Here is a 57,671-nt window from a genome sequence, read left to right as displayed (position 1 = left end):
AAAGCCTCAGTCTGGACGGCCTCATCGACGTTAGTGAAAATCATTGCCGGTCTGCTGGTGGTGAAATTGCTGGCGGTCAGCTTTGGGCCGGAAGGGGTTGGCCAGGCCGGTAACTTTCGCCAGCTGATTACCGTTTTAGGTGTATTGGCCGGCGCGGGCATTTTCAATGGTGTAACCACCTACATCGCACAATTTCAGCAGCAGCCCGAGCAACTTCGTGCCGTGACGGGTACGGCATCCACCATGGTGATCGGCTTTTCCACACTGGTGGCGCTGGTGTTCTTGCTGGCGGCGGGGCCGATAAGTCATGCGCTATTTGGTCATGACGACTATGCCAATGTGGTGAGGATCGTGGCCTTTCTGCAGTTCGGCATTGCCTGGGCCAATCTGACGCTGGCATTACTAAAAGGCTTCCGCGATGCGCGCGGCAATGCGCTGGCGCTGATTATCGGTAGTCTGGTGGGCGTGCTGGGTTATGTGTTGTGCTGGTGGCTGGGCGGATATGCTGGCGCGTTGGTGGGTTTAGCGTTGGTGCCTGCACTTTTGGTGTTTCCGGCACTGCTGATGCTGCGCCGTCATCGTCAGGTGCTGCCACTGCGCTGGTTAAAACCGAGCTGGCAGCCGGAACTGGCGCGAAATCTGGCAAAGTTCACCTTGATGGCACTGATTACATCGGTCACCTTGCCGGTGGCGTGGGTGATGATGCGTAACTTGCTGGCAGAACAGCAGGGGTGGGCGCAGGTGGGTCTGTGGCAGGGTGTGACCAGTATTTCCGATGCCTATCTGCAATTTATCACGGCGACTTTTAGTGTCTGGTTACTGCCGACGCTGGCGCGACTGGAAAGCAAACCGCAGATTGCGCGTGAAATTGGGCGTGCGTTGCGTTTTGTGTTACCTGCCGTGGCGGCTGCGAGTTTCTGCGTGTGGTTACTGCGTGACATTGCCATCTGGCTGCTGTTTTCACCGCAGTTTACCGCGATGCGAGACCTGTTTGTCTGGCAGTTGTGCGGTGACGTCTTTAAAGTTGGCGCCTATGTTTTCGGATATCTGGTGATCGCTAAAGCTTCACTGCGCTTTTATATTTTGACGGAAATCAGCCAGTTTGTGCTGTTAACCGCGTTCTCACATTGGCTGATTCCGTTACATGGAACCGCCGGAGCCGCACAAGCCTATATGGCGACTTACGTACTCTACTTCGCCCTTTGCTGTGGCGCCTTTATGATTTATTGCCGAAAAAAATGACTTTATTTCACGTGCTGGGATCGGATATCCCACATCATAACCATACGGTGTTGCGCTTCTTTGATGAGGTGATGAGCACCGAATTGCCGGGTGCTGGACCGCGCCAGTTTATGGTGGTGACTTCAACGCCTGAAGCGCTGCAAGCCTATACCGCGCTGCAAATCGAAAGCTATCCCAGCAAGCGCGCACTTGCACAGGCGGTAATGTCCCGTGCGGCTGATCGTACGCAACGCTTCTTCTTTCATGGACAGTTCAATCCGCAAATCTGGCTAGCGTTGCTCAGGGGTAAACTGCGGCGTCAGCAGGCCTACTGGCATATCTGGGGTGCGGATCTGTACGAAGAAGGGCGTGGGCTGAAGTATCGGCTGTTTTATCTGCTGCGCCGCATGGCACAGCATCGCATTGCCCATGTATTCGCGACGCGTGGTGATTTGCACTGTTTTCAGCAGCGCCATCCGCGTGTGCCGACATCGCTGCTCTACTTTCCAACGCGTATGCCCAATGCCGCAGTGCCCGGCGGCAACGCGAGCGGTGATTTCACCGTGCTGCTGGGCAATTCCGGCGATCGCAGCAATCGCCATATTGAAGGCTTGCAGGCGATTCACGCTCAGTTTGGCGATCGCGTGAAAGTGCTCATCCCACTGGGCTATCCGGAAAACAATCAGGCGTACATTGACGAGATCAGCGCGGCTGCACAGCGCCTGTATCCGCAAGGCCAGGTGACTTTACTGCGCGATAAGATAGATTTTGATACCTATCTGCAATTGCTCAGTGACTGCCAGCTCGGCTATTTTATGTTCGAACGTCAACAGGGTATTGGTACGTTATGTTTGCTGATTCAGGCCAACATTCCCTTTGTGCTGAACCGCAAAAATCCGTTCTGGCGCGACCTCAGCGAACAAGGGTTGCCGGTGCTTTTCAGTGAAGATGCACTGGATGCGTCGAGTGTGGCTGAAGCTCAGCGTCAGCTGGCACAGTGTGATAAATCCGCGATTGCCTTTTTCGCCCCTGGTTATCTGGCTGGCTGGCGCAACGCGTTGAGCCTGAGTGAAAGGGAGAGAACATGAGCCTGATGCAGTTTAGTGGTCTGCTGGTGGTTTATCTGTTCTCGCTAGGTTTCATTTTGACGCTGACCTGGCGGGAATTTAAACGGGTGCGTTTTAACTTCCACCTGTTTTTCACCATCCTTTTTTTACTGACCTTTTATTTCGGGTTCCCCCTCACCAGTTTGCTGGTATTCCGCTTTAATGTTGAAGTGGTGCCGCCGGAGTACCTGTTGCAGGCGTTGCTGGCCGCGACCAGTTTTTATGCGATTTATTACGTCAGTTATAAAGTCCGGTTGAGGCCGATCAACGCTGCACCGCGCAAACCCTGGTTGCAGATGAACCGAGTCGAAACCCATCTTACCTGCCTGTTACTGGCGCTGGTGGCGATTGGCACGGTCACGGTGTTCTTCATGCACAACGGGTTACTGTTGTTCCGACTCTCTGCGTATAACCAGATTTTCTCCAGCGAAGTGTCCGGCGTAGCGCTCAAACGCTTCTTCTACTTCTTTATTCCGGCGATGCTGATTCGTTATTTCCTCAACCCCACGCAGCGCCAGTGGCTAGGGTTTTTGCTGGTATCGGTGGCATTTGGTTTACTGACCTATGCGCTGGTGGGCGGGACGCGCGCCAATATCATCATCGCTTTTGCCCTGTTCCTGTTTATCGGTATTACGCGCGGTTGGATCACCTTGTGGATGCTGGTGGGCGCAGGCGTGATGGCGATTGCGGGTATGTTCTGGCTGGCGCTGCGGCGCTATAACCTCGATGTGGTGGGCGACGAGGCGTTTTACACCTTCCTGTATTTAACGCGTGATACCTTCTCCCCCTGGGAAAATCTCGCGCTGTTATTGCAGAACTACGACAAAATTGATTTCCAGGGCTTAGCACCGATCTGGCGTGACTTTTATGTCTTTATTCCGAGCTGGCTCTGGCCGGAACGTCCATCGATTGTGCTCAACAGCGCCAACTACTTTACCTGGGAAGTGCTGAACAACCATTCAGGGCTGGCGATTTCTCCGACGCTGCTGGGTTCGTTGCTGGTAATGGGCGGCGTGTGGTTTATTCCGCTGGGTGCGATTGCCGTCGGCTGGCTGATGAAAGGATTCGATAACCTCTATCTGCAAGGCCGTGATGCTTCGAATCGTTATAGCGGGGCGATTCTGCAGAGCTTTTGCTTCGGTGCGGTCTTCAATATGATCGTGCTGGCGCGCGAAGGGCTGGATGCTTTCGGTTCGCGCGTGGTGTTCTTTTGCATTATTTTTGCCGCCTGCATGGCGGTGGCTAAATTGCTGTACTGGCTGTTAGCGCGCGCGGGTTTAATTCGCCCGCGCAGCGAGTCGGTGGTTCACAGCCTGTCTTAACCTTTGGGAACATGATTCATGAAAACCGATAAGCCGCGCTATAACCTGCGCGGTGTCGATCTTCACGCCTTTAACGACATGGACAGCTTCCTGCACTTCTTGCTGCCGGATGGCCAGCCGCGTTGTGGCACGCTGGTGGCGATGAATGCAGAAAAGATGCTGACGCTGGAAGAGGATGCGCAGCTGCGGGCGCTGATTGCTGAAGCGGAATTTAAATATCCGGATGGCATTAGCATTGTGCGCTCCTTACGCAAAAAATATCCGCAGTTGCAGGTTAGCCGCATTGCTGGTGCCGATCTGTGGGAAGCCCTGATGGAGCGCGCGGGCCGCAGCAGCATTCCGGTATTTCTGATTGGCGGTCGTCAGGCGGTGCTGGATGAAACCTGTGACAAACTGCGTCGCCAGTGGAATGTGAACATCGTCGGCAGTCAGGATGGCTACTTTGCCCCGGCAGAGCGTGAGGCGTTGTTTGCGCGCATTGCGGCCAGCGGTGCACAGATTGTCACGGTGGCGCAGGGTTCGCCGCGTCAGGAGTTGCTGATGCGTGATTGTCGCGCGCACTGGCCGCATGCGCTCTATATGGGCGTGGGCGGTACCTATGATGTTTTCACCGGCCACGTCGCGCGTGCACCGCGAATCTGGCAGAAATTAGGGCTGGAGTGGCTCTATCGTCTGATTCGGCAGCCTTCGCGTTGGCGCCGCCAGTTAAAACTGCTGAAATATTTGCGCTATCATTGGCGTGGCGATCTCTGATATCGCCGATTTTTTCAGCAATATCATCAGTGCAGCCAGTAAAACTGCATTAATAATCGACGGAATGCACAAAGCGTAATCAAACGCGTTTTTTTTATAAAAAAGCGCTGGACAGTATGAGGTCAAGCCCGTAGTATGCCCATCCGCAACGGCGCTACGCGCCCGTAGCTCAGCTGGATAGAGCGCTGCCCTCCGGAGGCAGAGGTCTCAGGTTCGAATCCTGTCGGGCGCGCCATTTAGTTTGTGCGCAAGAGCTTCGGTGGTTGGTTTAACCGCGTTATGCAGTAAAAATAGTAGGCAGAGATGCTTACGCACCAGAATTATGGTGGCTATAGCTCAGTTGGTAGAGCCCTGGATTGTGATTCCAGTTGTCGTGGGTTCGAGTCCCATTAGCCACCCCAAATTTTGCTGGGCACGCGATGGTGGCGGAATTGGTAGACGCGCTAGCTTCAGGTGTTAGTGTTCTTACGGACGTGAGGGTTCAAGTCCCTCCCTTCGCACCAGGCAAAATTACGCGGTAGCGTGAAGAAATAAGATACAGAAAAAATCGGCGAGTAGCGCAGCTTGGTAGCGCAACTGGTTTGGGACCAGTGGGTCGGAGGTTCGAATCCTCTCTCGCCGACCATATTCGAAAAGCCTGCTTGAAAAAGCAGGCTTTTTTCGTTTTATCTTTCCCTTGATTGATTTTATCCTTCTCAGCTTCTCAGCTTCTCAGCTTCTCAGCTTCTCAGCTTCTCAGCTTCTCAGCTTCTCAGCTTCTCAGCTTCTCAGTTTCTCAGCTTCTCAGCTTCTCAGCTTCTCAGCTTCTCAGCTTCTCAGCTTCTCAGCCTTATAAATCACTCTCACTGCCGTTGTCGCCATAATGAGACTCGTAACTCATTGATTTTAAATTGACTGACAGTTCCTTGCATTGCTTGTCGTTGATAGGAGACAGTTATTAAGGGGAGTGTAGCGAAATCACGACGCACTGTTCAGTCTGAGAGAGGGTTTTACATTTATCTGACTGATTTAAAATAACTTATTTCTACACCTCCAATTCTGGCACGGCTTATGCAATAATTAACCTGTAGATGCTCATTCCACCTCTTATGTTTGCTGATGCTACATAAACCTGGGAATGATGCAGAGCCCCTTACGGTATCCGTTGTCCAGCCTGGCAGTTATTGCGCACGCTTTACTGCAGTAAGAAGGACATTACGTTGAGTCGGATACCATCAGTTGTCTGAACGACCTGATCTTACACCTGCTTATGGCAGGTGTTTTTTTATCTTTGCTTTCCCCCATTCCGCTACTCTTCAGGCAAAAAAAAGCCGGGACAAGCCCGGCGTGCACAAAAGTAACAATCGTTAAATCAAGCGTTTGGATTAGTCTTCAAGGTCAGAAGCAGACCTTCACGGCGCATTTGAGCAGCGTCCTCGGGGCGATGCAGGCGATCATAGACATCGGCCAACCAGGCATAATCAAAAGCATCAGGGCGTTGTGCCAGTGCCTGCTGGAAAGCTTCTGCGGCCTGTTGCCACTCACCGTGGCGCATCAGCATCTGGCCTAAGGTGCTGTGCAGCAGCGGCGTTGCGCCATGTTGTTTGATTTGCTGGCGCAGCGCTTTCTCCAGTGATTGCGGATCGCCACTTTTAATACGTGGCATTAACAGCACCAGGCGATCGTCATACTGACGCTTCAATCCTTCCAGCACGATGCTTTGCGCGGTATCAGGGTCATCACACTCAATCAGATGTTCAGCCATCGCTACCTGTAGCGCCGTTTCCTGACGCGTTTTACGGCTCTGGTTTTGCCACCACTTCTTCAGACCTTCGCTACCCTGATCGGCCATTGCCTGATTCATCATGCCTAGCCAGGCTTGCTGTTGCAGCGCCTCACGATGGGCTTCGTCATTGACCTGAGATTTTTGCATGGAGGGCAGAATATCCAGCAATGCGCCCCAAGCGCCGGTGCGGATATAAGCCTGTTCAGCCAGACGCAGCACTTCGGGATGACGCGGAGCGACTTCCAGTAAACGGTCAATGCCATGACGGGCGGCGTGATCTTCATTACGTGCCAGTTGCAGGCGAACGCGGGTGATCTCAACTGGAATGGTGTCATTTTCAGACAGCTCAGAGGCGCGCTCCAGATGTTGGTTAGCACGGACTTCGTCACCACGTTGCTGTGCCGCTTCGGCAGCCAGCAGGTAGTTAGCAACGGGCTGATCGGCGTGATCGGCATTCTTCGACAGCAGTTTTTCAACCTGCTTGTAATCACCTTCCGCCAGTTTCATCAGCGCGCTTTGCGTGTGACGCTGCGCGCTGCGGCGTTTACGTCCCGTGAACCAACCGCGCGTACGTACGCCGGTGCGGAACACGCGGCGTAAAATCCATTCAATGAACAGAATCACCAGCAAACTAAGGATCAGGATGATCACCAAGCCGGTGACGCTGGTTTCCACGTTCCAGTTATCGGTCTGAATCAGCACGTAGCCCTGATGGCCGGCAATCATCGGCCCCAATACCACGCCTGCGATCAGCAGCAGGAAAAGCACCAATACTTTCAGCATGCTTAGCCTCCCTGTTGATCAGCCGGAACCGATGGCTGCGCCAGCAGGTTGCGCACGCGCGTCTGCATCAATTTTTCCAGCAGCGCCTGACTTTCCAGCGTATCCGGCACATCCATTGAGATGTTTTGCTGACTCAGCTCATCCAGTTGTGCGAGGAAAGCTTTGGTGGCAGCGTCGTTGGTGTCATACCAGGCGCGCACCCAGGTTGAGACCGCATCAATCGACTGTTTGTAGATTTCATCCTGATGGCGTGGCACGGCCTGGGCGGCAATCAGCAGGCGTGAACGAATGTTTTCACGCAGGTAAACGTCCTGATTCGGTGCCAGCAGCGGCTGTGCGGTATTATCACGGCGGCGGATGGTGATGAAATCATCCATAAAGTTATGCCAGCTCTTCACCAGATTTTGACGCCATTCGTGCAGCGAGCTGGAAAGCTCTCCGCCATCGGCATCCATCGGTGAATCATCACTGTCATTGTCAGCCAGACGCAGATTATCGACGCCGTTCGACAACTGATTGAGTTTGAGAATGATGCCATCGTAATCGACCTGGCTCACCGTTGAGAGAGAACTGATGTCCTGCGTTAAAGCACGACGCACATTCATCACGCTAGGGTCATTCATATCGGCCAGGCTGGTATCGGCGCTTTTCAACAGCGCGGCTGCTGTGGTGACATCCTGATCGCTCCACAGCTTGCGACCCGCCAGCTTCACGAGGTAGTCCGCTTGCGCCAGTAGCCAGGTGCGGGTGTCGTTGCCAGAAATCGTCGCGACTTTATCGCGCAGGGTCTCCAGCTCTTTAGCGCTGTTATCCTGCTGCGTTCGCGCTTCCTGCAACGCCGTATTCGCGGTATCCAGTTGTTGCGTCAGCTGCTGTTTGTCGCTGCCCAGTTGCTGCTGCAGGGCGGTCAACTGTTCACTCAGGTTCTGGTTTGTCTGAGCCTGTAAATCGGCCTGATGTTTCCCATTGAGGTAAAGTCCCGCGCCAATCGCCAGCGCAATCACGATCGCCACCGCGCTCAGTACTTTGCCATCGCTTTTTTTATCGCGAGGCTTTTTACCGTCTGGCGTGGGGGAAGTGTCCGCAGGGGTGGTTTCTTCAACCATGGCGGAGGAGGCTTTTTGTTCCGTCATTATGGCTCATCCCATTGTTAAGTTCAGCGTAACGCACGCAGCAGCGCATCGTTATCAGCACCATCGGCTACCTCAATATCCTGCCAGCCTAATTCGGCGGCCTGAGTAGCCAAACGTTCACTGACGACCACCAGTCGACAGTGCAATAACCATTCCCGACGATCAATTGGCGGAAACAGTGCAAAGAGTTGTTGTAACATCTCACCGCTGGTGACCACCAGCGTGGTAACCCCGCGATCGCGCCAGCGACGGCCTTCAATCGCGCCCTCATAATGCTTTTCACAACGTTGGTAGCACTCGCAGTATTCCACCTCGGCACCGCGTTCCAGCAGGGTTTCTGCCAGTAATTCACGGCCTGGGCTGCCGCGCAAAATCAGCGCACGCTTGCCATTAACCTGCTGAAGGCGGTTGAGCCGCACTAACTCTTCGCTGGTCTCCCGCGCATGAGGATAGTCTACTTTCAGATGACTGACGGTATGCAGTGCCAGCGCGGTGCTGCGCCCTATAGCATAGTAGTCGAGTGTTTCAGGCCAACTGAGGGCACTTTGCTGAAGCGCCGGGTGGGCGAATAGCACCACCTGCTGTGACAGCAGAAACACCAGATCGCCCGGCCGTAAAGCCGCCAGCTTTTGTGGCAATTGTTGCAAATCGCGACCCGGCGTAAATTCAATCAGCGGTAGAGTCCACGCCAGTTTTCCCTGGGTTCGCAGACGCGAAACCAATTCACTGGCAGCGGGCTCCGGGCGGGTCACGAGAATGGTCATGCAGGCGTTTGCCCCTGATAAACGTCGCGCAGAATGTCACGGGCGCCGCCATCCAGCAGCTCTTCTGCCAGGGAGATCCCCATTTGCACGGCGTTTTCGCGCGGACCACGGCGTTCACCTACCACCATTTGGTGGCCATCCGGTGAGCCGACTAAGCCACGCAGCCACAACTGATTGTCTTCCAATACGGCAAAGCTGCCGATGGGAACCTGACAACCGCCTTCAAGGCGTGTGTTCATCGCGCGTTCAGCGCGCACGCAAACATCGGTATCGGCGTGATTCAGCGCCTGCAACAAGGAGATCAGTTCGTGATCATCAAGACGGCATTCAATGCCGACGGCACCCTGGCCCACGGCGGGCAGCGAGATTTCAGCGGGCATCGCCTGACGAATACGGTTGTCGAGGTTTAAGCGCTTCAGGCCTGCCGCGGCAAGGATAATGGCGTCATATTCCCCGGCATCCAGCTTGCCAAGGCGGGTGCCCACGTTACCACGCAAAGATCGGATGATCAGGTCGGGGCGACGTGCACTGAGCTGACACTGACGACGCAGACTGGAAGTCCCCACAATCGCGCCCTGTGGCAGTTCATCAATGCTGTTATAAAGGTTGGAGACGAAGGCATCACGCGGGTCTTCACGCTCGCAGATGGTGACCAGACCCAAACCTTCCGGGAAATCCACCGGCACATCCTTCATGGAGTGCACCGCAAGATCGGCACGGTTTTCCAGCATTGCCAGTTCAAGTTCTTTGACAAACAGGCCTTTTCCACCGACTTTAGCCAGCGGTGTATCGAGGATGATGTCGCCTTTGGTGACCATTGGCACCAGCTCAACCTGTACGCCCGGATGTGCAGCCATCAGGCGCTGTTGGACATATTGTGCCTGCCATAAAGCAAGGGGACTTTGTCTGGTAGCAATTCTGAAAATTTTGTTTAACATGCTGTTAACCATTTTGATCGTTCATCGATTATCCTATCATTGATAGGGGAATGCTGTCAGTTTCAACGGATTGAAAAGGCCTCGATGTCAGTTGATACGCATTATTGCGTCATTATCTGACGTCTAAGTCCGAAAAAGCAGGGCTACATGGGGAACGTGCTAAACTGTCATGTAGCGCAACTTTCTTTACGGTCAATCCTCCAGGTGTTAGATTGATCACGTTTCCAGCAATAATTTGCCCAACATCTTTATTATTAAGCGGCAGGTTTTGGAAACAGGGTGCTTAACACTGGGACAATCAGGCGAAACGTCTTGTACCTCTACATTGAGACACTGAAACAGAGACTGGATGCAATTAACCAGCTGCGCGTTGATCGCGCACTGGCTGCTATGGGACCTGCCTTCCAGCAAGTCTACAGTCTGCTGCCAACATTACTGCACTATCATCACCCGCTGATGCCCGGCTACCTTGAAGGTAGCGTTCCCCACGGCGTCAGCTTCTTCACGCCTGATGAAAACCAACAGCATCTGTTGCAACAGTTGGCAGGCGATCAGTCTTTGGATCTCAGCACTGCCGTCAAAGGTGAACGTCCGATTACCGGCATCTATTCGATGGGCAGTACCTCGTCTGTCGGTCAGAACAGCGTGTCGGATCTCGACATCTGGGTGTGCCACCAATCCTGGCTAGATAATGAAGAGCGTCTCAATCTGCAGCGCAAGTGTACGCTGTTGCAGAAATGGTGTGTGTCGATGGGTGTGGAAGTCAGTTTCTTCCTGATCGACGAGAACCGTTTCCGCCACAATGAGAGCGGCAGCCTCGGTGGTGAAGACTGCGGTTCAACCCAACATATTTTGCTGCTGGATGAGTTCTACCGTACCGCTGTGCGTATGGCGGGCAAACGCATCCTGTGGAACATGGTGCCCGGCGAAGAAGAGCATCATTACGACGATTACGTTATGTCACTCTATTCACAAGGCGTGTTGACGCCGAATGAGTGGTTGGATCTCGGCGGTCTCGGCACGCTGTCAGCCGAAGAGTACTTCGGGGCCAGCTTGTGGCAGCTGTACAAAAGTATCGATTCACCGTACAAAGCGGTGCTGAAAACCCTGCTGTTAGAAGCGTACAGCTGGGAATATCCGAACACGCAATTGCTGGCGATGGATATCAAACAGCGTCTGCACGATGGCGAAATTGTCTGCTTTGGCCTCGATCCCTACTGCATGATGCTGGAGCGCGTGACGCGCTATCTGACCAGCGTTGATGACATGGCGCGCCTTGATTTGGTGCGTCGATGTTTCTATTTAAAAGTGTGTGAGAAGCTCTCGAGTGACGATCTCCACCATCACCGCTCAGGCTGGCGTCGCGAGATTCTTTCGCAGCTGGTGAAAGAGTGGGGTTGGGATGAAGAGAAAATTGCGGTACTGGATAACCGCGCCCAGTGGAAAATTGAGCGTGTGCGTGAAGCGCACAACGAGCTGCTGGATGCGATGATGCAGAGCTATCGCAACCTGATCCGTTTTGCCCGCCGTAACAATTTAAGCGTCAGTGCCAGCCCGCAGGATATCGGCGTGCTGACGCGTAAACTGTATGCCGCGTTTGAAGCGCTGCCGGGCAAAGTGACGCTGGTGAACCCACAGATTTCACCTGACCTGTCGGAAGATAATCTGACCTTTATTCATGTGCCGGAAGGCCGCGCCAATCGCGCCGGTTGGTATCTTTACAACCAGTCGCCGGACATGAGTTCGATCATCAGTCATCAGCCGCTGGAATATAACCGCTACCTGAACAAGTTAGTGGCGTGGGCGTGGTTCAACGGTTTGCTGACCAGCAAAACGCGTTTGCATATGAAGGGCAACGAATTCTGTGATCTGCCGCGTTTGCAGGAGTTGGTCAACGATGTGTCGAGTCACTTCCCGCTGCGCGTAGCGGCACCGACGCCAAAAGCGTTGTATAGCCCGTGCGAAATTCGTCATCTGGCGATTATTGTCAATCTCGAACACGATCCGACCTCAGCCTTCCGCAATCAGGTGGTGCATTTCGATTTCCGTAAGCTGGATGTATTCAGCTTCGGCCAGCAGCAGCAGTGCCTGATTGGCAGCATTGATTTGCTGTACCGCAACTCGTGGAATGAAGTGCGTACGCTGCACTTCAGCGGTGAGCAGGCGATGATCGAAGCGCTGAAAACCATTCTCGGCAAAATGCATCAGGATGCCGCGCCGCCGGATACGGTGGAAGTGTTCTGCTATAGCCAGCATCTGCGCGGTTTAATTCGTACCCGCGTGCAGCAGCTGGTGTCTGAGTGTATTGAGTTGCGACTCTCCAGCACCCGTCAGGAACCAGGCCGCTTCAAAGCGTTGCGCATGGCGGGCCAGACGTGGGGCTTGTTCTTCGAGCGCATGAGCGTATCGGTGCAGAAGCTGGAAAATGCGGTGGAGTTCTACGGCGCGATTTCCAACAACAAGTTGCACGGTTTGTCGATCAAGGTGGAGTCGAATCAGACGCCATTGCCGCCGGTGGTAAATGGCTATGCCAGCGAAGGCATTATTCAGTTCTTCTTTGAAGACACCAATGACGATCGCGGCTTCAACATCTATATCCTCGACGAAACCAATCGCGTTGAGGTTTATCACCATTGCGAAGGCAGTAAAGAAGAGCTGGTGCGTGACGTGAGCCGTTTTTACTCCTCGTCGCATGACCGCTTCACCTATGGCTCCAGCTTTATCAACTTCAACCTGCCACAGTTCTACCAGATTGTGCACGCGGGCGATCGCTTCCAGGTGATTCCGTTCCGCAGCCAGACGCTGACGCAGCTCTGTGCGACGCAGCCCGATAACGACAACGGCGATTTCCAGCCGCGCTACCAAATGCACTGATCCCGCCTGCGTTCGCGCGGTGGGATTGGCTTTTCCTCTGACATGCGCCCGGATTTGCGGGTATTTCCTGTTGCTTTTACAACGTCAACTGCGATGATAAGCAGCCAAGGCTTAAGGACAGGAAGAGCAGACAGAATGAGACACATGATAAGTCAGCTGGGTATGGCGCTGGCACTGGTCAGCCTCGCAGGCTGTGGCCTGAAAGGACCGCTGTATTTCCCGCCCAAAGATCAGCCGACGAAACAAAATCAGCAGGTCACCGAGCAGCAGCAAAAAGCGGCGCAGGATGCTGACGTTAACGGTTTGGTCACCAGTAAATCGGGTTCACAGGCGAACTAATCTCTATGAGTAATCCGGCGGAGCAGAAAATGCAGTTCTCGAAAATGCACGGTCTCGGCAACGATTTCATGGTTGTGGATGCCGTGACGCAAAACGTCTTTTTTTCGCCGGAACTGATTCGCCGCCTGGCGGATCGGCATCTGGGGATCGGTTTCGATCAGCTGCTGATCGTCGAACCGCCTTACGATCCGGATCTTGATTTTCATTATCGAATTTTCAACGCGGATGGCAGTGAAGTGGCCCAATGCGGCAACGGCGCGCGCTGTTTCGCCCGCTTCGTGCGCCTGAAAGGGCTGACCAATAAAAGCGACATCCGCGTAAGTACGCAAACCGGGCGCATGGTGCTGAGCGTGACCAGCGATGAGCTGGTACGCGTTAACATGGGTGAACCCAACTTCGATCCCCAGCAAGTGCCGCTGCGTGCCAATAAAGCGGAAAGTCTGTATCTGCAACGTGTTGCCGAGCAGACCGTGATGTTTGGTGCGGTATCCATGGGGAACCCGCACTGTGTGATTCAGGTTGAGAGTGTGAAAACGGCAGCCGTGGAAACACTGGGTCCGGTGCTGGAAAGCCATGAACGCTTCCCGGAACGCGTCAACGTGGGCTTTATGGAAGTGGTTAATCCTGAACACATTCGTCTGCGCGTGTATGAACGCGGCGCAGGTGAAACCCAGGCCTGTGGCAGCGGTGCCTGTGCGGCCGTTGCCTGCGGCATTCAGCAAGGCATTCTGGCGGAAAAAGTTCGCGTTGATTTGTCTGGCGGAACGCTGCATATCGCCTGGAAAGGGGCGGGTCAGCCGCTGTTTATGACCGGCCCAGCCACACACGTCTACGATGGGTTTATTCATCTATGAAAAATGTCGAAGAGCAAACCGACAGCGCGGTTTTGCTGGACGATCAGTCGGTTAGCGCCTTCCTGCGCCAGAACCCCGATTTCTTTATTCGCAATGCGCGCCAGGTTGAACAGATGATGGTGCCGCACCCGGTGCGCGGCAGTGTGTCGCTGGTGGAGTGGCACATGGCGCGTCAGCGCAACCACATCCAGCAGCTGGAAGAGGAAATCACGCTGTTGATGGAGCAGGCCACGGCCAACCATCAACTGTTTGATCGCCTGCTGGGGTTGCAAGGCCATCTTGCCGCGGCGGACAGCTTGCAGGAAATGTTAACGCGTCTGCACCGTTGGGCGCGTGAGTTGGGTCTGGCCGGAGCCCATGTGCGGGTGTTCAACGACCACTGGCACATCGGCGCACCTTCTGATTTCACCCAGTTGGGTCTTTCTCGTCAGGCTTTTGAGCCGCTGCGTATTCAACGCTTTGGTGCTGAACATCATTACCTTGGCAGCCTGAATGGCCCGGAGTTACTGCTGCTGTTGCCACAGGCGAAAGCCATCGGGTCGGTGGCGATGTCGCTGATGGGCGAACGGGGTGAACTTGGTGTGCTGATTTTCAGCAGCCGCGATAACCAGCACTATCAAGCGGGCATGGGCACCTTACTGTTGCAGCATCTGGCGCAAATGCTGCCGGATCTGCTGTCTCGCTGGATTGAACGCGCATGAGTGACGTCAGCCCGTTGCAGCCTGCCGTTGAGGGCTTTCTGCGTTATCTGAAAGTCGAACGCCAGCTCAGCCCGTTGACGCAAAAGAATTACACCCGCCAGTTGCAGACGATGACCGCGATGGCCGATGAGATGAAGATCGTCTCATGGGCGCAACTGGAGCCCGCACAGGTTCGCCAACTGGCGGCGCGCAGCCGTCGTGCCGGATTAGGGCCCAGCAGCCTGGCGCTGCGCATGTCGGCGCTACGCAGTTTTCTCGACTGGCAGGTCAGCCAGGGGATGTTAAGCGCCAATCCGGCCAAAGGCATCTCCACGCCGCGCAATGCCCGCCATCTGCCAAAAAATATGGATGTTGACGAGGTTAACCAGCTGCTGGAAATCGACCTGAACGATCCGCTGGCGGTGCGCGACCGAGCGATGCTGGAAACCATGTACGGCGGCGGTTTACGTTTGTCGGAGCTGGTGGGCATGGATTGTCGTCATGTCGATCTCGACGCCGGTGAAGTGTGGGTGCTGGGGAAAGGCAGCAAAGAACGACGTGTGCCGATTGGTGGCACGGCGGTGACCTGGCTGAAACATTGGTTGCCACTGCGTGATAGCTTCGCGCCGCAGGATGACGCCGTGTTTGTCTCCAGTCGCGGCACGCGCATATCGGCGCGCAACGTGCAAAAGCGTTTTGCCGAGTGGGGCATTAAGCAGGGCGTGGCCAACCATATTCATCCGCATAAACTGCGTCACTCTTTTGCTACCCATTTGCTTGAATCGAGTGGTGATCTGCGCGCGGTGCAGGAACTGCTCGGCCACGCCAATCTGTCGACCACGCAAATCTATACCCATCTCGATTTCCAGCATCTGGCGACCGTGTATGACGCGGCACATCCACGTGCTAAACGAGGAAAGTCTGAATGAAGTTCTACCGCCCGCTGGGCCCGATCAAAGCGATTACTTTCGATCTCGACGATACGCTGTATGACAACCATCCCGTGATCCTTAAAACCACCGCCGAATCCCACGCCGCATTGCAGGCCTTTCATCCGGCACTGCGTGAATTCACCCCCGCTGATTATCAGGCGCTGCGTGACGAATTGCTGGTGCGTGAGCCGGAAATTTATCACGACGTGTCTGAGTGGCGTCGCCGCTCGGTCGAGTTGGCAATGATCAATATCGGCTTATCCGCTGCTGAAGCTCGCGCCGGTGCCAGCGAAGTGATGGGCGTGTTCCACCAGTGGCGCAGCGAAGTCGAGATGCCAGATGAGACGCATCAAACGCTGACGTGGTTGGGCGAGCGCGTGCCGCTGGTGGCGATCACCAACGGCAACGCCTGTCCGGAAAAGCTGGGGATTAATCACTACTTCCAGTTCGCCCTGCGCGCTGGCCCGCACGGTCGCGCTAAGCCGTGGCAGGATATGTACCAGCTGGCGGCCGAGCGTTTGAACATCGCACCTGAGCATATTCTGCACGTGGGCGACGATCTCACCACCGATGTGGTCGGCTCATTAAATGCGGGCATGCAAGCCTGCTGGATCAATCTGCGTGATGGCAACCTGATGAAAATTGACGATGCGCGTTTGCTGCCGCACGTCGAAATTCATCAGTTGGCATCGCTGACCTCGCTGCTATAATGCTGTATGTTCATCCAGCTAATGGCTGGATGATACGGGCATTGTCTGACGCACAAATCGTAGCGGCACCCTTCATCCTGCGATGAATAGCACCGCTATACAGGGTGCGTTGCTTGAATGCTGAGAAACCGCATTTCTCAATTCTCCTTTTAATACTTTGGCAAAACGGTGCTTATGGACGTTTCTGATCTGCTTAACGGCTTAAATGACAAACAGCGCGAGGCGGTCGCCGCGCCGCGCAGCAATTTGCTGGTGCTGGCCGGAGCAGGCAGTGGCAAAACCAGGGTACTGGTTCACCGTATTGCCTGGCTGCTGTCGGTAGAGAATTGCTCGCCTTACTCAATCATGGCGGTGACCTTTACCAACAAAGCGGCAGCAGAAATGCGCCATCGTATCGATCAGCTGATCGGCACCAGTCAGGGTGGCATGTGGATTGGTACGTTCCACGGACTGGCGCACCGTTTGCTGCGTGCGCATCATCTTGATGCCAATTTGCCGCAGGATTTCCAGATTCTCGATAGCGACGATCAGCTTCGCTTGCTCAAGCGTCTGATCAAAGCCATGAACCTTGATGAGAAGCAGTGGCCTGCACGCCAGGGCATGTGGTACATCAACGGCAAAAAGGATGAAGGGCTGCGTCCTAAGCACATCGAAAGCTACGGCAACCCGGTGGAGCAAACCTGGCTGCGCATTTATCAGGCCTATCAGGAGGCTTGCGATCGCGCGGGCTTAGTGGATTTTGCTGAACTGCTGTTGCGTGCGCATGAGCTGTGGCTGAATAAGCCGCATATCCTGAATCACTACCGCGAGCGTTTCAGCAACGTGTTGGTGGACGAATTCCAGGATACTAACAACATCCAGTACGCGTGGATCCGTATGCTGGCCGGCGATACCGGTCGTGTGATTATCGTCGGTGATGACGACCAGTCGATTTACGGCTGGCGTGGCGCGCAGGTCGAGAACATCCAGCGCTTCCTGCAGGATTTCCCTGGTGCGGAAACCATTCGCCTGGAGCAAAACTACCGCTCGACCAATAACATCCTGAAAGCGGCTAATACGCTGATCGCCAATAACAATGGCCGTCTCGGTAAAGAGCTGTGGACCGATGGCAGTGACGGCGAAAAGATTTCTCTTTATTGCGCGTTTAACGAACTAGACGAAGCTCGCTTCGTGGTAAACCGCATCAAAACCTGGCATGAGAACGGCAACGCGCTGCAGGATTGCGCCATTCTCTATCGCAGCAACGCCCAGTCGCGCGTGCTGGAGGAGGCGCTGTTGCAAGGCAGCATGCCGTACCGCATTTACGGCGGCATGCGCTTCTTCGAACGCCAGGAGATTAAGGATGCGCTGGCGTATCTGCGCCTGATGGCGAACCGCAATGACGATGCCGCGTTCGAGCGCGTGGTGAACACGCCGGTGCGTGGCGTGGGCGATCGCACATTGGATGTGGTGCGCCAGACCGCGCGCGAACAGCAATTAACGCTGTGGCAAGCGACGCGTGAGCTGCTGCAAAACAAAGCCCTGGCGGGACGTGCAGCCTCGGCGCTGCAGCGCTTCTGCGAGCTGGTGGATTCCCTGGCTACGGAAACCGCCGATATGCCGCTGCACGTGCAGACCGATCGCGTGATCAAGGATTCCGGCCTGTGGATCATGTACGAGCAGGAAAAGGGCGAGAAAGGCCAGGCGCGAATCGAAAACTTAGAGGAACTGGTGACCGCCACGCGCCAGTTCAGTTATCAGGACGAAGACGAAGATTTGATGCCGCTGCAGGCGTTTCTGTCGCATGCGGCGCTGGAAGCCGGTGAAGGCCAGGCCGACAAATGGCAGGACGCGGTACAGCTAATGACCATGCACTCGGCGAAAGGTCTTGAGTTCACCCAGGTGTTTATCGTGGGTATGGAAGAGGGCATGTTCCCGAGCCAGATGTCGCTGGATGAAGGCGGTCGTCTGGAGGAGGAGCGTCGTCTTGCTTACGTTGGCGTCACGCGTGCGATGGAAAAACTCACGCTGACCTACGCCGAGACTCGTCGCCTTTATGGTAAAGAAGTGTATCACCGTCCATCGCGCTTCATCGGCGAATTGCCGGAGGAGTGCGTCGAGGAAGTCCGTTTGCGCGCCAGCGTCAGCCGTCCGGTGAGCCATCAGCGCATGGGTACCCCGATCGCGGAAAACGACAGTGGTTTCGCGCTCGGTCAGCGTGTGCGCCATGCCAAATTCGGCGAAGGCACCATCATTAACCTGGAAGGCAGCGGCGAACACAGCCGCTTGCAGGTGGCGTTTCAGGGCCAGGGTATCAAGTGGCTGGTGGCGGCTTACGCGCGTCTGGAAACGGTGTAGCGCCGTTGCGTTACCTTGACGACTTTTTCGTCTCAGCGTAACATGCGCGCACTATTATCATGAGAGGACAATGCCTTGGACGCGCCCAGTCGATGCTGGCTCAACCGCCTGTTTAACAGGAATAACATCTAAGGCTACCTCAATACGCGGGTAGCCTTAGCGGTTATCAGCGACCTCCCTTTACACTCTCGTCGCACGAGTCAGCACTGATTTACCCTTGAAGCGAAAGTTTCCGCGTTCAGGCTTTGCCGTGCCCGTTTTGCCTTTGGCTTGACGGTGTGCCGCCTTGTCCCATTAAGTCTGCAATGGGGAGTATTGCTATGCTGAGCGCTTTTAAACTCGAACGCGATCGCCTGACGCGCATCGAACTGGAAGACAACAACGACACACTCAACACCTCAGTGTGGGTCGATTTAATCGAGCCCGACGACACTGAACGTGATCGTGTGCAATCCGAGCTGGGCCAAAGCCTGGCGACGCGTCCGGAACTGGAAGACATCGAGGCCTCCGCACGTTTCTTCGAAGATGAAGATGGCCTGCACATTCACTCCTTCTTCTTCTTTGAAGATGCGGAAGACCACGCTGGCAACTCCACCGTGGCATTCACCATCCGTGAAGATCGCCTCTATACATTACGCGAGCGCGAGCTGCCGGCTTTCCGTCTCTATCGTATGCGCGCCCGTAACCAGACGCTGACCGATGGCAACGCCTACGAGCTGTTGCTGGATCTGTTTGAGACGAAAATCGAACAGCTGGCGGATGAGATCGAGAACATCTATAGCGCGCTGGAAAAACTCAGCCGCGTGATCATGGAAGGGCAACAGGGTGAAGAGTACGATCAGGCGCTGTCGCGTCTGGCGGAGCTGGAGGATATCGGCTGGAAAGTGCGTTTGTGTCTGATGGATACCCAACGCGCGCTGAATTTCCTGGTGCGTAAAGCCCGTCTGCCAGGCAATCAGCTGGAGCAGGCGCGTGAAATCCTGCGCGATATCGAATCCCTGCTGCCGCATAACGAATCGCTGTTCCAGAAGGTGAACTTCCTGATGCAGGCAGCAATGGGCTTTATCAACATCGAGCAGAACCGCATCATCAAGATCTTCTCGGTGGTGTCGGTGGTGTTCCTGCCACCCACGCTGGTGGCATCCAGCTACGGGATGAACTTCGAGTTTATGCCTGAGCTGAAGTGGAGTTTTGGTTATCCTGGCGCGATTACCCTGATGATTCTCGCCGGTCTGGCGCCGTACCTCTATTTCAAACGGAAAAACTGGTTGTAATAACACGGCCAGACAGGTTTTACCGATTTCGTAGCGGCGCGATTTATCGCGTTCATCTGAAGCGACAATGCTGCTAACAGATGCGTAACAAATTGCGCCGCGACAAAACTGGCATGGTTTAACTTTTCTGCGTAGGCTGTTGTCACTTCTCACTTTCTGATTTCCACCCTATGGCGCGTCTTTCTTTGCGACAGCAGTGGACCATTCTGCTGATTGCTTCGTTAGTACTGGGGATCATTCTCCAGCTGTTTCACCTTCCTGCTGCACTGCTTTTAGGTCCGATGATCGTCGGAACCGTCATGGGCCTTTCTGGCGCGACCGTCCGCATCGACAAACGTTTGTTTGTGCTCGCACAAGCGGTGTTGGGGTGCATGATCGGGCAAACGCTGTCACCGGCTATTCTCTCACCGCTGTTAGCGGATTGGCCGGTGGTGCTGGCGGTATTGGTGCTTACGCTGGCGGCCAGCGGTTTGTCGGGCTTTCTACTGGTGCGCTTTAGCAACCTTCCAGGGCCAACCGGTGCGTGGGGATCGTCGCCTGGCGGCGCTTCTGCGATGGTGGCGATGGCCGGTGATTTCGGTGCGGACGTGCGCTTAGTGGCGTTTATGCAGTATCTGCGCGTGCTGTTTGTGGCGACTGCAGCCGCGGTGGTGGCGCGCATTGGGCTGGGCACTAACGGTGGTGCCGTGGAGCTGGTATGGTTCCCTGCCTTACAAAGCAGCTTCATCCTGACATTGGTGGTGATGTTCGCGGGCGCCTGGCTGGGACAAAAACTGCGTATCCCTTCGGGTGCGCTGCTGCTGCCCGCGCTGATTGGTGCGACGCTGCACGGCACCGATGTTGCCACTTTGCAGGTGCCGGAGTGGTTGCTGGCGCTGGCCTATGCGTTGATTGGCTGGAGCGTGGGCTTGCGCTTTACACGCCCGATCTTCCTGCTGGCGCTGCGCACCTTGCCGCAAATGCTGTTGTCGATTTTCGGCTTGATGCTGCTGTGTGGTGGATTGGCGTGGATGCTGACGCAGGTGTTGCACGTCGATCTGATGACGGCGTATCTGGCAACCAGCCCGGGTGGGCTGGATACCGTGGCGATTATTGCGGCGGGCAGCCGGGTCGATATCGCGTTTGTGATGGCATTGCAGACATTACGCCTGTTCACCATCTTGCTGACCGGCCCGGCTATCGCACGCTTTATCTCACGTTACGCGCACGCGGGTGCGAGCTGAGAATGCGACTGCATCAACGATAAACACGGCGAGCGCCAGCCAGATAAAGCCGAAGGTGACCATCTTGTCTGGCGTCAGACTTTCGCCGTAGAACACCACCGCGAGCAGGAACATCAGCGTGGGGCCGAGATACTGGAAGAAACCCACGGTCGACAAACGCAGGCGTGCACAGGCGGCGGCAAACAGCATCAGTGGAATCGTGGTGATGATGCCTGCGGCGATCAACTTCAGGTTGAGGCTAAGAGGATTGGCGCTGAGGTGGCTGGTGGCGCTGTCAGCAAAGCCAAACAAGTAGATGGCCGCCAGCGGAAACAGCCACGCGGTCTCGATCAGCATGCCGCTCTGCGCATCCACCTGAATTTTCTTTCTCAACAAACCATAGACGGCAAAACTCAGCGCCAGGCCAAGGCCAATAATCGGCAGCGAGCCAAATTGCCATAGCTGCACCAGCACGCCGAGTGTTGCCAGTAAAACCGCCAGCCACTGCAGGCGGCGGAAGCGCTCGCGCAGGAACAGCATACCAAACACCACGTTGATCAGCGGGTTGATAAAGTAGCCGAGGCTGGCTTCCAGCATATGCTGATTATTCACTGCCCAGATAAACAGCAGCCAGTTGCCGCCAATGGTGACGGCAGTGACGGCCAGCAACAGCACTTTCTTTGGCTGAGCGAGCACCGTGCGCACCTGCTGCCAGCTGCGGCTCAGGGTAATCAGTACCAGCATAAACAGTGCCGACCAAATCACGCGATGCGTCATGATTTCTGTCGGTGGAACTTCCTTCACCAGCTTGAAGTAGGCTGGCGCAATGCCCCAGATAAAGTAAGCGCCGAGCGCATAACCTATGCCCTGACGCGTTTGTTGCGTATCCATCATGCTTTCCAAAAAAGGTCATTAGCCAATCAAATAGGTTGCGGTTGCTGTGGCGATATAATCGCCCTGCTGGTTGTGCAGTTCCACTCGCGCCACCGCCACTTTATTACCGGCGCGCAGCAGGCTGCTGGTGGCGACAAAGCGATCGCCGCGTCCAGGGCGTAAATAGTCAACGCGCATATCGATAGTGCCCATGCGCGACAGACGCTGACGCAGTTCCTCTTCGCTGATGCTCTCCTGACGCGACAGCGCATGACTGACGCACACCAGACCGGCGGCGACATCCAGCACTGAGGCAATCACGCCGCCGTGCAAAATCTGCTGCGCCGCATTACCGACCAGCATGGTTTTGTTGGCAAAGCCCAACTCGGCGTAATCCGCTTCGAGTCGATCCAGCTCTAAACCCAGCGCCTGATTGAAGGGCATGTGATAAACAAAGATTTCGCCAATCAGGCGGCGAGCTTCCTGCTGTGACAGCAACGGGGATGACATGTTTTCTGCCTTAAGATGTTAAAGAGTTGTGTATATTATGCCGCGTTCGCGCGGCTTTCCAGTTTCAGAAATCGGCACTGATCAACCTGTCTCTTTGCGTGTAGAATGGCGTGCTTTTTGAACATGGGCCTAATAATGACAACACGCAGTTCCCTGGAGAATGTTATGCGTAAACTATACGCGTTGCTGACCGCAGCTTTGATGATACCTGCGCTGGCACAGGCTGATGAAGCCACTATAAAAGAGGTGCATGACGCCCCGGCAGTGAAGGGCAGTATTATTGCGAACCTGTTGGAAAAACACGATAACCCGTTCGTGCTTTATCCTTACGAAAACAACTATTTGCTTTACACCTACACCAGTGACATGAACAAAGAGGCGATCTCTTCGTACAACTGGGCTGACAAAGCAAAAAACGATGAAGTAAAATTCCAGCTCAGCCTGGCGTTCCCACTGTGGCGTGGCATTCTGGGTGATAATTCGGTGTTGGCCGCGTCCTATACGCAGCGCTCGTGGTGGCAGCTCTCCAACCGTGGTGCGTCATCGCCGTTCCGTGAAACCAACTATGAGCCGCAGATTTTCCTAGGCTGGGCAACGGATTACACTTTTGCCGGCTGGACTCTGCGCGACATCGAAACCGGTCTTAACCACGAGTCTAACGGACGTAGCGATCCGACATCACGCAGCTGGAACCGCGTCTATGCGCGCCTGATGGCGCAGAACGGTAACTTCCTTGCGGAAATCAAACCGTGGTATCGCATTCCAGAAAATGAAAATAACGATGATAACCCCGACATTACCAAGTACATGGGCTACTATCGCGCCAAGCTCGGTTATGAAATGGGTGAAAGTATCTTTAGCGTGGAAGGCAACTACAACTGGAACAGCGGCTATGGCGGCGCGACTTTCGCCTGGAGCTATCCTATCTCTGAGCATGTGCGCTTTTACACCCAGCTGTTCAGCGGGTATGGTGAATCGCTTATCGACTATAACCATCGTCAGACCCGTTTTGGCGTGGGTGTAACACTTAACGATCTGTTCTAACCAGTCAGAAAAACAGGATTACCGTGGCAACATCGGCAGTGCTTAATCAGGAAATGCTGGCGCAGCAGGTATTACAAGATACCTTCGGCTACCAGCAATTTCGCCCCGGTCAGCAAACCATCATCGAAACCGCGCTCGCAGGGCGTGATTGTCTGGTGGTGATGCCGACCGGCGGCGGCAAATCGCTGTGCTATCAAATCCCGGCGCTGGTGCGCGAGGGGCTGACGCTGGTGGTTTCACCGCTGATATCACTGATGAAGGATCAGGTCGATCAATTGCTGGCCAACGGCGTGGCAGCGGCGTGTCTCAACTCGACGCAGACGCGTGAGCAGCAGCAACAGGTCTTTGCGGATTGTCGCACCGGTAAGCTGAAGCTGCTGTATATCGCGCCTGAACGTCTGATGATGGATAACTTCCTCGACAGCCTGCACCAGTGGAATCCGGTGATGCTGGCGGTGGATGAGGCGCACTGTATCTCGCAATGGGGCCATGATTTCCGCCCGGAGTATGGCTCGATTGGTCAACTGCGTCAGCGTTTCCCGGATCTGCCGGTGATGGCGCTGACGGCAACTGCTGACGAAACCACGCGTAATGACATCGCTCATCTGTTGCAGATGGACGATCCGCTGATTCAAATCAGCAGCTTTGACCGCCCGAATATTCGCTACACGCTGGTGGAAAAATTTAAACCGACCGACCAGCTGTTGCGCTATGTACAGGAGCAGCGGGGTAAAAGCGGCATTATTTACTGTAACAGCCGTGCCAAAGTGGAAGACACGGCCGCGCGTCTGCAAAGCCGTGGGCTGAGTGTCGGCGCGTATCACGCCGGTATCGACAGCGCCCAGCGCGCGCACGTGCAGGAAGCCTTCCAGCGTGATGACCTGCAAATTGTGGTTGCCACCGTGGCATTTGGTATGGGCATCAACAAGCCTAATGTGCGCTTCGTGGTGCACTTTGATATTCCGCGCAATATCGAATCCTACTATCAGGAAACCGGTCGCGCCGGGCGTGATGGCCTGCCCGCCGAAGCGATGATGCTTTACGATCCGGCGGATATGGCGTGGTTACGTAAATGTCTGGAAGAGAAAGCGCCCGGCCCGTTACAGGATATTGAGCGTCACAAGCTCAATGCGATGGGCGCGTTTGCCGAAGCGCAAACCTGCCGTCGTTTAGTGCTGCTCAACTACTTTGGTGAAGGGCGTCAGCAGCAGTGCGGCAACTGCGATATCTGCCTTGATCCTCCACGTCGATATGATGGTTTAGTGGAAGCGCAGAAGGCGCTTTCCAGCATTTATCGTACCGGCCAGCGCTTTGGTATGGGCTATATTGTCGACGTGCTGCGCGGTTCCACCAACCATCGCATTCGCGATAACGGGCACGATAAATTGCCGGTTTACGGCATCGGCCGTGAGCAGAGTCAGGAGCATTGGGTCAGCGTGCTGCGTCAGCTGATCCATCTTGGTATGGTGACGCAAAATATTGCCATGCACTCCGCTTTACAGCTCACGGAAGCGGCGCGTCCGGTATTGCGTGCCGAAGTGCCATTGATGCTGGCGGTACCGCGCATCGTCACGGTGAAGAGCCGCAGCAGCTCGCCAAAAGTGCACAGTGGCAATTACGATCGCACCTTGTTTGGCAAGTTGCGCAAATTGCGTAAGGCGATTGCCGACGAATCTAACATTCCGCCATACGTGGTGTTTAACGATGCCACATTGATTGAGATGGCGGAGCAAATGCCGATTACCGCGTCAGAAATGTTGAGCGTGAACGGTGTCGGTCATCGCAAGCTGGAACGTTTTGGTAAACCGTTCCTGGTGATGATCAAAGAACATGTCGATGAAGAGTAAAGGAAAGAAACCATGTTGATGTTATTCGCCACTGTCGCGCTGGTGCATCTGGTTGCGCTAATGAGCCCTGGCCCGGACTTCTTCTTTGTGTCGCAAACGGCGGCCAGCCGCTCGCGCAAAGAGGCGATGATGGGCGTATTGGGTATTACGCTGGGGATCGTCATCTGGGCGGGCGTGGCGCTGATGGGCCTGCATCTGATCCTGCAGAAAATGGCCTGGCTGCATGAAATCATCATGGTGGGCGGTGGTTTGTACCTGCTGTGGATGGGCTGGCAGTTGCTGCGCTCAGCACGTCAGCAGCATAAAGCCCCACAGGTTAATGCGCCGGTGGTGGAACTGCCAAAGAAAGGTATGAGTTTCCTGAAAGGTTTTCTGACTAATCTGTCGAACCCGAAAGCGATTATCTACTTCGGCAGCGTGTTTTCACTGTTTGTCGGCAATGATGTGGGTGCGATGGAGCGCTGGGGCCTGTTCATGCTGATCGTGGGTGAAACCTTTGCCTGGTTTACGCTGGTGGCGGCGATCTTCGCGCTACCGTGGATGCGGGATAAGTATCAGCGTATGGCGAAGTGGGTTGATGGCATGGCGGGTGTGCTATTTGCCGGATTCGGCATTCACCTGATTATTTCTCGTTAAATCGATTTTCCTTGCCATTTCGGCACCGGGCAGAGCTCGCCCCTCACGTACCTCGTGTACGTTCCGGGGTTTGTGCGGCTTGCCGGCGCCGAACTGGCTGCACCACCGACGATTTACCCTCGGTGTGACTGATTGCAAAACCTCTTACGCGATTCTGCGCGCACTTGCCAGCAAGGCTCCGACGGCCATAAACAAGCCACCAAAGGTGCGGTTCATCAGCTTCATCTGTTTTGGCCCTTTAATCCAGCCCGCAATGCGTGTTGCCAGCGTGGCGTAACCAATCATCACAATAATATCAACCACGATGGTGGTGACACCGAGCACCAGATATTGCATGAGCTGCGGCTGGTGTGGCTGAATGAATTGCGGAAATAGTGCAGCGAGAAACACGATGCTTTTCGGGTTGGTAAGATTCACCAGGATAGCGCGTTTGAACAAACGACGACGCGGCATCGCTTTCGCCACGGCATCCAAATCAATACCGCCTGCGGAACGCCACTGCTGAATCCCAAGCCACACCAAATACGCGGCACCTGCCCACTTCAGTACTTCAAAGGCCATGATCGATTGTGAAAATAGCGCCCCCAAACCGGCGCCGACCAGCACGATGTGAATCGCCAGACCCAGCTGTAAGCCAGTGATGGAAGCCGCCGCGCCGCGGTAGCCATGGCTAATGCCGGTGCTCATGGTGTTGATTGCACCAGAACCGGGTGAAAGACTGAGGATAGTTGTGGTCAACAGGTAGGTTAACCACCATTCAATGGTCATGTGTGACATTCCCTGAAGTGAACGAAGTGTGACACAATACGCCAGAATATCGCGGTGCGCTATGGCGTACAGGCACGCGATGAGGCTTTTTTTCAGGGGGACGGATGCAGCATCACAAACAGAGTTGGCTCGGGCGTGAGAAAGGCTTTTCAGCCTTTGCTACGGGTCCGCTGCTCGACTTCTGGCGACGTCGTGAGGAGTGTGAATTTACCGGCGTCGGTAACCTGAAGATTCGCTATGTTCGTTTCACCTCACCGCAACATCGCCGTGTCATCCTGATTGTGCCCGGCCGCATCGAAAGCTATATCAAATACCCGGAACTGGCTTACGATCTGTTTCACTGCGGCTATGACGTGGTGATTATTGACCATCGCGGGCAGGGCCGATCCGATCGCTTGCTGGCGGATTCTCATCGCGGGCATGTGGTGGAATTCAACCATTACGTTGACGATCTGGAAACGCTGTATCTGAAAGAGATAGTCAGCAACCATTATCAGCAACGCTACGTGCTGGCCCATTCGATGGGCGGTGCAATTTTGGCACTGTTTTTAGCACGCCAGCCGCAGGCATTCCATGCGGCGGTATTCTCGGCACCGATGTTTGGCATTGTGTTGCCGTTGCCCGACTGGATGGCGCACCCGATTTTAGACTGGGCGGAAAAACTGCCGGCAATCCGCGAACGCTATGCGCTCGGCACCGGCCGCTGGCGAGCCAGCCCGTTTGGCATTAATCGCCTGACGCACAGTCGTGAACGTTATCGGCGCAACCTGCGTTTTTACGCCGACGATCCGGGGTTGCGTGTGGGAGGGCCGACCTATCATTGGGTGCGTGAAGGCGTCTATGCCGGACGCAGCATCATCAGTCAGGCGGCGAAAATTACCACACCGGCGCTGGTGTTACAGGCCAGCGAAGACGATGTGGTGGATAACCGCGCACAAGATATTTTTTGTACGGCGATGGCCGATGCGGGACATCCCTGCGAAGGAACCGTGCCGTATGTGATTCAAGGCGCGCGTCACGAGATTTTGTTCGAAACAGACGCCATGCGCGCTGAAGCGCTTAACCTGGTGGTCGATTTTTTCGAGCGCCACGTTTAACTCATTTTCCGACATCAATACCAGAGGTTTACATGTACCACATCGTCGCATCCGACCTGGATGGCACGCTGCTCTCACCGGAACACCGCCTGACACCTTTTGCTCGCACCACGCTGCAGGAACTGGTGGCGCAAGATGTCCACTTCGTTTTTGCCACCGGTCGTCACTATATCGACGTGGGCCAGATGCGCGATAACCTCGGCATTCCGGCGTACATGATCACCTCTAACGGTGCCCGTGTGCACAATGCAGCAGGTGAACTGGTGTTTAGCCATAACCTCGATGCCGATATCGCCAGCGAACTCTACGGTCTGCAGTATCACGATGAGCATATCCTGACACACGTGTATCGCGACGATGAGTGGTATATGAGCCGCCATCGCCCGGAGGAACAGGACTACTTCCGCGAGTCGGTGTTTAACTATCAGGTGTACCAGCCAGGCATGCTGGAAACCGACGGTATCAGCAAGGTGTTCTTTACCTGTGACGATCCTGAGCGTCTGGCACCACTGGAACTGGCGATTGAAGCGCGCTGGGGCGATCGCGTGAATGTCAGTTTCTCACTGCCGACCTGTCTGGAAGTGATGGCGGGTGGTGTATCGAAAGGGCATGCACTGGAAGCCGTAGCCAAACAACTCGGATACTCATTGAAAGAGTGTATCGCTTTTGGCGATGGCATGAATGACGTGGAAATGCTGAGCATGGCGGGTAAAGGCTGCATTATGCGCAATGCGCACCAGCGCCTGAAAGATACGCTGCCAACGTTAGAAGTGATTGGCAGCAATGCTGAAGATGCGGTGCCGCATACGCTGCGCAAGCTGTTCCTTGCTTAAAAAAATGGGCCGGAATCACCGGCCCATTCCCGTTATGCCATCTGCTTCTTGTGCTTATGTTCGCTGACCATGGTGAGCAGCAGTAAAATCACGGCTAACACCGATCCGGCAATCATCACCATGAAGCCACCATCCCAGCCGAAGTAATCCACGGTGTAACCGACAATCGCACTGGCTGCCACCGAGCCGCCAAGATAACCAAACAAACCGGTAAAGCCCGCGGCAGTACCAGCGGCTTTTTTCGGCGCCAGCTCCAGCGCGTGCAGACCAATCAGCATCACCGGGCCGTAAATCAGGAAACCAATGACGATCATGCACAGCATATCGATACCTGGATTGCCTGGCGGGTTAAGCCAGTACACCACCGTCGCGATGGTCACCAGCGTCATAAAGAACACGCCGGTCGCGCCACGATTGCCTCGGAACACCTTGTCCGACATCCAGCCGCACAGCAGGGTGCCGGGAATGCCTGCATATTCATAGAAGAAGTAAGCCCACGAAGATTTATCCAGCGTGAAGTGCTTCACCTCTTTCAGGTAAGTGGGTGACCAGTCGAGAATGCCGTAACGCAGCAGGTAGACAAACACGTTAGCCAGCGCGATATACCACAGCAGCTTATTGGGCAGGATGTACTGCATGAAAATCTGCTTTGCCGTCAGCTCCTCCTCATGATTCTCGCTGTAATCCGGCGGGTAGTCGTTTTTGTGAGCTTCAATCGGTGGCAGGCCACAAGACTGCGGCGTATCGCGCATCAGGGCAAAGGCAATAATGGCGATGAGGATGGCACCAAACGCCGGCATATAGAGTGCGGCTTTCCAGTCGTTAAACCACGCCATACCCAGCAGGAACAGCAGTGGGGGAATGCCGCCGCCCACGTTATGGGCGCAGTTCCACACCGAGACAATCCCGCCGCGCTCCTTCTGTGACCACCAGTGCACCATGGTGCGCCCGCATGGCGGCCAACCCATACCCTGGAACCAACCGCACAGGAACAGCAGCACAAACATCACCATGATGCTGGAAGTGGCCCACGGCACAAAGCCCATAAAGAGCATCACCGCAGCGGCCAGAATCAGTCCGGCAGGTAAAAAGACGCGCGGATTTGAACGGTCAGAGACGGAACCCATGATGAACTTGGAAAAACCGTAGGCGATGGAGATTCCGGACAGCGCAAAGCCAAGATCGCCACGTGAAAAGCCCTGCTCAACTAAATAGGGCATCGCCAGCGCAAAGTTTTTACGGACCAGGTAATAGGCGGCATAGCCAAAGAAAATGCCGATGAAGATTTGCCAGCGTAGCCGACGATAAAGCGGATCGACACGATCGTCAGCGACTTGCGGCTGATGCGGTGCCGGTTTGAAGATACTCAACATGAATGTGGCCCTCCAGGGCGCGATATTTTTATAAATTCCCAGCAGGTTGGGTCAAAAGCCCTCTGGCGTAACAACAAAACCAAAGTTCCATTTCGCGCAAAGGATAGTGATGGTTACGCCACGTTACTGTGATGTGTGACACAATTGTTACAGTTTGATGACATTAAAGAGCGATATAAACCAGAAAATGTTGGTAATCGCGCATGAAGCGTCGGGGTTTTTGGGGTTGGAAGGGGAATCCGTTGCTGCGTCGAATGACATTCACTGCATCCGCAATCCGCGAGCTGATTTCGGCAGTGGACCTCATCTCAATGAGAGAAGGGGATTCGGCGATTTGTTTGATTTTAATTTGACCACTCGTCAACCAGAAATTTCAGCCCGTCCACGACAGTTTGTTTACACTAGCGCCACTGTTCATTTTGGGATCAATACCGTGCTGTTACTGATCGTTACCACCATTTTGTGGGCTTTTTCCTTTAGTTTGATAGGGGAATACCTTGCGGGCCAGGTTGACTCCTGGTTCTCTGTGTTGATGCGCCTTGGGTTGGCTGCGCTCGTTTTTTTGCCCTTCCTGCGCTGGAAGGGCTATCGCGCCTCAACCATCCTGCTGTACATGCTGGTGGGAATGCTGCAACTCGGTGTCATGTATCTGCTGAGTTTTGAGGCTTATACCTACCTCAGCGTGACAGAATTCCTGTTGTTCACCGTGATGACGCCGCTCTACGTCACGCTGATTTACGATTTGCTCAGCAGACGTCGGCTGCGAATCGGCTATGCCTTCAGCGCGCTGCTGGCGGTAGCCGGCGCGGCCATCATTCGCTATGACAAAGTTAGCGATCATTTCTGGTTCGGTTTGCTGCTGGTGCAGGCGGCAAACATCTGCTTTGCCATCGGTATGGTCGGCTACAAGCGCCTGCAGGAAACCCGCCCAATGCCGCAACACACGGCCTTCTCGTGGTTCTATCTTGGCGCGGTGATCATCGCCATCATTGCGTGGAGCTTGTGGGGTAACCCGAACAAACTGCCGACCACCTCACTGCAGTGGGGCATTCTGGTGTGGCTGGGCGTGGCGGCATCAGGTCTAGGCTATTTTATGTGGAACTACGGTGCGACGCAGGTCGATGCGGGTACGCTGGGCATCATGAACAACATGCACGTACCGGCGGGCTTGCTGGTGAACCTGGCGATCTGGCAGGAAAAACCGCACTGGCCGAGCTTTATTGCCGGGGCGATTGTCATTTTCGCTTCGCTATACGTGCACAAGCGTTGGGTGGTGGGGCATGGGTCCAAAAGCGATGCCTAAATGGCCGAGCTGAATGGCTAACAAGCACGTTGCTTTGCTCTGTTATCAAAGCGACGCTAAAAGCTTAAGAGAAGGGATGGCGTGGCAGTGGAGCAAAGCGTCCGAGCCATAGATGACGAGGCCGATCCACAGGGAAGTAAGATTCCTTCGTGATCGGAGCGGCCTGCATCTGACCTGATATCAAAGCGACGCTCAAAGCTTAAGGGAAGGGATAGCGTGGCAGAGGAGCAAAGCGTCCGAGCCATGGATGGCGAGGCCGATCCACAGGGATGTGGGATTCCTTTGCGATCTGCCACGCTATCCCTGACTGAGCACAAACACACAGCAATCAGCCCATTCCTGAAAAGCCATCAGCCCTTTTTCGCAGGCGCCGCAGGACGATTCATCATCGTCAGTCCCTTCAAAAAGTTACGCAGAATCTGGTCACCGCATTCGCGGTAGTTCTTATGGTCCGGATTGCGGAAAATCGCACCGACTTCAGCCTGTGAAATCTTAAAGTTTGCCTTCTCCAGCACCACGGGAATATCCGTGGTCTTCAGCGCAAACGCGATGCGCAACTTCTTAATGAAAATATTGTTATTCATACGGCGTTCAACCGAAGGTGCGGGCGCATCTTCACTCTTACCGCGACGGAAGAAAATCAAACCGTTGAGGAAATAGCCCATCAGCACGTCTGGCAACTTACGGAACGCCGCATCCTCATCCTTTTTCATCCACGCCTGCACATCCTCCAGCGGCACTTCACTGCCCGCTAAGGCAAAAATCTCCACCACTTTGCTATCGCTCAAATCAAGCATATAGCGCACGCTGCGCAGAACATCGTTACTCGTCATGGTGAAACTCTCTTGGTCGCGGATTGAGGCGGCGCATTATAGAGCAGGCCGGGCAGGGATAACAGCATGGGCGACACAGGTCGCCCAAGAGATGATCAAGAAATTGACTGCAATGAACCCGGGCGAGCGGCATCGCGTACAAACGGCAGATGGTCACAGGCGTGCTGGCGGGCGAAGCGCACAAAGGCTTCTAACACCGGCTGACGCTGCTCACCATCGCGCACGGCGGCATATAAACGGCTCCACAAACCCTCACCCAATGTTTTGGTCACCACCAGACCCTGCTTTTCAAAACTCTCCACCACCCAATGCGGAAGGGCCGCAATACCCATCTGTGCTGACACCATCTGAATCAGCAACAACGTATTGTCCACACTCTTCAACGCCGGACTGATACCTGCAGGCTGCAGGAAATGACGCCAGATATCGAGACGCTGACGCTGCACCGGATAGATCATCAGCACCTCATCGGCTAGATCTTCCGGTGAGATATGTTCCAGCTTTGCCAGCGGATGGTCCGGGGCCAGCACCAGACGCACCTCAAAATCAAACATCGGCGTATAGAACAAACCGCTGCGCGGCAGGATATCGGAGGTCAACACCACATCCAGTTCGCCCTGCTGCAAGGCGGGTTGGGGATCAAAAGTCACGCCCGATTTAAAATCGACCACCACTTGCGGCCAGCTCTGGCGGAAATTATTGAGGGCCGGCGTCAGCCACTGAATGCAGCTGTGGCACTCAATGGCGATGCGCAGCGTGGTCTGATGCGGCTCGTGGCATGCCTGCAACGCCTGCTGAATCTGCGGCAAAATCTGCTCGGCCAACTGCAGCATGATTTCCCCCTGCGGCGTAAACCGCAACGGCTGGCTCTTGCGCACAAACAGGCGAAAGCCCAGCCGCTGTTCCAGATCGCTGAACTGATGAGATAACGCCGATTGTGTCTGATGAAGCTGAGCGGCGGCAGCGGCCAACGAGCCGGTATTCTGCAACGCCTGCAGCGTTCTCAGGTGTTTGAGTTCGATCATGAGAGTCCTTCACATCGAGATTGAACAAATTGCGCTTGAGGAACATACAGTACCCGCAGATTATGGCGGTGTAAACATCTGGACGGCTAAACATCTTAAGCAAGCGCCACCGCCACATGACTTTCGTCCAGTTCAGGCGTTCAGCGGACGGCAATTTCACTCGCTGGATGAACGTAAACGGGCTCGACCCGTTAAGCATATCTGGAGATCACTAAATGACCATTCTGAACCATACGCTCGGTTTCCCTCGTGTCGGTCTGCGTCGTGAACTGAAAAAAGCACAGGAAAGCTACTGGGCAGGCAACAGCTCACAGGAAGCGCTGCTGGCCGTGGGGCGCGAGCTGCGCGCTCGTCACTGGCAACAGCAGAAAGACGCGGGGGTGGATCTGCTGCCCGTGGGCGATTTCGCCTGGTACGATCATGTGCTGACCACCAGCCTGATGCTGGGCAATGTGCCGGCGCGCCATCAGAACCAGGATGGATCGGTCGATCTCGATACGCTGTTCCGTCTGGGACGTGGCCGCGCACCCAGCGGCGAACCTGCCGCCGCCGCTGAAATGACCAAATGGTTCAACACCAACTATCACTATATGGTGCCGGAATTCACGCAAGGCCAGCAGTTCTCACTGAGCTGGACACAGCTGCTCGAGGAAGTGGACGAAGCATTGGCGCTGGGCCATCCGATCAAACCGGTGCTGCTGGGACCGGTCACTTACCTGTGGTTGGGCAAAGTCAAAGGTGAGCCGTTTGACCGCCTGTCGTTGCTGAAAGCGATTCTGCCGGTCTATCAGCAAGTGCTGGCTGAACTGCATCAGCGCGGTATTGAATGGGTGCAGATAGATGAACCCGCGCTGGTGCTGGAGCTGCCACAGGAATGGCGTGCGGCGTTCAAGCCTGCCTACGATGCGCTGCAAGGTCATGTAAAACTGCTACTGACGACCTACTTTGACAGCATTGGTCAAAATCTTGATGTCATTAAGACGCTGCCGGTTCAAGGTTTGCACGTTGACCTGGTGCATGGCAAAGATGACATCCAGCATATTCACCAACAGCTCCCCACCGACTGGCTGCTCTCAGTCGGGGTGATCAACGGCCGCAATGTCTGGCGTGCCGATCTCAGCCGCTGGTTCGATCGCCTGAAACCGCTGGTCGGGCAGCGTAAAAATCTGTGGATTGGTTCCTCCTGCTCGCTGCTGCACAGCCCGATCGATCTCAGTGTCGAAACCCGGCTCGATGCGGAAGTGAAAAGCTGGTTTGCCTTTGCTTTACAGAAGTGTGCTGAGCTGAAGTTGTTGAGCCAGGCGCTCAATAATAACGATGCGGCCTCGCTGACGGAGTGGAGCGCGCCGATTCGTGCCCGCTCTCATTCTTCGCGCGTGCACAATGCCGCAGTGGGTGCACGTCTGGCGAATATTCAGGCCAAAGACGTTGAGCGCGCCAGCCACTATGGCGAACGCGCCAAAGCGCAGCGCCATCGCTTTAATCTGCCTGCCTGGCCGACCACCACAATTGGATCCTTCCCGCAAACCACCGAAATTCGCGGCCTGCGACTCGACTTCAAAAAAGGCAATATCGATGGAGGCCACTATCGCACCGGCATCGCGGAGCACATCAAGCAGGCGATTGCTGAGCAGGAACGGCTCGGGCTGGATGTGCTGGTGCACGGCGAAGCTGAGCGTAATGACATGGTGGAATACTTCGGCGAAAACCTCGATGGCTTCGTGTTTACGCAAAATGGCTGGGTGCAAAGTTATGGCTCTCGCTGTGTGAAGCCGCCGGTGATCATCGGTGATGTCAGTCGCCCGCAGCCGATTACCGTTGAGTGGGCGAAGTACGCGCAATCGCTGACTGAAAAGCCAGTGAAAGGTATGCTCACCGGCCCGGTCACGATTCTGTGCTGGTCATTCCCGCGTGAAGACGTGACGCGGGAAACCCTTGCTAAACAGATTGCACTGGCGCTGCGTGATGAAGTGGAAGACCTGGAAAAAGCCGGGATCGGGATCATTCAGATTGATGAACCCGCTCTGCGCGAAGGCTTACCATTGCACCAGTCGGATTGGGCGGCGTACCTGACTTGGGCAGTTGATGCCTTCCGCCTCAACGCGGCTGTGGCGCAGGATGAAACGCAGATCCACACGCACATGTGTTATTGCGAGTTCAATGACATCATGGATTCGATAGCGGCACTGGACGCGGACGTGATTACCATCGAAACCTCACGCTCGGATATGGAATTGCTGGATGCGTTTAAAGCGTTCGAATACCCGAACGAAATTGGGCCAGGTGTGTATGACATTCATTCCCCGAACGTACCCAGCGTAGAATGGATTGAAGATCTGCTGCACAAAGCGGCGCAAAGCATTCCGCCCGCACGTTTGTGGGTCAACCCGGACTGTGGTTTGAAAACCCGCGGCTGGAGTGAAACCCGGCAGGCGCTGGCGAACATGGTGACCGCCGCGAAAAAGCTGCGCGCAGAATCGGCGTAATCGCGATAAACAGGGGCGCCGTGCAGCGCCCCTTGTTATTACGCGTTGGGTGCAACGCCATACTGCTTAAACCAGGCCAGCATCCGTGCCCAGCCATCAGCGGCGGAGTCAGCATGGTAGCTTGGGCGATAATCGGCATTAAACGCGTGTCCCGCTTCCGGATACACCACGATCTCCGCTTTGGCATTGGCGGCGTGCAGCGCCTGACGCATCTTATCAATGCTCTCTAACGGGATGCTCTCATCCTGACCGCCGTACAGTCCCAGCACCGGAGCGTTAAGATCGACAGCCACATCGATAGGATGTTTTTGTTGTTTGAGGGTTTTCTCACCCTCTAACCGACCATACCAGGCCGCCGCCGCCCGCACCTGCGGATTGTGCGCGGCGAACAGCCAACTGATGCGTCCGCCCCAGCAGAAGCCCGTGATTGCCATGCGACGAATATCGCCATCGTGGCGTGCGGCCCAGTTGGCAACGTGATCGAGATCGGACAGCACCTGAGAATCGGGCACCTTGCTGACCAGTTCTTTGAACAGTGTCGGGATATCACTGTAGTCACCAGGATCGCCTTCACGGAAATAGAGTTCAGGTGCAACCGCCAGATAACCTTCCAGCGCCAGACGACGGCAGATATCTTTAATATGCTCGTGAACGCCAAAAATCTCCTGCACCACCAGAATCACCGGCAGCTTGCCTTCATAGGATTTGGGGCGAGCATAATAAGCCGGCAGGTTCTCTCCCTGGCTGGGAACAGACGTTTCACCGGTGTGAATAGCGTCACTGACGGTGGTAATGGTGCTGCTGGCGATGGGCTGAACGGCTGGGGCAAAGCCGCCGGCTGCTGATTTTTGTGCCATATTGTCTTCGGTTTTCATGGTTCTCTCCGTGCTAGCAAGTGCGCAATCACGTAACTATAGCCTGGCCCAGGAGCAAGGCTGACGTAGGGTTCAGAGGGATGTGTACTTATGTTCTTCTTCTCTATTAACACCGCCACCCGAACTTACGCAGTACCGCTTGTAGCAATTCGGAATTGCCGAGCTGCAATGTGTGATTAAAATCACATAATAATTTCCTGATAATGTAAGTTTCATTGTCGATGGTGAAATAAATCACATATTTATATGACGCTCTGGCGTAGAGTGACACGCATATCCCTTATCTATCAGGAGTCTGTTATGGCCCAGTCTGACGTTTTCCACCTTGGTATCACTAAAGCCGATCTGAAAGGAGCCACACTGGCTATCGTTCCCGGCGATCCGGAGCGTGTGAAAAAAATCGCTGCGCTGATGGATAATCCACAGCATCTGGCTTCGCACCGTGAATTCACCACTTACCTGGCGGAAGTGGATGGCAAGCCGGTGGTGGTATGTTCTACCGGTATCGGCGGTCCATCGACCTCTATTGCCGTGGAAGAACTGGCGCAGCTCGGCGTGCGCACTTTCCTGCGTGTGGGCACGACCGGGGCGATCCAGCCGAATATCAATGTCGGCGACGTGCTGGTGACCACTGCTTCGGTGCGTCTTGACGGTGCCAGCCTGCACTTTGCGCCGATGGAGTTCCCGGCAGTGGCCGATTTCACCTGCACCACCGCGCTGGTGGCCGCAGCAGAAGCCTGCGGTGCCAAAACGCACATCGGTATTACCGCTTCTTCTGACACCTTCTACCCGGGGCAGGAACGTTACGACACGTTCTCAGGACGTGTGGTGAATCGCTTCCAGGGCTCAATGCAAGAGTGGCAGCAAATGGGGGTTCTTAACTATGAGATGGAATCCGCTACACTGTTAACCATGTGCGCCAGTCAGGGGCTGCGAGCGGGCATGGTGGCGGGTGTCATCGTTAACCGTACGCAGAAAGAGATCCCGGATGCCGCGACCATGAAACAGACCGAAAGCGATGCGGTGAAAATTGTTGTAGAAGCCGCGCGTCGCTTAATTTAGTGCGCAAGGCAGCAGGTATTACGGATAAGGAATTCCCTGCTGCCATCACATTGCGCACGTTTTTCAGCTGATACTGAGAAAACAACTATGCGCAAAACGGTTTCTGCTCCGCGTCCTGCCTTTAATCCTACTCCCGCTGCTGCGCAGTCTCGTATTGAGAGCGTGGCAGCACGTTTTCGCCAGGCAATGGCGGTCTCTGATTTCCCCGTGGCACGTCAGTGCTGTGAAGAGGTTTTGCGCGTCATGCCGCAAAACATGCAGGTACTGAGTGACTATGCGCTGACGCTAATGCGCGTGGGGGAGTACAAAAAATCCTACAAAACTTATCAAAAGATCTATCAGGCATCGGCAGCGCAGCGTGCGCAGGCTTCCGACACCTGGCTCGATGGCTTAACCGAAGTGTGTGGCTGGCTGGAAAAGCACGATGAAGTGGCACGTTACGGCCGCGAGTCGCTGGAGAAGTCTGACGCGATCTTTCGTCAGGGTCACACAGTGGCGTATCCCGCAGAAGCGCCGCCATCTTTCAATCCCACGAATCCAACTGAAAATATCATCTCATTCAGTCTGTATGGCGGCCAACCGCGCTACTGTGAAACGCTGATCAAAAATATCGATGTTGCGCGCGAGTTCTATCCCGGTTGGATGTGTCGCATCTATCTTGACGACAGCGTGCCGCAACACGTCTGGCAGCGTCTGAAGCAGCCGAATGTCCAGTTAGTGGATATGTCACATGAGAAGACCATCTTCCCGACGCTGTGGCGCTTTCTGGTGATGGATGATCCCCGCGTAAAACGCTATATCGTGCGAGATGCGGACTCCCTGCTGTCGGAGCGTGAAGTGGCGGCGGTAGAAGCCTGGCTGCAATCGCCATGCTGGTTCCATCATATGCGTGATTACTTTACGCATACCGAACTGCTGCTGGCGGGCATGTGGGGCGGCTGTCATGGCGTGTTCCACAACGTTGAGCAGCAGATACGCGACTTTATCGGCCAGTACAGCGGCAGTGAACGCTTCACCGATCAGTACTTCCTCAAAGTGGCGTTGTGGCCGACGGTGCGCGAAAGCCTGCTGAATCATGACGATATCTTCCGATTCCATCATGCCCAGGCGTGGCCCGCACACCCGCCAATTCGCTGGCAAACCGAGCGTTTTCACGTCGGTAGCAACGCAGGGTATTCCAGCATGGCGGGCAAGGTGGAGAATGTTGATAACGGCTGGCAGCAGGTTGAACTCACTCACAATGGACAAAGCTGGTGCTATCCCGCCAAAGTGAAGGGCAGTGAATGGCTGTTGCCGATGCCGTTTTTCCTGATTGATGCATGGAAAGCGGGTGATTTGACGGTGAAAGCGCTGTAAATCATACGCCAGCTACACAACAGTCTGGACATTCATACAGTAGCGACTTACCTTTTCCCTCAGCGAAACGATCCGCGGGGGGATTATGGATCAGCAACTTATCATTAGCGGCGCACTGGCGCTGGCCGGACTGGGCCTCGGCTGGATTTTGGCCCAGTTGCGTGCCGGACACCAGTACGCCAGCTTCACTACCGAACGCCGCCTGCTGGAAGAGGCGCAACAGCGCCAGCAGCAGCAACTCGAACTGTTACAGCAGCAAATTCAGCAGCGCGAGCAAGAACTGCGGCAGCTCCATGGCACGCTTAGCGGTGCACAGGAACGGCTGCAACAGCTCGATTACTGGCGTGGTGAGAGCGAACAGCTTAGCCGGGAATTGCGTAATCAGCTGGAAGTGAACAGTGCGCAGGAAGCTGAACTGCGTGAAGTCACCATCCGTTTAGAAGAGACGCGTTTTGGCGCAGAAGAGAAGCAGCGCCTGCTCACTAACAGCGAACAGCGTCTCAGCGCACAGTTCGAGAATCTGGCCAACCGCATCTTTGAAAACAGCGGACGTCGGGTGGATGAGCAAAACCGGCAGAGCCTCAACGGGCTGATTGGTCCGCTGCGTGAACAGCTGGATGGTTTCCGTCGTCAGGTGACGGATAGCTTTGGCCAGGAAGCACGCGAACGCCATACGCTGGCCCATGAAATTCGTCAACTGCAGCAGCTTAACGCGCAAATGGCGCAGGAAGCGGTCAACCTCACAAAAGCGCTAAAAGGCGACAATAAAATCCAGGGCAACTGGGGCGAAGTGGTGCTGGCGCGGGTGTTGGAAGCCTCCGGTCTGCGTGAAGGCTACGAATACCAGACGCAGGTCAGCGTGCAGTTGGAGCAGCAGGGCAGGATGCAACCGGATGTGATCGTGCGGTTGCCGCAGGGCAAGGATGTGGTGATTGACGCCAAAATGACGCTGGTGGCTTACGAACGCTATTTCAACGCAGAAGATGAAGCCACACGTGAGCAGGCGATTCAGGAGCATGTCAACGCCATGCGCGGCCATATTCGGCTGCTGGGACGAAAAGATTATCAACAATTGCCCGGTTTACGCTCTCTGGATTATGTGTTGATGTTTATTCCGGTCGAGCCCGCGTTCTTGTTGGCGATTGATCGGCAGCCAGAGCTGATCAGCGAAGCGCTGCAGCAAAACATCATGCTGGTCAGCCCGACGACATTACTGGTGGCACTGCGCACCATCAACAACCTGTGGCGTTATGAGCACCAGAGTCGCAATGCACAACGCATCGCCGACCGAGCTACGCGGTTGTACGATAAAATGCGGCTGTTTGTGGATGATATGAGCGGTATCGGTCACAGCCTCGATAAAGCGCAGCAGAGTTATCACCAGGCGATGAAAAAACTGTCAGAAGGGCGCGGCAATTTGATTGCGCAAAGCGAATCCTTCCGCGCGTTAGGTGTGGAGATTAAACGGCCGATCAATCCCCAATTGGTCGAGCAAGCGCAGCCGGAAGAGGCGGGCGAAGATTGGGCGGACGATCCCGAGCCCAATGAAAATGTGGCAGATTCTTCCGCCGCTTCTCTGCGCCGCATCAACGAATAGCACGGTGGTCGCGTGCTCGCGTAGCGCGACTCTGATACACTTCGGCAAGAATTGTTTGTGGAACAGGTAAACCCGATGGCAGATGAATCACAGCAGGAAACTACCCATTTTGGCTTTCAGACCGTCGCGAAAAGCGAAAAGGCCGATAAAGTCGCGGACGTGTTTCATTCCGTAGCGGCAAAATATGACCTGATGAACGATTTGATGTCGTTTGGCATCCATCGTGTCTGGAAGCGTTTTACCATCGACAGCAGCGGCGTGCGTCGTGGTCAGCGTGTGCTGGATCTGGCCGGCGGTACCGGTGATTTGACAGCAAAATTCTCTCGCCTGGTGGGCGAGACGGGTCAGGTCGTTTTGGCTGATATCAACAGCTCGATGCTGAAGATGGGCCGCGAGAAGCTGCGCAACATGGGCGTGTCAGGCAACGTTAGCTATGTGCAGGCCAACGCCGAAGCGCTGCCGTTCCCGGATAACTATTTCGATTGCATCACCATCTCTTTCGGTTTGCGTAACGTCACCGAAAAAGAGAAGGCACTGGCCTCGATGTTCCGGGTGCTGAAACCAGGTGGACGCTTGCTGGTGCTGGAGTTTTCCAAACCGCTGCTGGAACCGTTGAGCAAAGCCTACGATACCTATTCCTTCCACATCCTGCCGCGTATTGGGCAACTGGTGGCGCAGGATGCCGAAAGCTATCGCTATCTGGCAGAATCGATTCGTATGCATCCCGACCAGGAAACCCTGAAGGCGATGATGAACGATGTGGGTTTTGAAAATACCACCTATTTCAACATGACCGGCGGTATTGTGGCGTTGCATCGCGGCTTTAAGTTCTGATTGATCATGACTTTTACCCCGCTTATCACGGGCGGCCTTGAAACCGCCCTCAATCGTGTTCTGTATCGTGATCGCAGCCTGAAAGCCGCGCGTCAGCGTCTGGTGGGTAAAGTGCTCATGCTGCGCCTGCAGGAACTGGATTTCCCGCTGGTGCTGGTGTTTAGCGAATCCCAGCTGGATGTGTTGAGTGACTGGCAAGACAGCAGCGATTGTAGTGTCAGCTTACGCCTCAGCACCTTGCCAAAACTGCGCGATCGCCAGCAGCTGACCAGTTTGATCCGCAGCGGCGAGCTGGATGTGGAAGGCGATTTACAGGTCGTGCAGCAATTCTCCGTACTGATGGATCTCGCCGAACTCGATCCGGCCGAGTATTTGGCTCCGTGGATCGGCGACATTGCCGCGCAGGGGGTCAGTCAGGCCGCTCAGCAGGCGCTGAAGTTTGTGCAGCAGCAGGTGACGCGTCGGCAGGATTATCTCGGTCAGGTGCTGACGGAAGAGTGGCGTGTCGCCCCCGGCGCACTGGAACTGGCGTGGTTCTGTGAAGAGGTTGAAGCGATGGAACGTTCGCTTAATGCGTTTGAAGCGCGTTTAGCACAGCTGGAGGCGAAATGACGCTGGGAGAAATTCGGCGCTTATACTTCATCATCAAGATCTTTCTGACTTACGGGCTTGATGAACTGATCCCCCACATGCGCATCACACTGCCGCTCCGCATCTGGCGGCGCTGCATCTTCTGGATCCCCAACAAGCACAAAAACGAATCGACGGGCGTGCGTATTCGTCTGGCGATGGAACAGCTTGGCCCTGTATGGATCAAGTTTGGTCAGATGCTTTCAACGCGCCGCGATCTCTTCCCACCGGCCATCGCCGATGAGCTGGCGGTGTTGCAGGACCGCGTGGCGCCTTTTGATGGTCTGAAAGCCCAGCAGCAGATTGAACAATCCATTGGCGGTCCTGTCGACACCTGGTTTGACGACTTTGATATTAAGCCGCTGGCTTCTGCGTCTATCGCGCAGGTGCATACGGCCACGCTGAAGTCTAATGGCCGTGACGTGGTGATCAAAGTGATTCGCCCGGACATCCTGCCGGTGATCAAAGCGGATATGAAGCTGATTTACCGTATGGCGCATTGGGTTCCTCGTCTGTTGCCGGATGGTCGTCGTCTGCGCCCGGTTGAAGTGGTGCGCGATTACGAAAAGACCCTGATTGATGAACTCAATCTGCTGCGCGAGTCGGCGAACGCTATTCAGCTGCGTCGCAACTTCGAGCAGAGCCCGATGCTGTATGTGCCGGAAGTGTTTTCAGATTACTGCAGCGAATCGATGATGGTGATGGAGCGCATTTACGGCATTCCGATTTCCGATGTGGCGACGCTGGAGAAACATGGCGTCAACATGAAGCTGCTGGCAGAACGCGGCGTGCAGGTGTTCTTCACCCAGGTGTTCCGCGATAGCTTCTTCCATGCGGACATGCATCCCGGCAATATCTTCGTCAGCTACGACCATCCAGAAGATCCGCAGTACATCGCGATTGACTGCGGTATTGTCGGTTCGCTGAATAAAGAAGATAAGCGCTATCTGGCGGAAAACTTCATTGCCTTCTTTAACCGTGACTACCGCAAAGTGGCGGAACTGCACGTGGATTCAGGCTGGGTTCCCCCGGATACCAATGTAGAAGATTTTGAGTTCGCTATTCGTACCGTGTGTGAGCCAATTTTCGAGAAGCCGCTGGCTGAGATTTCATTTGGCCACGTGCTGCTGAACCTGTTCAACACGGCGCGTCGATTCAATATGGAAGTGCAGCCGCAGCTGGTGCTGTTGCAGAAAACGCTGCTGTACATTGAAGGCATTGGCCGCCAGCTCTATCCGCAGCTCGACCTGTGGAAAACCGCAAAGCCGTTCCTTGAAGATTGGATCAAAGATCAAATCGGCATTCCTGCCATTCTGCGTGCGGTGAAAGTGAAGGCGCCATTCTGGGCCGAAAAACTGCCGGAGCTACCTGAACTGTTCTACGACAGCATGCGTCAGCATAAATTATTGCAGCACAGCGTCGATAAACTGGTCAGCGATATGAATGCACAGCGCACGCGCCATCACAAGGCACGTTATCTGTTTGGCGTAGGGGCTACACTGTTATTAAGTGGCACCGCAGTGCTGTTAAGTCGACCCGACTGGGATTTCTTCCCAGCGCTATTAATGGCCGCTGGCATCGTCACCTGGCTGATAGGCTGGCGCAAGACAAACTGATTGTTTGCCTGGTGCAAATCGCGTAATGTCGCAGGCTAAAGCCCGAATTCATACGGGCTTTCTGTGCGTTTCAATTCAAAGTTTTTCACAGAATATTAGAGGCATATCTCATGGGCGGTATCAGTATTTGGCAATTGTTAATCATTGCCGTCATTGTTGTTCTTCTGTTCGGTACCAATAAACTTCGTAACCTGGGTTCGGATTTAGGTTCTTCCATTCGTGGTTTCAAAAAAGCCATGGGCGATGAAGACGATAAAAAGGATCAGCCGAAAGAGCAGGACGCTGACTTTAACGCCAAGACTCTGGCAGACAAACAGCAAACCTCGGCGAGCAAAGACGACGCCCGGGACAAGTAAGGGTTAACTGTGTTCGATATTGGTTTTAGTGAACTGGTATTGGTGTTCGTTATCGGGCTGATTGTTCTTGGCCCGCAACGATTACCGGTTGCGGTGAAAACCGTCGTGGGCTGGATTCGGGCGATTCGCTCCCTGGCTGCTAACGTGCAAAACGAACTGGCGCAGGAGCTGAAACTGCAGGAATTGCAGGACAGCCTGAAAAAGGTCGAAGAGGCGGGTCGTGGCTCGCTTTCGCCGGAACTGAAAGAGTCGATGGAAGAACTGCGTAAAACCGCCGACTCGATGAAGCGTTCTGTGCAGCAGAGCATCGATATCGAGAAAGCGGAAGATGAAGCGAATACCATTCATCAACCGTCTTCTGTATCTGCACAATCTGTCACGGCGAGCCAGCCGCCGGTTACCCCAGCGGCCGCAGAGCACCAGGCCAGCGCACCGGCTCAGGCACCTCAGGCGGTAACGGCAGAGCACCCGGCCAGCGCACCGGCTCAGGCACCTCAGACGGCAACGGCAGAGCACCAGGCCAGCGCACCGGCTCAGGCACCTCAGACGGTAACGGCAGAGCACCCGGCCAGCGCACCGGCTCAGAAACCTCAACCGGTAACAGCAGAGGCTGCGGCACCTGTTAATACCGCGCAGAATGCGACGCCCACTCCCACCGTAAAAGATGAAAGATAAACATGGCCGTTGAAGATACCCAACCGCTCATCAGCCACCTGATTGAGCTGCGTAAGCGTCTGCTGAACTGCATTATTGCGGTGTTTGCTATCTTTTTGTGCCTGGTTTATTTCGCCAACGACATCTATCACTTAGTGGCTTCGCCGCTGATTAGCCAGATGCCGGCCGGTGCCAGCATGATCGCCACCGACGTGGCTTCACCGTTCTTCACCCCCATTAAGCTCACCATCATTGTTTCGGTGTTCCTTGCGGTGCCGGTGATCTTGTATCAGGTGTGGGCTTTTGTGGCGCCTGCGCTGTATCGCCATGAGCGTAAGCTAGTGATGCCGCTGCTGTTCTCCAGTACGCTGCTGTTCTACGTTGGCGTGGCTTTCGCTTACTTCATCGTGTTCCCGCTGGCGTTTGGCTTCTTCGCCAAAACCGCGCCGCAGGGCGTCACCATCGCCACCGATATCACCAATTACCTCGACTTCGTGATGACTATCTTCATGGCGTTTGGCGTGGCCTTTGAAGTGCCGATTGCGATTGTCTTGCTGTGCTGGACGGGCATTACGTCGCCAGAGGATTTGAAAAAGAAACGTCCTTACATGCTGGTTGGCGCGTTCGTTGTTGGGATGTTGCTCACACCGCCGGATGTTTTCTCGCAAACTTTGCTCGCTATTCCGATGTACTGCCTGTTTGAAGTCGGCGTATTCTTCTCCCGTTACTATGTGGGTAAAGGGCGCAAGGCGTCAGATTCAGAGGATGAGGAACAGAATACCGAATCCTGACAAGGCATCCCCGCAAGCGAGCGGGATGAGCGTTAAGAATCTAAACCGCCCACACATTGGGCGGTTTTTATTTGGGAGAAGACATGTTTGATATCGGTGTAAACCTGACCAGCACGCAATTCGCAAAAGATCGCGATCAGGTGGTTAAACGCGCGCGCGAAGCAGGCGTCACCGGCCTGCTGATTACCGGCACCAATGCGCTGGAGAGCCAGCAGGCGCGTCAGCTCGCGGCACAGCACCCAGGCTATTGCTGGTCTACAGCCGGCGTGCATCCGCATCACGCCAGTGAATGGTCGGCAGAGACGGCGAACACGTTGCGCCGTCTGGCTGAGAGTGAGCAAGTGGTGGCGATCGGTGAATGCGGCCTCGATTTTAACCGCAATCTCTCGGCGCACGACCAGCAGGAGTACGCCTTTGATGCACAGCTGGCGCTGGCAGCGGAGTTACAACTGCCGGTGTTTCTCCACTGCCGCGAAGCGCACGATCGTTTTGTTGCGGTGCTGGAGCCGTGGCTGCCGAAATTGACGGGCGCGGTGGCACACTGTTTTACCGGCACGCGTGATGAACTGGAATCGTGTCTGGCTTTGGGCTTATCGGTGGGCATTACCGGCTGGGTGTGCGATGAGCGTCGTGGCCTGGAATTGCGTGAGATGCTGCCACTGATTCCAGCTGAGCGTCTGCTGCTGGAAACCGATGCGCCTTATCTGCTACCGCGTGATATGCATCCACGGCCGCCTTCGCGTCGAAACGAGCCATGTTTCCTGCCGCATATTGTGCAGCAGGTGGCGAACTGGCGTGGGGAAGAGGCTGAAGCGCTGGGTGCGCAGGTCAATCACAACGCACGTCAGCTGTTTAAACTGGCTTAAAGCTTACGGAACTGTTTGTTGTCGACGCTGCGCATCACTTGTTTGTTGAGCAGGTTCAGCAGTAACACTGAGCGGGTTTCGCCATCAGGCTCGGCAAAAATAGCGCGCAGCCCCTCAAAAGTCCCTTCGGTGATGATCACTTCATCACCGCTTTGTGGCGTTTCTGGATCCAGCATAATTTGCGGTACATCGGTTTGCAGCGCTTCAATCACTTCGCTGGAGACCGTTGCCGGTTGCGCGCCAAAGCGCACAAAGTGGCTGACGCCGCGTGTGCTGCTGATGGTGGTGGTGTGAATCGCTTCCGGATCGAATTCGATAAACAGATAGTTGGGGAACAGCGGCTCACTCACCGTGGTGCGTTTACCGCGCACAATCTTTTCCAGAGCGATCATCGGGCTGAGGCAATTCACCTCCTGCCGCTCAAGATGCTCTTTCGCGCGCAACAGCTGTCCACGTTTGCAATAGAGTAAGTACCAGGATTCCATAACTGCTCCCAAATATTGGACGCTAAGAATAACAAACCTGTTGTCAGAGTTATAGCGCATCGGCCAGTGGAAACGCGGCTGTGAAATAAAAATCACTACGAATTTTCCGATTGGTGCGGCTTATTAACGCTTTCTTGCAAGAAAATTGACGGCTGATGACCATCTGTATCAGACTCCTTCCCCATCTTTCGCTCTCATTTGAAAAAGGACTGGCTGATGGAACTGTTCTTATTAAGTAATGGCAAAGTGGCCGATGACGCGCCACTGCTGAGCTACGCTCACCCACAACTGCACGCAATGATCGCCCAGCGCGGCATCACCTCGGCCGTACTGGTACCCTACGCCATCATTCGCGGTGACCATGCGCAGCGTGCGCAAGACCTGTCTGACTCATTGGGTATTCAGGTGCGCACCGTACACGAGTTTGACTCCCCGGTGGCTGCGATTGACCAGGCGGAGTTAATCCTGGTGAGCGGAGGCAACACCTGGTTCCTCAATCAGATGCTGCACGAGCACGGGCTGATCGTGGCGATTCAACGTGCCGTGCGTGAGCGAGATGTGCCTTACGTCGGCTGGAGCGCCGGTTGCAATGTGGCCACGCCATCGATTCGTACCACCAACGACATGCCGGTGCGTAGCAGCGTGGTTCTGCCTGCATTAGGCCTGTTCCCGGTGCAGATTAACCCACATTACCTGGATGCTCACGTCAGCGGGCATATGGGGGAAACGCGTGATGAGCGTCTGGCGGAGTTCTGCGCCGTCAATCCACATGAGTCGGTGATCGCTCTGCGAGAAGCCAGTTTCCTGCACGTCAGTGAAAACCGCCTGCGCTACTACAGCGCGCGCGGCGAAGACTTTAAAGTGTTTCGTCATGGTGAGCCAATCGCCGCACATCACGATGTGCTGGCCATTCAATCGCTGGTGCCTTTCTCCTGTCAGCCAGCTTGAACCACAAACCACAACACGCCAGCGTGAATCAGACCTATAATGGCCAATTCACTCTGGCTGGAAGCTAACGCCGCATGAAATATCAGGATTTACGAGACTTCCTCGCGTTGCTGGAGCAGCGCGGCGAGTTAAAGCGCATCACTCAGGAGATCGATCCTGAGTTAGAGATGACTGAAATTGCCGATCGCACCTTGCGTGCCGGCGGTCCGGCGCTGCTGTTTGAGAACCCGAAAGGGTACGACATGCCCGTATTGTGTAACCTGTTTGGCACACCTAAGCGTGTGGCGATGGGCATGGGGCAGGAAGAGGTCAGCGCGCTGCGTGAAGTGGGCAAGCTGCTGGCGTTTCTGAAAGAACCGGAGCCGCCAAAAGGTTTCCGCGATCTGTTCGATAAAATGCCGCAGTTCAAACAAGTGCTGAACATGCCGACCAAGCGCCTGCGCAATGCACCGTGCCAGGAAGAGGTTTTCAGTGGTGATGATGTCGATCTGTCGCGCATTCCGGTGATGAAGTGCTGGCCGGGCGATGCCGCGCCGTTGATTACCTGGGGCTTAACCGTCACGCGTGGTCCGCATAAGGAACGTCAGAATCTGGGTATTTATCGCCAGCAGGTGATCGGCAAAAACCGCGTGATCATGCGCTGGCTGTCGCATCGCGGCGGCGCGCTGGATTTCCAGGAGTGGTGCAAAGCCCATCCGGGCGAACGCTTCCCGGTGTCCGTGGCGCTGGGCGCCGATCCCGCCACGATTCTGGGCGCAGTGACGCCGGTGCCCGATACGTTGTCGGAATATGCCTTTGCCGGTTTGTTGCGCGGTAATAAAACCGAGGTGGTGAAGTGCCTGTCTAACGATCTTGAAGTGCCAGCCAGCGCAGAGATCGTTTTAGAAGGTTACATCGAACCGGGTGACATGGCGCCAGAAGGCCCTTACGGCGACCACACAGGCTACTACAATGAAGTAGACAGCTTCCCGGTATTTACCGTGACGCACGTAACGCAACGTCGCAACCCGATTTATCATTCAACGTATACCGGTCGTCCGCCGGATGAACCTGCGGTATTGGGTGTGGCGCTGAATGAAGTGCTGGTGCCGATTCTGATCAAGCAGTTCCCGGAAATTGTCGATTTCTACTTGCCGCCGGAAGGCTGTTCTTATCGCCTCGCGGTGGTGACGATCAAAAAGCAATATGCCGGGCATGCCAAGCGCGTAATGTTTGGCGTCTGGTCTTTCCTGCGCCAGTTTATGTATACCAAGTTTGTGATCGTATGCGATGACGATGTCAACGCACGTGACTGGAACGATGTGATTTGGGCGATCACCACGCGTATGGATCCGGCGCGCGATACCGTGATGGTGGAGAATACGCCAATTGACTATCTCGACTTCGCCTCTCCGGTTTCCGGCCTGGGCTCGAAGATGGGACTTGATGCCACCAATAAGTGGCCGGGCGAAACCACTCGCGAATGGGGTACACCGATTGTAAAAGATCCGGCGGTGACCGCGCGTATTGACGCAATTTGGGATGAGTTAGCTATCTTTGCCGAGCCGCCGCAGCGCTAAAGGCGGCAGAAAACCATAAAAAAGGGCACGTATGACGACGTTAAACTGCAAGGTGACTTCGGTCGAAGCGATTACGGATACCGTTTACCGCGTCCGTTTAATTCCGGCGGCGGATTTTACTTTCCGTGCGGGGCAATACCTGATGGTAGTGATGGATGAGCGTGATAAGCGCCCCTTCTCACTGGCTTCAACCCCGATGGAAAAAGACATCATTGAGCTGCACATTGGCGCATCTGACCTCAATCTCTACGCGATGGCGGTGATGGATCGCATCAAAAACGATCGTCAAATCACGGTGGATATGCCGCATGGCGACGCCTGGCTGCGTGAAGATAGCGATCGCCCCATTATTCTGATCGCGGGCGGCACCGGTTTCTCCTATGCACGTTCGATTCTGCTGACGGCACTGGCGCAGCAGCCAGACCGCGATATCGCCATCTACTGGGGCGGCCGGGAATTGATGCATTTGTACGATCTGGATGAGTTGAACGCGTTGGCGGTCAAGCATCCTCATCTCAAGGTGATTCCGGTGGTGGAGCAGCCAGCAGAGGGTTGGGAAGGGCGCAGTGGTACCGTACTCACAGCGGTGATGCAGGATTACGCGACGCTCAGCGAGCACGATATCTATATTGCGGGTCGTTTCGAGATGGCGAAGATAGCGCGCGAGCGTTTCTGCGCGGAGCGTGGTGCGGTTGAAGCGCAGATGTTTGGCGATGCGTTTGCCTTTATCTGAGTAAAAAAGCCCGCCCGAAAGGGCGGGAACACGTGCATCAACGTATTAAACGCGTTCGAATACCGTCGCGATGCCCTGGCCTAAGCCAATACACATGGTCGCCAGACCAAATTGCGCATCACGACGTTCCATCAAATTGAGCAGCGTCGTGCTGATACGCGCCCCCGAGCATCCGAGTGGGTGCCCCAGCGCAATCGCGCCGCCATTCAAATTCACTTTCTCATTGAGCTGATCCAGCAATCCTAAATCCTTAATGCACGGCAGTGTCTGTGCAGCAAAGGCTTCGTTAAGCTCGAACAAATCGATATCCTGCACGCTCAATCCGGCGCGTTTCAGTGCCAGTTTGCTGGCCGGCACCGGACCGTAACCCATGATGGAGGGATCACAGCCGACAACTGCCATGCTGCGGATACGTGCACGCGGGGTCAGGCCGAGTTCGCGGGCGCGGCTTTCACTCATGATTAACATGGCGGCGGCGCCATCCGAGAGTGCTGAAGAGGTGCCTGCGGTGACGGTACCGTTAACCGGGTCAAACGCGGGACGCAGCGCAGCCAATCCTTCCAGCGTGGTATCCTCACGGATGACTTCATCCGTTTCATAGCGTTTCAACACACCGTCGGCATCGTGGCCATAGGTCGGCACGATCTCACGTTTGAAATCGCCTCGCTGGGTCGCGGCCCAGGCGCGTTGATGTGAACGCAGCGCAAACGCATCCTGTTGCTCACGGGTGATGTGATGCATGCGCGCCAGCATTTCTGCGGTCAACCCCATCATGCCAGCGGCTTTCGCTACCGTTCGACCCAAGCCCGGATGGAAATCAACGCCGTGGCTCATTGGCACATGCCCCATATGTTCAACGCCGCCAATCAAACAGCTGTGCGCATCGCCCACCATAATCGCGCGCGCCGCATCGTGCAGCGCCTGCATTGACGAACCGCACAAGCGATTCACCGTGCTGGCAGGCACGCGATGCGGAATTTCTGCCAGCAGTGCCGCGTTACGCGCAATGTTGAAGCCCTGTTCCAGTGTCTGCTGCACGCATCCCCAAATGATGTCATCCAGAGAGGCCGGATCAACGCCGGGGTTGCGGCTCAGCAGCTCGCGCATCAGATGCGCCGAGAGATCTTCCGCGCGTACCTGACGAAACGCGCCGCCTTTTGAACGGCCCATCGGTGTACGTACCGCATCAACTATGACTACCTTTTCCATATTCTTTACCTCAGGCACTTTGCAGTGTTGCTTCGTCAATCGGTTGGGCTGCGGGATACCAGCTTTGGTGCTGATGCGCTTTGTGCACTAACAGTTCAGGTACCGCATACAGCGGGCCGAGTGGGGTGTAGCGTTTGGCTTGATCAACCAGATTGCTAAGGCCGAGCGTATCCATATAGCGGAAGGCGCCCCCTCGGAATGGAGGGAAACCTAATCCGTACACCAGCGCCATATCGGCTTCAGCCGGAGAGGCGATAATTTTCTCTTCCAGGCAACGCACCACTTCGTTGAGCATTGGCAACATCATGCGGTTGGCAATGTCTTCATCGCTGAACACGCGTTTCGGCTCGCAAATCGGTTCCAGCAGTGCATCAACAGCCGGATCGGCTCTCTTCTGTGCTTTGCCTTTTTTATCTTGCTCCCACTGATAAAAGCCCAGGCCGTTTTTCTGACCGTAACGTTTGGCTTCAAACAGGACATCAATCGCGTCGCGGTAATCTTTTTGCATGCGGGAAGGAAAGCCTTGTGCCATCACCTGTTGCGCGTGATGAGCGGTATCAATGCCGACCACATCCAGCAACCAGGCCGGGCCCATTGGCCAGCCGAACTGTTTTTCCATCACCTTATCAATCTGACGGAAGTCTGCGCCATCACGCAGCAGCAAACTGAAAGCAGCGAAATAGGGGAACAGCACGCGGTTGACAAAGAAGCCGGGGCAGTCATTCACTACGATCGGTGTTTTGCCCATCTTGCTGGCCCAGGCCACCACTTTACTAATGGTGGCCTCTGAGGTCTGCTCGCCACGAATCACCTCAACCAGCGGCATGCGCGGCACGGGATTAAAGAAGTGCATGCCGCAGAAGTTTTCTGGACGCTGCAGCGATTGCGCTAGCAGACTAATCGGAATGGTCGACGTGTTGGAGGCGAGTACGGCATCCTCGCGCAGGTGTTGCTCGGTTTCTGCCAACACTTTGGCCTTGATTTGCGGATTCTCGACCACGGCCTCGACCACCACATCGGCACGTTCGAAACCGGCGTAATCCAGCGTGGGCTGAATCGTCGTGAGGACGCTCGCCAGTTTGGCGCCGTTGATCTTGCCGCGTTCCAGTTGCTTGTTTAGAAGGTTACTGGCTTCCGTCATCCCCAGCGTCAGCGCCTGCGGATTAATATCTTTCATTTTCACCGGCACGCCTTTCCATGCCGACTGATAAGCAATTCCACCCCCCATAATGCCTGCGCCCAACACGGCGGCCTGCTGCGGTGCACCGGCTGCGTTGCTGTGCTTTTTCGCCAGGCCTTTGACATATTGATCGTTCAGGAAGATACCGACCAGCGCGCGCGCCACATCGCTTTGTGCCAGCGGCACGAATGCAGCGGTTTCCAGTTTTAATGCATCGTCACGACTTAAACCGGCTGCCGCTTCAATGGTTTTCACCGCGGTAATAGGCGCGGGATAGTGCTTGCCTGCTGTTTGCATCACCATGCTTTTGGCAATGGTGAAGCTCATCGCCGCTTCAATCGGGCTTAATTTCAGTGGGGCCAGCTTAGGTGCCCGACGCGCCTGCCAGCTGCCTTGCGCAACCGCATCCTGCAACATAGTGAGTGCCGCAGCGCGTAGTTTTTCGCTGTTCACTACCGCATCGACCAGGCCGAGTTGCAGAGCGCTGGTGCCATCAACGTCTTTTCCTGCGGCGATGATTTCCAGTGCGCTATCAGCGCCGAGCAAACGTGGCAAGCGCACGCTGCCTCCAAAGCCTGGCATGATGCCGAGTTTGGTTTCCGGCAAGCCGATGCGAGCGCTGGGCGTCGCGACGCGGAAGTCGGTCGCCAGCACGCATTCGCAGCCGCCACCCAGCGCGTAGCCGTCAATAGCTGCAACGGTCGGCACCGGCAAATCTTCCAGACGGTTAAAGATGCTGTTCGCAAATGCCAGCCATTGGCTCAGCTTCTCTTCAGGCGCATCAAACAGCGACAGGAATTCGGTGATATCGGCACCGACAATGAATGCTGGTTTGGCCGATGTGAGCAGCAGGCCACGCAGATCGGGCTGCTGTTCCAGCACGCTGAGTGCGTCGCCCAATGAAGCGACGGTTTTAGTGTCGAGTTTGTTCACTGAACCGGGGGCATCAAAAACCAGTTCTGCAATGCCATCATTAAGCCAGTGAACTGAAAGGGTATCGCCTTGGTAGAGCATGTCCGTCTCCTGAAACCGCGAAAGGTGATCTGGTCATACCAGATGAATGGGAGTGTGGGCGGCATGTTAATTTTTTGCAAACGAGTCTTTGATTATTTGGTACGCCGATCACAGCGTGTGCAGCACGGCAACGCTGGCGTGGCTGTGCTACACTGCGGCCAATTTCGCGATATTGGAGACAAGTCCATGGATTCACTGAAAACCCTGTATCACGCGCATATCAATACGCTGCAACAGCGAGCGCAACAGGTGCTGGCACGCTTTAAGCTTGATGCGATGTTGATTCACTCTGGCGAGCTGTTAACCGTTTTCCTCGACGATCACGACTATCCGTTTAAGGTGAATCCGCAATTTAAAGCCTGGGTGCCGGTGACGCAGGTGCCCAACTGCTGGTTATGGATCGATGGTGTTAACAAGCCAAAACTGTGGTTCTACTCGCCGGTGGATTACTGGCATAACGTCGAGCCATTGCCAAACAGCTTCTGGACCCAGGATGTAGACGTTGTTGGCCTGAAAAATGCCGATGAGATTGGGCAACAGTTGCCGGCTCAGCGCGACAATGTGGCTTATATCGGACCTGTGCCATCCCGTGCCACGCAACTCGGCATTCAGAGCGATCGCGTGAATCCTAAAGGCGTAATCGACTTCCTTCATTATCATCGCAGCATTAAAACTGACTACGAACTGGCCTGTATGCGTGAGGCGCAGAAGCTGGCCGTGGCGGGGCATCGTGCGGCGAAAGAAGCCTTCTTCTCGGGGATGAGCGAGTTCGACATAAACCAGGCATATCTGACTGCGACCGGACATCGTGATACCGACGTGCCATACGGCAATATTATCGCGCTTAACGAACATGCTGCGGTGCTGCACTACACCAAACTCGATCATCAGCCACCGGTGAAACGTCATAGCTTCCTGATTGATGCCGGTGCCGAGTATCTTGGTTATGCCGCCGACCTGACGCGCAGCTATGCAGCACAAAGCAAATCGCGCTATGCCGAAATGGTGGAGGCGATGAATAAAGAAGAGTTGGCGCTGATTGCGACGTTGAAAGCGGGCGTGCGATACACCGATTATCATCTGCAAATGCATCAGCGTATCGCCCGCCTATTGCTGAAGTTCGACCTGGTGAAAGGTTTAACCGAAGAGGTGCTGGTGGCGGAAGACCTGACCGGTCCGTTTATGCCACACGGTTTGGGGCATCCGCTGGGCTTGCAGGTGCACGATGTTGCCGGCTTTATGCAAGATGACAACGGCACGCATATGGCTGCGCCGTCGCAATATCCTTATCTGCGCTGTACCCGTGTGCTGGAACCGGGCATGGTGCTGACCATCGAGCCCGGTTTCTACATTATCGATTCACTGCTGGCGAAACTCCGTGGTGGTAAGTACAGCCAGTACTTTGACTGGCAGGCGATCGACGCATTGAAACCGCACGGTGGTATTCGTATCGAAGATAATGTGGTGATCCACGCTAATCGCGTTGAAAACATGACGCGCGATCTGCATCTGGCCTGATGGAGGCGTACGATATTCCCGCTGAAGCTGTGAGCCTCAGCGAGGAAACCATTAAGAAAAGCCGTTTTATCACCTATCTGGCGCATACCGATGGCGTTGAGGCGGCACGCGCTTTCGTTCAGCAGGTAAAGCAAGAACATCCTGCGGCACGTCATCACTGTTGGGCGTGGGTTGCGGGTGCGCCGGATGATTCGCAGCAGTTGGGGTTCTCCGATGACGGTGAGCCTTCCGGCACCGCAGGCAAGCCTATGCTGGCACAGCTGATGGGGAGCGGCATGGGCGAGATTACGGCAGTGGTCGTGCGCTATTATGGCGGCATCATGCTGGGCACGGGTGGATTAGTTAAAGCGTATGGCGGTGGCGTGCAGCAGGGGCTGAAGCACCTGGCGCGTGCGCGTAAAGTGCCGATGCAATCTTTTACCCTGCAATGTGACTATGCCCAGTTAAGTGATATTGAACGTCTGTTGCAACGTTTTGACGGCATCATCGAAGAGAGCCATTATCAGGATCGTATTGCGCTACGTTTGGCGTTGCCGCATCCGCAGATCGATGGCTTTCGGCAAAACCTTTCTGATTACAGCCGGGGCGCGCTGACGCTCATCCCGCTGGACAACTAAAAGCATCTGTTTAAAGGAACGGCTGAATGCATTTTCGCGCCATTACCCGCATCGTGGGCCTGTTGGTGATTTTATTCTCGGTAACTATGATCTTGCCGGGGCTGGTGGCCTTGATTTATCGCGATGGCGCCGGACGTGCGTTTAGCCAGACATTTATGATGGCGATTGTGATTGGCTCGCTGTTGTGGTGGCCGAATCGCAAAAAGAAAACTGAGCTTAAACCGCGTGAAGGGTTTCTGATTGTCGTGCTTTTTTGGACCGTGTTGGGCAGTGTCGGTGCGATGCCCTTCATTTTTGCCGAACAGCCGCACCTTTCGGTCACTGATGCTTTCTTTGAATCCTTCTCCGGGCTGACCACTACCGGCGCGACCACGTTAGTTGGCCTCGATACCTTACCTAAAGCGATTCTGTTTTATCGTCAAATGCTGCAGTGGCTGGGCGGTATGGGGATCATCGTACTGGCCGTAGCCATCTTGCCGATTCTGGGCGTTGGCGGCATGCAGCTGTATCGCGCTGAAATGCCGGGGCCGCTGAAAGATAACAAAATGCGCCCGCGTATTGCCGAAACGGCTAAAACGTTGTGGCTCATCTATGTATTGCTTACCGTAGCGTGTGCGGTGGCGTTGTGGCTGGCAGGCATGCCAATGTTTGATGCGATAGGTCACAGCTTCTCCACCATCGCGATTGGTGGTTTCTCTACGCATGATGCGAGTATCGGCTACTTCAACAGTCCTACTATCAATACCATTGTGGCGGTGTTCCTGCTGATCTCCGGCTGTAACTATGGTCTGCACTTCTCTTTATTGAGCGGCCGTAGCCTCAAAGTTTACTGGCGCGATCCCGAATTCCGCATGTTTATTGGCGTACAGCTGACGTTAGTGCTGATCTGTACGGTAGTGCTGTGGTTCCACAACGTCTATGCCAGCGGTTGGCAAACACTGAACCAGGCCTTTTTCCAGGTGGTATCGATGGCGACAACGGCAGGATTTACCACCGATAGCATTGCGCGCTGGCCATTGTTCCTACCGGTGCTGTTGCTCTGCTCTGCTTTTATCGGCGGTATGGCGGGATCGACGGGTGGTGGATTAAAGGTCATTCGTATTTTGCTGCTGTTCAAGCAGGGCTCGCGTGAGTTGAAGCGGTTGGTGCACCCGAACGCGGTCTATACCATTAAGTTGGGTAATCGCGCGCTGCCGGAACGCATCCTTGAAGCCGTGTGGGGATTTTTCTCCGCTTATGCACTGGTGTTCTTACTCAGCATGCTGGCTATCATCGCCACGGGCGTCGATGACTTCTCCGCTTTTGCTGCTGTGGCCGCCACGCTGAACAACCTCGGGCCGGGTCTGGGCGTTGTGGCAGATAACTTCACTTCTATGAATGATGTGGCTAAGTGGATTTTGATTTTGACCATGCTGTTTGGGCGTCTTGAGGTGTTCACTCTGCTGGTCCTGTTCACCCCGACTTTCTGGCGTGAATAAGAGAAACAGGATTATCTAATGAAAGCTTTAATTTTATATTCCAGCCGCGATGGGCAAACCCGCGAGATCGCAGCGCGTATTGCGCAGACATTAGCGCCGCAACAGCTGTGCGATGTGATTGATTTGCTGGAAGCGCAAAAAGTTGAGTGGGCGCAGTATGATCGCGTGCTGATTGGTGCATCGATCCGTTACGGGCATTTCCATCCGGCATTGATGAAGTTTGTCACTCAGCACAAGGCTGAGCTGCACCAGCGCGTCAGTGGCTTTTTCAGCGTCAACCTTACCGCGCGAAAAGCGGATAAATGCACGCCAGCGACTAATGCGTACACGCACAAGTTTCTCGAGCAATCCCCCTGGCAGCCAGATTGCTGTGCAGTATTTGCCGGCGCGCTGCGCTACCCCCGTTATCGCTGGTTTGATCGTGTCATGATTCAACTGATTATGCGTATGACGGGCGGTGAGACGGATACCTCTAAAGAAGTGGAATACACCGATTGGAATAAAGTGGCGCTTTTTGCCCAGGATTTTGTGCAGTTACCAGGCAAATCGTTGTGAAATAGAGCGTTGTGGCTAAATTTAGGTCGAACGATCATTTTTTTGCAATAAACCCTTGTCAGCTCCGAATAACTCCCTATAATGCGCCACCACTGAGACGGCAAAGCGGCAACGCAGACGGCT

General features: G+C 55.0%; 51 protein-coding genes and 4 tRNA genes (1 of these 55 running past the window's edge). 41 read left to right on the top strand and 14 right to left on the bottom strand.

The features are described from left to right. From wzxE to ACCW76_RS09570, 8 genes are all read left to right on the top strand, one after another. A protein-coding gene (wzxE, locus tag ACCW76_RS09605; protein ID WP_436338413.1) for a lipid III flippase WzxE crosses the window boundary here: on the top strand, positions 1-1,242 show its 3' portion. 12 nt of this gene lie to the left of the window's left edge; 1,242 of the gene's 1,254 nt are visible here — the last part of the coding sequence; its start codon lies beyond the left edge, outside the window; the stop codon is at positions 1,240-1,242. Beyond that, positions 1,239-2,309, top strand: coding sequence for a TDP-N-acetylfucosamine:lipid II N-acetylfucosaminyltransferase (locus tag ACCW76_RS09600; protein WP_436338412.1), 1,071 nt, complete (start codon positions 1,239-1,241; stop codon positions 2,307-2,309). Before wzxE ends, ACCW76_RS09600 begins: the two co-directional genes overlap by 4 nt. Beyond that, positions 2,306-3,649 carry an ECA oligosaccharide polymerase gene (wzyE, locus tag ACCW76_RS09595; protein WP_436338411.1) on the top strand — a complete coding sequence of 448 codons (1,344 nt, stop codon included), beginning with the start codon at positions 2,306-2,308 and terminating at the stop codon, positions 3,647-3,649. The genes ACCW76_RS09600 and wzyE overlap by 4 nt, the downstream gene beginning before the upstream one ends. A gap of 18 nt (positions 3,650-3,667) precedes the next feature. Beyond that, the gene (wecG, locus tag ACCW76_RS09590; RefSeq protein ID WP_436338410.1) at positions 3,668-4,402 is read left to right on the top strand and encodes a lipopolysaccharide N-acetylmannosaminouronosyltransferase; all 735 of its coding nucleotides are present in this window, start codon (positions 3,668-3,670) and stop codon (positions 4,400-4,402) included. Between the two features lie 158 nt (positions 4,403-4,560). Beyond that, a tRNA-Arg gene (locus ACCW76_RS09585) sits at positions 4,561-4,637 on the top strand. A gap of 90 nt (positions 4,638-4,727) precedes the next feature. Further along, positions 4,728-4,803: transfer RNA gene (locus ACCW76_RS09580), tRNA-His, on the top strand. Between the two features lie 15 nt (positions 4,804-4,818). After that, a tRNA-Leu gene (locus tag ACCW76_RS09575) sits at positions 4,819-4,905 on the top strand. A 45-nt stretch (positions 4,906-4,950) separates the two neighbouring features. Further along, positions 4,951-5,027 (top strand) — tRNA-Pro (locus tag ACCW76_RS09570). Between the two features lie 726 nt (positions 5,028-5,753). Here the strand turns inward: ACCW76_RS09570 and hemY are convergent. From hemY to hemC, 4 genes are read right to left on the bottom strand one after another with little or no spacing between them, the layout of a single operon-like run. After that, entirely contained in the window at positions 5,754-6,950 is a 1,197-nt protein-coding gene (gene hemY, locus ACCW76_RS09565) for a protoheme IX biogenesis protein HemY (RefSeq protein ID WP_045833671.1), read from the bottom strand. A gap of 2 nt (positions 6,951-6,952) precedes the next feature. Further along, positions 6,953-8,083 (bottom strand): uroporphyrinogen-III C-methyltransferase, encoded by a 1,131-nt coding sequence (gene hemX / locus ACCW76_RS09560; RefSeq protein WP_436338409.1) that lies wholly within the window; start codon positions 8,081-8,083, stop codon positions 6,953-6,955. Between the two features lie 23 nt (positions 8,084-8,106). Next, on the bottom strand, positions 8,107-8,847 hold the full coding sequence (gene hemD, locus ACCW76_RS09555) for a uroporphyrinogen-III synthase (RefSeq protein ID WP_436338408.1): 741 nt from the start codon (positions 8,845-8,847) through the stop codon (positions 8,107-8,109). Next, positions 8,844-9,785, bottom strand: a complete 942-nt coding sequence (gene hemC, locus ACCW76_RS09550) for a hydroxymethylbilane synthase (protein WP_436338407.1) — start codon at positions 9,783-9,785, stop codon at positions 8,844-8,846. Before hemC ends, hemD begins: the two co-directional genes overlap by 4 nt. Positions 9,786-10,097: 312 nt before the next feature. Here hemC and ACCW76_RS09545 point away from each other — a divergent pair, with 312 nt between their 5' ends. From ACCW76_RS09545 to ACCW76_RS09505, 9 genes are all read left to right on the top strand, one after another. After that, positions 10,098-12,659, top strand: a complete 2,562-nt coding sequence (locus tag ACCW76_RS09545; protein ID WP_436338406.1) for a class I adenylate cyclase — start codon at positions 10,098-10,100, stop codon at positions 12,657-12,659. Between the two features lie 135 nt (positions 12,660-12,794). Beyond that, a complete protein-coding gene (gene lptM, locus ACCW76_RS09540) occupies positions 12,795-12,998 on the top strand; it encodes an LPS translocon maturation chaperone LptM (RefSeq protein WP_038643799.1) in 204 nt (67 codons plus the stop codon). A 29-nt stretch (positions 12,999-13,027) separates the two neighbouring features. Beyond that, complete coding sequence (gene dapF / locus ACCW76_RS09535; RefSeq protein ID WP_436338495.1) at positions 13,028-13,852, top strand: diaminopimelate epimerase; 825 nt, start codon at positions 13,028-13,030, stop codon at positions 13,850-13,852. Further along, positions 13,849-14,553: a DUF484 domain-containing protein gene (locus ACCW76_RS09530; RefSeq protein WP_038643798.1), complete on the top strand. Its 705-nt coding sequence runs from the start codon at positions 13,849-13,851 to the stop codon at positions 14,551-14,553. Before dapF ends, ACCW76_RS09530 begins: the two co-directional genes overlap by 4 nt. Next, positions 14,550-15,461 (top strand): tyrosine recombinase XerC, encoded by a 912-nt coding sequence (xerC, locus tag ACCW76_RS09525; protein ID WP_038643797.1) that lies wholly within the window; start codon positions 14,550-14,552, stop codon positions 15,459-15,461. Before ACCW76_RS09530 ends, xerC begins: the two co-directional genes overlap by 4 nt. After that, the gene (yigB, locus tag ACCW76_RS09520) at positions 15,458-16,174 is read left to right on the top strand and encodes a 5-amino-6-(5-phospho-D-ribitylamino)uracil phosphatase YigB (RefSeq protein WP_038643796.1); all 717 of its coding nucleotides are present in this window, start codon (positions 15,458-15,460) and stop codon (positions 16,172-16,174) included. Before xerC ends, yigB begins: the two co-directional genes overlap by 4 nt. Positions 16,175-16,348: 174 nt before the next feature. After that, a complete protein-coding gene (uvrD, locus tag ACCW76_RS09515) occupies positions 16,349-18,511 on the top strand; it encodes a DNA helicase II (RefSeq protein WP_038643795.1) in 2,163 nt (720 codons plus the stop codon). Positions 18,512-18,831: 320 nt separating this feature from the next. Beyond that, on the top strand, positions 18,832-19,785 hold the full coding sequence (corA, locus tag ACCW76_RS09510; RefSeq protein ID WP_034827871.1) for a magnesium/cobalt transporter CorA: 954 nt from the start codon (positions 18,832-18,834) through the stop codon (positions 19,783-19,785). Positions 19,786-19,955: 170 nt separating this feature from the next. After that, positions 19,956-21,008 carry an AbrB family transcriptional regulator gene (locus ACCW76_RS09505; protein ID WP_436338405.1) on the top strand — a complete coding sequence of 351 codons (1,053 nt, stop codon included), beginning with the start codon at positions 19,956-19,958 and terminating at the stop codon, positions 21,006-21,008. Here ACCW76_RS09505 and rarD read toward each other — a convergent pair. Together rarD and ACCW76_RS09495 are read right to left on the bottom strand one after the other, a co-directional pair. After that, positions 20,979-21,878, bottom strand: coding sequence for an EamA family transporter RarD (gene rarD / locus ACCW76_RS09500; protein ID WP_038643792.1), 900 nt, complete (start codon positions 21,876-21,878; stop codon positions 20,979-20,981). The two genes, ACCW76_RS09505 and rarD, sit on opposite strands and share 30 nt — an antisense overlap. Positions 21,879-21,899: 21 nt before the next feature. Then, positions 21,900-22,370: a thioesterase family protein gene (locus ACCW76_RS09495; protein WP_045815824.1), complete on the bottom strand. Its 471-nt coding sequence runs from the start codon at positions 22,368-22,370 to the stop codon at positions 21,900-21,902. Between the two features lie 165 nt (positions 22,371-22,535). Here ACCW76_RS09495 and pldA point away from each other — a divergent pair, with 165 nt between their 5' ends. Genes pldA through rhtC form a run of 3 tightly spaced genes read left to right on the top strand, consistent with a single transcriptional unit; the run spans position 22,536 to position 25,897 of the window. Continuing rightward, positions 22,536-23,414, top strand: coding sequence for a phospholipase A (gene pldA / locus ACCW76_RS09490; RefSeq protein WP_034827877.1), 879 nt, complete (start codon positions 22,536-22,538; stop codon positions 23,412-23,414). Between the two features lie 23 nt (positions 23,415-23,437). Next, a complete protein-coding gene (recQ, locus tag ACCW76_RS09485) occupies positions 23,438-25,261 on the top strand; it encodes an ATP-dependent DNA helicase RecQ (RefSeq protein ID WP_038643789.1) in 1,824 nt (607 codons plus the stop codon). Positions 25,262-25,273: 12 nt separating this feature from the next. Further along, on the top strand, positions 25,274-25,897 hold the full coding sequence (gene rhtC / locus ACCW76_RS09480) for a threonine export protein RhtC (RefSeq protein WP_038643788.1): 624 nt from the start codon (positions 25,274-25,276) through the stop codon (positions 25,895-25,897). A 144-nt stretch (positions 25,898-26,041) separates the two neighbouring features. Here rhtC and rhtB read toward each other — a convergent pair whose 3' ends face one another. Beyond that, positions 26,042-26,665, bottom strand: a complete 624-nt coding sequence (gene rhtB, locus ACCW76_RS09475; protein ID WP_034827889.1) for a homoserine/homoserine lactone efflux protein — start codon at positions 26,663-26,665, stop codon at positions 26,042-26,044. Positions 26,666-26,769: 104 nt separating this feature from the next. Here rhtB and pldB point away from each other — a divergent pair, with 104 nt between their 5' ends. Continuing rightward, a complete protein-coding gene (gene pldB, locus ACCW76_RS09470; RefSeq protein ID WP_436338404.1) occupies positions 26,770-27,762 on the top strand; it encodes a lysophospholipase L2 in 993 nt (330 codons plus the stop codon). A gap of 32 nt (positions 27,763-27,794) precedes the next feature. Next, on the top strand, positions 27,795-28,595 hold the full coding sequence (yigL, locus tag ACCW76_RS09465) for a sugar/pyridoxal phosphate phosphatase YigL (RefSeq protein WP_038643786.1): 801 nt from the start codon (positions 27,795-27,797) through the stop codon (positions 28,593-28,595). A gap of 32 nt (positions 28,596-28,627) precedes the next feature. Here yigL and glpT read toward each other — a convergent pair whose 3' ends face one another. Next, a complete protein-coding gene (gene glpT / locus ACCW76_RS09460) occupies positions 28,628-29,968 on the bottom strand; it encodes a glycerol-3-phosphate transporter (RefSeq protein ID WP_436338403.1) in 1,341 nt (446 codons plus the stop codon). A 433-nt stretch (positions 29,969-30,401) separates the two neighbouring features. On the opposite strand from glpT, the gene ACCW76_RS09455 reads away from it, so the two are divergent. Continuing rightward, on the top strand, positions 30,402-31,271 hold the full coding sequence (locus tag ACCW76_RS09455) for a carboxylate/amino acid/amine transporter (RefSeq protein WP_097118548.1): 870 nt from the start codon (positions 30,402-30,404) through the stop codon (positions 31,269-31,271). A 350-nt stretch (positions 31,272-31,621) separates the two neighbouring features. Here ACCW76_RS09455 and ACCW76_RS09450 read toward each other — a convergent pair whose 3' ends face one another. Next, a complete protein-coding gene (locus tag ACCW76_RS09450; protein WP_436338402.1) occupies positions 31,622-32,104 on the bottom strand; it encodes a DUF1456 family protein in 483 nt (160 codons plus the stop codon). 95 nt (positions 32,105-32,199) lie between these two features. Next, positions 32,200-33,129, bottom strand: a complete 930-nt coding sequence (metR, locus tag ACCW76_RS09445; RefSeq protein WP_034827906.1) for an HTH-type transcriptional regulator MetR — start codon at positions 33,127-33,129, stop codon at positions 32,200-32,202. Between the two features lie 215 nt (positions 33,130-33,344). On the opposite strand from metR, the gene metE reads away from it, so the two are divergent. Continuing rightward, on the top strand, positions 33,345-35,615 hold the full coding sequence (metE, locus tag ACCW76_RS09440; RefSeq protein ID WP_436338401.1) for a 5-methyltetrahydropteroyltriglutamate--homocysteine S-methyltransferase: 2,271 nt from the start codon (positions 33,345-33,347) through the stop codon (positions 35,613-35,615). 38 nt (positions 35,616-35,653) lie between these two features. Here the strand turns inward: metE and ACCW76_RS09435 are convergent, their stop codons facing one another. Further along, positions 35,654-36,490 (bottom strand): dienelactone hydrolase family protein, encoded by an 837-nt coding sequence (locus ACCW76_RS09435; protein ID WP_038643782.1) that lies wholly within the window; start codon positions 36,488-36,490, stop codon positions 35,654-35,656. 300 nt (positions 36,491-36,790) lie between these two features. Between ACCW76_RS09435 and udp the strand changes: the two genes are divergently transcribed. From udp to tatD, 10 genes are all read left to right on the top strand, one after another. Then, complete coding sequence (gene udp / locus ACCW76_RS09430) at positions 36,791-37,552, top strand: uridine phosphorylase (RefSeq protein ID WP_038643781.1); 762 nt, start codon at positions 36,791-36,793, stop codon at positions 37,550-37,552. 87 nt (positions 37,553-37,639) lie between these two features. Next, the gene (locus tag ACCW76_RS09425) at positions 37,640-38,908 is read left to right on the top strand and encodes a tetratricopeptide repeat protein (RefSeq protein WP_436338400.1); all 1,269 of its coding nucleotides are present in this window, start codon (positions 37,640-37,642) and stop codon (positions 38,906-38,908) included. An 85-nt stretch (positions 38,909-38,993) separates the two neighbouring features. Continuing rightward, positions 38,994-40,505, top strand: a complete 1,512-nt coding sequence (gene rmuC, locus ACCW76_RS09420; RefSeq protein WP_045815815.1) for a DNA recombination protein RmuC — start codon at positions 38,994-38,996, stop codon at positions 40,503-40,505. A gap of 75 nt (positions 40,506-40,580) precedes the next feature. Then, positions 40,581-41,339 (top strand): bifunctional demethylmenaquinone methyltransferase/2-methoxy-6-polyprenyl-1,4-benzoquinol methylase UbiE, encoded by a 759-nt coding sequence (gene ubiE, locus ACCW76_RS09415; RefSeq protein ID WP_038643778.1) that lies wholly within the window; start codon positions 40,581-40,583, stop codon positions 41,337-41,339. 6 nt (positions 41,340-41,345) lie between these two features. Beyond that, on the top strand, positions 41,346-41,951 hold the full coding sequence (gene ubiJ, locus ACCW76_RS09410; protein ID WP_436338399.1) for a ubiquinone biosynthesis protein UbiJ: 606 nt from the start codon (positions 41,346-41,348) through the stop codon (positions 41,949-41,951). Next, positions 41,948-43,585 carry a ubiquinone biosynthesis regulatory protein kinase UbiB gene (gene ubiB / locus ACCW76_RS09405; RefSeq protein WP_436338398.1) on the top strand — a complete coding sequence of 546 codons (1,638 nt, stop codon included), beginning with the start codon at positions 41,948-41,950 and terminating at the stop codon, positions 43,583-43,585. Before ubiJ ends, ubiB begins: the two co-directional genes overlap by 4 nt. Positions 43,586-43,695: 110 nt before the next feature. Beyond that, positions 43,696-43,941: a Sec-independent protein translocase subunit TatA gene (gene tatA / locus ACCW76_RS09400; RefSeq protein ID WP_038643775.1), complete on the top strand. Its 246-nt coding sequence runs from the start codon at positions 43,696-43,698 to the stop codon at positions 43,939-43,941. A gap of 9 nt (positions 43,942-43,950) precedes the next feature. Beyond that, positions 43,951-44,616, top strand: coding sequence for a Sec-independent protein translocase protein TatB (gene tatB / locus ACCW76_RS09395; RefSeq protein ID WP_436338397.1), 666 nt, complete (start codon positions 43,951-43,953; stop codon positions 44,614-44,616). Positions 44,617-44,618: 2 nt separating this feature from the next. Further along, positions 44,619-45,386: a Sec-independent protein translocase subunit TatC gene (gene tatC, locus ACCW76_RS09390; protein WP_038643773.1), complete on the top strand. Its 768-nt coding sequence runs from the start codon at positions 44,619-44,621 to the stop codon at positions 45,384-45,386. An 83-nt stretch (positions 45,387-45,469) separates the two neighbouring features. Continuing rightward, positions 45,470-46,252 (top strand): 3'-5' ssDNA/RNA exonuclease TatD, encoded by a 783-nt coding sequence (gene tatD / locus ACCW76_RS09385; protein ID WP_045833686.1) that lies wholly within the window; start codon positions 45,470-45,472, stop codon positions 46,250-46,252. Here tatD and rfaH read toward each other — a convergent pair. Next, entirely contained in the window at positions 46,249-46,737 is a 489-nt protein-coding gene (gene rfaH, locus ACCW76_RS09380; RefSeq protein WP_038643771.1) for a transcription/translation regulatory transformer protein RfaH, read from the bottom strand. The two genes, tatD and rfaH, sit on opposite strands and share 4 nt — an antisense overlap. A 216-nt stretch (positions 46,738-46,953) precedes the next feature. Between rfaH and pepE the strand changes: the two genes are divergently transcribed. From pepE to fre, 3 genes are all read left to right on the top strand, one after another. Beyond that, positions 46,954-47,685, top strand: coding sequence for a dipeptidase PepE (gene pepE, locus ACCW76_RS09375; RefSeq protein ID WP_038643770.1), 732 nt, complete (start codon positions 46,954-46,956; stop codon positions 47,683-47,685). 74 nt (positions 47,686-47,759) lie between these two features. Further along, a complete protein-coding gene (ubiD, locus tag ACCW76_RS09370) occupies positions 47,760-49,244 on the top strand; it encodes a 4-hydroxy-3-polyprenylbenzoate decarboxylase (protein ID WP_039329276.1) in 1,485 nt (494 codons plus the stop codon). Between the two features lie 31 nt (positions 49,245-49,275). Continuing rightward, positions 49,276-49,977, top strand: a complete 702-nt coding sequence (gene fre / locus ACCW76_RS09365) for an NAD(P)H-flavin reductase (RefSeq protein ID WP_038643768.1) — start codon at positions 49,276-49,278, stop codon at positions 49,975-49,977. A gap of 45 nt (positions 49,978-50,022) precedes the next feature. Here fre and fadA read toward each other — a convergent pair whose 3' ends face one another. Further along, positions 50,023-51,186, bottom strand: coding sequence for an acetyl-CoA C-acyltransferase FadA (gene fadA, locus ACCW76_RS09360; RefSeq protein ID WP_038643767.1), 1,164 nt, complete (start codon positions 51,184-51,186; stop codon positions 50,023-50,025). A gap of 10 nt (positions 51,187-51,196) precedes the next feature. Then, positions 51,197-53,380: a fatty acid oxidation complex subunit alpha FadB gene (fadB, locus tag ACCW76_RS09355; RefSeq protein WP_436338396.1), complete on the bottom strand. Its 2,184-nt coding sequence runs from the start codon at positions 53,378-53,380 to the stop codon at positions 51,197-51,199. A gap of 186 nt (positions 53,381-53,566) precedes the next feature. Between fadB and pepQ the strand changes: the two genes are divergently transcribed. Genes pepQ through hemG form a run of 4 tightly spaced genes read left to right on the top strand, consistent with a single transcriptional unit; the run spans position 53,567 to position 57,548 of the window. After that, positions 53,567-54,898: a Xaa-Pro dipeptidase gene (gene pepQ, locus ACCW76_RS09350; protein WP_436338395.1), complete on the top strand. Its 1,332-nt coding sequence runs from the start codon at positions 53,567-53,569 to the stop codon at positions 54,896-54,898. Next, entirely contained in the window at positions 54,898-55,515 is a 618-nt protein-coding gene (locus ACCW76_RS09345) for an IMPACT family protein (RefSeq protein ID WP_436338394.1), read from the top strand. Before pepQ ends, ACCW76_RS09345 begins: the two co-directional genes overlap by 1 nt. Before the next feature lie 26 nt (positions 55,516-55,541). Further along, a complete protein-coding gene (gene trkH / locus ACCW76_RS09340) occupies positions 55,542-56,993 on the top strand; it encodes a Trk system potassium transporter TrkH (protein ID WP_038643764.1) in 1,452 nt (483 codons plus the stop codon). A gap of 18 nt (positions 56,994-57,011) precedes the next feature. Continuing rightward, positions 57,012-57,548, top strand: a complete 537-nt coding sequence (hemG, locus tag ACCW76_RS09335) for a menaquinone-dependent protoporphyrinogen IX dehydrogenase (protein WP_436338393.1) — start codon at positions 57,012-57,014, stop codon at positions 57,546-57,548. The last annotated feature ends 123 nt before the right edge of the window (positions 57,549-57,671 follow it).

The sequence above is a fragment of the Pantoea sp. C8B4 genome, assembly GCF_051336905.1.
In the GTDB taxonomy this organism is placed as follows: domain Bacteria; phylum Pseudomonadota; class Gammaproteobacteria; order Enterobacterales; family Enterobacteriaceae; genus Pantoea; species Pantoea rwandensis_B.
Note: the sequence above shows the minus strand (reverse complement) of the source record. Positions and strands in the feature narration are given on the sequence as shown.

What these genes read in the sequence shown, in the direction of transcription:
- ACCW76_RS09600 (WP_436338412.1), top strand. Translation starts at nt 1,239, where the DNA reads ATGACTTTATTTCACGTGCTGGGATCGGATATCCCACATCATAACCAT.
- wzyE (WP_436338411.1), top strand. Translation starts at nt 2,306, where the DNA reads ATGAGCCTGATGCAGTTTAGTGGTCTGCTGGTGGTTTATCTGTTCTCG.
- wecG (WP_436338410.1), top strand. Translation starts at nt 3,668, where the DNA reads ATGAAAACCGATAAGCCGCGCTATAACCTGCGCGGTGTCGATCTTCAC.
- hemY (WP_045833671.1), bottom strand. Translation starts at nt 6,950, where the DNA reads ATGCTGAAAGTATTGGTGCTTTTCCTGCTGCTGATCGCAGGCGTGGTA.
- hemX (WP_436338409.1), bottom strand. Translation starts at nt 8,083, where the DNA reads ATGACGGAACAAAAAGCCTCCTCCGCCATGGTTGAAGAAACCACCCCT.
- hemD (WP_436338408.1), bottom strand. Translation starts at nt 8,847, where the DNA reads ATGACCATTCTCGTGACCCGCCCGGAGCCCGCTGCCAGTGAATTGGTT.
- hemC (WP_436338407.1), bottom strand. Translation starts at nt 9,785, where the DNA reads ATGTTAAACAAAATTTTCAGAATTGCTACCAGACAAAGTCCCCTTGCT.
- lptM (WP_038643799.1), top strand. Translation starts at nt 12,795, where the DNA reads ATGAGACACATGATAAGTCAGCTGGGTATGGCGCTGGCACTGGTCAGC.
- dapF (WP_436338495.1), top strand. Translation starts at nt 13,028, where the DNA reads ATGCAGTTCTCGAAAATGCACGGTCTCGGCAACGATTTCATGGTTGTG.
- ACCW76_RS09530 (WP_038643798.1), top strand. Translation starts at nt 13,849, where the DNA reads ATGAAAAATGTCGAAGAGCAAACCGACAGCGCGGTTTTGCTGGACGAT.
- xerC (WP_038643797.1), top strand. Translation starts at nt 14,550, where the DNA reads ATGAGTGACGTCAGCCCGTTGCAGCCTGCCGTTGAGGGCTTTCTGCGT.
- yigB (WP_038643796.1), top strand. Translation starts at nt 15,458, where the DNA reads ATGAAGTTCTACCGCCCGCTGGGCCCGATCAAAGCGATTACTTTCGAT.
- uvrD (WP_038643795.1), top strand. Translation starts at nt 16,349, where the DNA reads ATGGACGTTTCTGATCTGCTTAACGGCTTAAATGACAAACAGCGCGAG.
- corA (WP_034827871.1), top strand. Translation starts at nt 18,832, where the DNA reads ATGCTGAGCGCTTTTAAACTCGAACGCGATCGCCTGACGCGCATCGAA.
- ACCW76_RS09505 (WP_436338405.1), top strand. Translation starts at nt 19,956, where the DNA reads ATGGCGCGTCTTTCTTTGCGACAGCAGTGGACCATTCTGCTGATTGCT.
- rarD (WP_038643792.1), bottom strand. Translation starts at nt 21,878, where the DNA reads ATGGATACGCAACAAACGCGTCAGGGCATAGGTTATGCGCTCGGCGCT.
- ACCW76_RS09495 (WP_045815824.1), bottom strand. Translation starts at nt 22,370, where the DNA reads ATGTCATCCCCGTTGCTGTCACAGCAGGAAGCTCGCCGCCTGATTGGC.
- pldA (WP_034827877.1), top strand. Translation starts at nt 22,536, where the DNA reads ATGCGTAAACTATACGCGTTGCTGACCGCAGCTTTGATGATACCTGCG.
- rhtC (WP_038643788.1), top strand. Translation starts at nt 25,274, where the DNA reads ATGTTGATGTTATTCGCCACTGTCGCGCTGGTGCATCTGGTTGCGCTA.
- rhtB (WP_034827889.1), bottom strand. Translation starts at nt 26,665, where the DNA reads ATGACCATTGAATGGTGGTTAACCTACCTGTTGACCACAACTATCCTC.
- pldB (WP_436338404.1), top strand. Translation starts at nt 26,770, where the DNA reads ATGCAGCATCACAAACAGAGTTGGCTCGGGCGTGAGAAAGGCTTTTCA.
- yigL (WP_038643786.1), top strand. Translation starts at nt 27,795, where the DNA reads ATGTACCACATCGTCGCATCCGACCTGGATGGCACGCTGCTCTCACCG.
- glpT (WP_436338403.1), bottom strand. Translation starts at nt 29,968, where the DNA reads ATGTTGAGTATCTTCAAACCGGCACCGCATCAGCCGCAAGTCGCTGAC.
- ACCW76_RS09450 (WP_436338402.1), bottom strand. Translation starts at nt 32,104, where the DNA reads ATGACGAGTAACGATGTTCTGCGCAGCGTGCGCTATATGCTTGATTTG.
- metR (WP_034827906.1), bottom strand. Translation starts at nt 33,129, where the DNA reads ATGATCGAACTCAAACACCTGAGAACGCTGCAGGCGTTGCAGAATACC.
- metE (WP_436338401.1), top strand. Translation starts at nt 33,345, where the DNA reads ATGACCATTCTGAACCATACGCTCGGTTTCCCTCGTGTCGGTCTGCGT.
- ACCW76_RS09435 (WP_038643782.1), bottom strand. Translation starts at nt 36,490, where the DNA reads ATGAAAACCGAAGACAATATGGCACAAAAATCAGCAGCCGGCGGCTTT.
- udp (WP_038643781.1), top strand. Translation starts at nt 36,791, where the DNA reads ATGGCCCAGTCTGACGTTTTCCACCTTGGTATCACTAAAGCCGATCTG.
- ACCW76_RS09425 (WP_436338400.1), top strand. Translation starts at nt 37,640, where the DNA reads ATGCGCAAAACGGTTTCTGCTCCGCGTCCTGCCTTTAATCCTACTCCC.
- rmuC (WP_045815815.1), top strand. Translation starts at nt 38,994, where the DNA reads ATGGATCAGCAACTTATCATTAGCGGCGCACTGGCGCTGGCCGGACTG.
- ubiE (WP_038643778.1), top strand. Translation starts at nt 40,581, where the DNA reads ATGGCAGATGAATCACAGCAGGAAACTACCCATTTTGGCTTTCAGACC.
- ubiJ (WP_436338399.1), top strand. Translation starts at nt 41,346, where the DNA reads ATGACTTTTACCCCGCTTATCACGGGCGGCCTTGAAACCGCCCTCAAT.
- ubiB (WP_436338398.1), top strand. Translation starts at nt 41,948, where the DNA reads ATGACGCTGGGAGAAATTCGGCGCTTATACTTCATCATCAAGATCTTT.
- tatA (WP_038643775.1), top strand. Translation starts at nt 43,696, where the DNA reads ATGGGCGGTATCAGTATTTGGCAATTGTTAATCATTGCCGTCATTGTT.
- tatC (WP_038643773.1), top strand. Translation starts at nt 44,619, where the DNA reads ATGGCCGTTGAAGATACCCAACCGCTCATCAGCCACCTGATTGAGCTG.
- tatD (WP_045833686.1), top strand. Translation starts at nt 45,470, where the DNA reads ATGTTTGATATCGGTGTAAACCTGACCAGCACGCAATTCGCAAAAGAT.
- rfaH (WP_038643771.1), bottom strand. Translation starts at nt 46,737, where the DNA reads ATGGAATCCTGGTACTTACTCTATTGCAAACGTGGACAGCTGTTGCGC.
- pepE (WP_038643770.1), top strand. Translation starts at nt 46,954, where the DNA reads ATGGAACTGTTCTTATTAAGTAATGGCAAAGTGGCCGATGACGCGCCA.
- ubiD (WP_039329276.1), top strand. Translation starts at nt 47,760, where the DNA reads ATGAAATATCAGGATTTACGAGACTTCCTCGCGTTGCTGGAGCAGCGC.
- fre (WP_038643768.1), top strand. Translation starts at nt 49,276, where the DNA reads ATGACGACGTTAAACTGCAAGGTGACTTCGGTCGAAGCGATTACGGAT.
- fadA (WP_038643767.1), bottom strand. Translation starts at nt 51,186, where the DNA reads ATGGAAAAGGTAGTCATAGTTGATGCGGTACGTACACCGATGGGCCGT.
- fadB (WP_436338396.1), bottom strand. Translation starts at nt 53,380, where the DNA reads ATGCTCTACCAAGGCGATACCCTTTCAGTTCACTGGCTTAATGATGGC.
- pepQ (WP_436338395.1), top strand. Translation starts at nt 53,567, where the DNA reads ATGGATTCACTGAAAACCCTGTATCACGCGCATATCAATACGCTGCAA.
- ACCW76_RS09345 (WP_436338394.1), top strand. Translation starts at nt 54,898, where the DNA reads ATGGAGGCGTACGATATTCCCGCTGAAGCTGTGAGCCTCAGCGAGGAA.
- trkH (WP_038643764.1), top strand. Translation starts at nt 55,542, where the DNA reads ATGCATTTTCGCGCCATTACCCGCATCGTGGGCCTGTTGGTGATTTTA.
- hemG (WP_436338393.1), top strand. Translation starts at nt 57,012, where the DNA reads ATGAAAGCTTTAATTTTATATTCCAGCCGCGATGGGCAAACCCGCGAG.